Source organism: Rhodococcus jostii NBRC 16295 (assembly GCF_001894825.1).
In the GTDB taxonomy this organism is placed as follows: domain Bacteria; phylum Actinomycetota; class Actinomycetes; order Mycobacteriales; family Mycobacteriaceae; genus Rhodococcus_F; species Rhodococcus_F jostii.
In genome coordinates, this window is record NZ_BCWY01000005.1 from 168,786 (window position 1) to 224,790 (window position 56,005).

At 68.0% G+C, this 56,005-nt stretch carries 55 protein-coding genes and 1 pseudogene (2 of these 56 only partly in view); 22 read left to right on the top strand and 34 right to left on the bottom strand.

Going from position 1 to position 56,005, the window contains the following annotated elements; genetic code table 11:
• On the bottom strand, positions 1–202 hold the 5' portion of the coding sequence (locus tag RJ1_RS06015) for a flavin-containing monooxygenase (protein ID WP_073359049.1). Its footprint begins 1,622 nt before the window's first position; 202 of the gene's 1,824 nt are visible here — the first part of the coding sequence; it begins with the start codon at positions 200–202; its stop codon lies off the left edge, out of view.
• A 121-nt stretch (positions 203–323) separates the two neighbouring features.
• A pseudogene (locus RJ1_RS06020) lies at positions 324–722 on the bottom strand (SDR family oxidoreductase); the annotation flags it as partial.
• A gap of 219 nt (positions 723–941) precedes the next feature.
• On the opposite strand from RJ1_RS06020, the gene RJ1_RS06025 reads away from it, so the two are divergent.
• Genes RJ1_RS06025 through RJ1_RS06040 form a run of 4 tightly spaced genes read left to right on the top strand, consistent with a single transcriptional unit; the run spans position 942 to position 3,715 of the window.
• Entirely contained in the window at positions 942–1,382 is a 441-nt protein-coding gene (locus RJ1_RS06025) for a YciI family protein (protein WP_073359050.1), read from the top strand.
• 1 nt (position 1,383) lies between these two features.
• Positions 1,384–2,643, top strand: coding sequence for an RNA polymerase sigma factor (locus tag RJ1_RS06030; RefSeq protein WP_073359051.1), 1,260 nt, complete (start codon positions 1,384–1,386; stop codon positions 2,641–2,643).
• Positions 2,644–2,699: 56 nt separating this feature from the next.
• Positions 2,700–3,029, top strand: coding sequence for an ArsR/SmtB family transcription factor (locus RJ1_RS06035; protein ID WP_073359052.1), 330 nt, complete (start codon positions 2,700–2,702; stop codon positions 3,027–3,029).
• Entirely contained in the window at positions 3,029–3,715 is a 687-nt protein-coding gene (locus RJ1_RS06040) for a cation efflux transmembrane domain-containing protein (protein ID WP_073359053.1), read from the top strand. Before RJ1_RS06035 ends, RJ1_RS06040 begins: the two co-directional genes overlap by 1 nt.
• Here RJ1_RS06040 and RJ1_RS06045 read toward each other — a convergent pair.
• The 3 genes from RJ1_RS06045 to RJ1_RS06055 are packed head-to-tail and all read right to left on the bottom strand — an operon-like array spanning position 3,682 to position 6,955.
• Complete coding sequence (locus RJ1_RS06045) at positions 3,682–4,713, bottom strand: crotonase/enoyl-CoA hydratase family protein (protein ID WP_073359054.1); 1,032 nt, start codon at positions 4,711–4,713, stop codon at positions 3,682–3,684. The two genes, RJ1_RS06040 and RJ1_RS06045, sit on opposite strands and share 34 nt — an antisense overlap.
• Positions 4,710–6,347, bottom strand: a complete 1,638-nt coding sequence (locus RJ1_RS06050; RefSeq protein ID WP_073359055.1) for an acyl-CoA dehydrogenase family protein — start codon at positions 6,345–6,347, stop codon at positions 4,710–4,712. The genes RJ1_RS06045 and RJ1_RS06050 overlap by 4 nt, the downstream gene beginning before the upstream one ends.
• Positions 6,344–6,955: a TetR/AcrR family transcriptional regulator gene (locus RJ1_RS06055; protein ID WP_073359056.1), complete on the bottom strand. Its 612-nt coding sequence runs from the start codon at positions 6,953–6,955 to the stop codon at positions 6,344–6,346. The genes RJ1_RS06050 and RJ1_RS06055 overlap by 4 nt, the downstream gene beginning before the upstream one ends.
• Before the next feature lie 79 nt (positions 6,956–7,034).
• On the opposite strand from RJ1_RS06055, the gene RJ1_RS06060 reads away from it, so the two are divergent.
• Both RJ1_RS06060 and RJ1_RS06065 read left to right on the top strand, forming a co-directional pair.
• Positions 7,035–7,820, top strand: a complete 786-nt coding sequence (locus tag RJ1_RS06060; protein WP_073359057.1) for a crotonase/enoyl-CoA hydratase family protein — start codon at positions 7,035–7,037, stop codon at positions 7,818–7,820.
• A complete protein-coding gene (locus RJ1_RS06065) occupies positions 7,816–8,769 on the top strand; it encodes a phosphatase PAP2 family protein (RefSeq protein ID WP_073359058.1) in 954 nt (317 codons plus the stop codon). The genes RJ1_RS06060 and RJ1_RS06065 overlap by 5 nt, the downstream gene beginning before the upstream one ends.
• Here the strand turns inward: RJ1_RS06065 and RJ1_RS06070 are convergent.
• The 13 genes from RJ1_RS06070 to RJ1_RS06130 all read right to left on the bottom strand — a co-directional run bounded on the left by RJ1_RS06070 (position 8,738) and on the right by RJ1_RS06130 (position 21,768).
• Positions 8,738–9,907 (bottom strand): alpha/beta fold hydrolase, encoded by a 1,170-nt coding sequence (locus tag RJ1_RS06070; protein ID WP_073359059.1) that lies wholly within the window; start codon positions 9,905–9,907, stop codon positions 8,738–8,740. The genes RJ1_RS06065 and RJ1_RS06070 overlap by 32 nt on opposite strands.
• 58 nt (positions 9,908–9,965) lie before the next feature.
• Positions 9,966–10,523 (bottom strand): Rv1363c family protein, encoded by a 558-nt coding sequence (locus RJ1_RS47525; RefSeq protein ID WP_073359060.1) that lies wholly within the window; start codon positions 10,521–10,523, stop codon positions 9,966–9,968.
• Positions 10,520–11,767, bottom strand: coding sequence for an MlaD family protein (locus RJ1_RS06080; RefSeq protein ID WP_073359061.1), 1,248 nt, complete (start codon positions 11,765–11,767; stop codon positions 10,520–10,522). Before RJ1_RS06080 ends, RJ1_RS47525 begins: the two co-directional genes overlap by 4 nt.
• On the bottom strand, positions 11,764–12,819 hold the full coding sequence (locus RJ1_RS06085) for an MCE family protein (protein ID WP_073359062.1): 1,056 nt from the start codon (positions 12,817–12,819) through the stop codon (positions 11,764–11,766). Before RJ1_RS06085 ends, RJ1_RS06080 begins: the two co-directional genes overlap by 4 nt.
• On the bottom strand, positions 12,816–13,904 hold the full coding sequence (locus RJ1_RS06090; RefSeq protein WP_073359128.1) for an MCE family protein: 1,089 nt from the start codon (positions 13,902–13,904) through the stop codon (positions 12,816–12,818). Before RJ1_RS06090 ends, RJ1_RS06085 begins: the two co-directional genes overlap by 4 nt.
• The gene (locus RJ1_RS06095) at positions 13,904–14,896 is read right to left on the bottom strand and encodes an MCE family protein (RefSeq protein ID WP_073359127.1); all 993 of its coding nucleotides are present in this window, start codon (positions 14,894–14,896) and stop codon (positions 13,904–13,906) included. Before RJ1_RS06095 ends, RJ1_RS06090 begins: the two co-directional genes overlap by 1 nt.
• The gene (locus RJ1_RS06100) at positions 14,893–15,903 is read right to left on the bottom strand and encodes an MCE family protein (protein ID WP_073359063.1); all 1,011 of its coding nucleotides are present in this window, start codon (positions 15,901–15,903) and stop codon (positions 14,893–14,895) included. Before RJ1_RS06100 ends, RJ1_RS06095 begins: the two co-directional genes overlap by 4 nt.
• On the bottom strand, positions 15,903–17,012 hold the full coding sequence (locus RJ1_RS06105; RefSeq protein ID WP_073359064.1) for an MCE family protein: 1,110 nt from the start codon (positions 17,010–17,012) through the stop codon (positions 15,903–15,905). The genes RJ1_RS06100 and RJ1_RS06105 overlap by 1 nt, the downstream gene beginning before the upstream one ends.
• Complete coding sequence (locus RJ1_RS06110) at positions 17,009–17,854, bottom strand: MlaE family ABC transporter permease (protein WP_073359065.1); 846 nt, start codon at positions 17,852–17,854, stop codon at positions 17,009–17,011. The genes RJ1_RS06105 and RJ1_RS06110 overlap by 4 nt, the downstream gene beginning before the upstream one ends.
• Entirely contained in the window at positions 17,854–18,633 is a 780-nt protein-coding gene (locus RJ1_RS06115; RefSeq protein ID WP_073359129.1) for an MlaE family ABC transporter permease, read from the bottom strand. Before RJ1_RS06115 ends, RJ1_RS06110 begins: the two co-directional genes overlap by 1 nt.
• A 187-nt stretch (positions 18,634–18,820) precedes the next feature.
• Positions 18,821–19,771: an oxidoreductase gene (locus RJ1_RS06120; RefSeq protein ID WP_073359066.1), complete on the bottom strand. Its 951-nt coding sequence runs from the start codon at positions 19,769–19,771 to the stop codon at positions 18,821–18,823.
• A 27-nt stretch (positions 19,772–19,798) separates the two neighbouring features.
• The gene (locus RJ1_RS06125) at positions 19,799–20,866 is read right to left on the bottom strand and encodes a PDR/VanB family oxidoreductase (protein ID WP_073359067.1); all 1,068 of its coding nucleotides are present in this window, start codon (positions 20,864–20,866) and stop codon (positions 19,799–19,801) included.
• Positions 20,863–21,768 (bottom strand): metal-dependent hydrolase, encoded by a 906-nt coding sequence (locus tag RJ1_RS06130; protein WP_073359068.1) that lies wholly within the window; start codon positions 21,766–21,768, stop codon positions 20,863–20,865. The genes RJ1_RS06125 and RJ1_RS06130 overlap by 4 nt, the downstream gene beginning before the upstream one ends.
• 220 nt (positions 21,769–21,988) lie before the next feature.
• Here RJ1_RS06130 and RJ1_RS06135 point away from each other — a divergent pair, with 220 nt between their 5' ends.
• Positions 21,989–22,678 (top strand): TetR/AcrR family transcriptional regulator, encoded by a 690-nt coding sequence (locus tag RJ1_RS06135; protein ID WP_073359069.1) that lies wholly within the window; start codon positions 21,989–21,991, stop codon positions 22,676–22,678.
• Between the two features lie 7 nt (positions 22,679–22,685).
• On the opposite strand, the gene RJ1_RS06140 is transcribed toward RJ1_RS06135, so the two are convergent.
• From RJ1_RS06140 to RJ1_RS06155, 4 genes are read right to left on the bottom strand one after another with little or no spacing between them, the layout of a single operon-like run.
• Complete coding sequence (locus tag RJ1_RS06140; RefSeq protein WP_073359070.1) at positions 22,686–23,360, bottom strand: TIGR04282 family arsenosugar biosynthesis glycosyltransferase; 675 nt, start codon at positions 23,358–23,360, stop codon at positions 22,686–22,688.
• Positions 23,357–24,031 (bottom strand): glycosyltransferase family 2 protein, encoded by a 675-nt coding sequence (locus RJ1_RS06145; protein ID WP_073359071.1) that lies wholly within the window; start codon positions 24,029–24,031, stop codon positions 23,357–23,359. The genes RJ1_RS06140 and RJ1_RS06145 overlap by 4 nt, the downstream gene beginning before the upstream one ends.
• Entirely contained in the window at positions 24,024–25,091 is a 1,068-nt protein-coding gene (locus RJ1_RS06150) for an NAD-dependent epimerase/dehydratase family protein (protein ID WP_073359072.1), read from the bottom strand. The genes RJ1_RS06145 and RJ1_RS06150 overlap by 8 nt, the downstream gene beginning before the upstream one ends.
• Positions 25,088–25,894, bottom strand: a complete 807-nt coding sequence (locus RJ1_RS06155; RefSeq protein WP_073359073.1) for an S-methyl-5'-thioadenosine phosphorylase — start codon at positions 25,892–25,894, stop codon at positions 25,088–25,090. The genes RJ1_RS06150 and RJ1_RS06155 overlap by 4 nt, the downstream gene beginning before the upstream one ends.
• Before the next feature lie 20 nt (positions 25,895–25,914).
• On the opposite strand from RJ1_RS06155, the gene RJ1_RS06160 reads away from it, so the two are divergent.
• Complete coding sequence (locus RJ1_RS06160; protein WP_073359074.1) at positions 25,915–27,327, top strand: hypothetical protein; 1,413 nt, start codon at positions 25,915–25,917, stop codon at positions 27,325–27,327.
• A gap of 38 nt (positions 27,328–27,365) precedes the next feature.
• Here RJ1_RS06160 and RJ1_RS06165 read toward each other — a convergent pair whose 3' ends face one another.
• From RJ1_RS06165 to RJ1_RS06205, 9 genes are all read right to left on the bottom strand, one after another.
• On the bottom strand, positions 27,366–28,037 hold the full coding sequence (locus RJ1_RS06165) for a hypothetical protein (protein ID WP_073359130.1): 672 nt from the start codon (positions 28,035–28,037) through the stop codon (positions 27,366–27,368).
• A 92-nt stretch (positions 28,038–28,129) separates the two neighbouring features.
• A complete protein-coding gene (locus RJ1_RS06170) occupies positions 28,130–28,786 on the bottom strand; it encodes a methyltransferase domain-containing protein (protein WP_073359075.1) in 657 nt (218 codons plus the stop codon).
• Positions 28,783–29,295, bottom strand: a complete 513-nt coding sequence (locus RJ1_RS06175) for a hypothetical protein (RefSeq protein WP_073359076.1) — start codon at positions 29,293–29,295, stop codon at positions 28,783–28,785. Before RJ1_RS06175 ends, RJ1_RS06170 begins: the two co-directional genes overlap by 4 nt.
• 1 nt (position 29,296) lies before the next feature.
• Complete coding sequence (locus RJ1_RS06180; protein ID WP_073359077.1) at positions 29,297–30,547, bottom strand: molybdopterin-dependent oxidoreductase; 1,251 nt, start codon at positions 30,545–30,547, stop codon at positions 29,297–29,299.
• A gap of 163 nt (positions 30,548–30,710) precedes the next feature.
• Positions 30,711–31,922, bottom strand: coding sequence for a low temperature requirement protein A (locus RJ1_RS06185; RefSeq protein WP_073359131.1), 1,212 nt, complete (start codon positions 31,920–31,922; stop codon positions 30,711–30,713).
• 112 nt (positions 31,923–32,034) lie between these two features.
• The gene (locus RJ1_RS06190; protein WP_073359078.1) at positions 32,035–32,922 is read right to left on the bottom strand and encodes a carbohydrate ABC transporter permease; all 888 of its coding nucleotides are present in this window, start codon (positions 32,920–32,922) and stop codon (positions 32,035–32,037) included.
• A gap of 3 nt (positions 32,923–32,925) precedes the next feature.
• Complete coding sequence (locus RJ1_RS06195) at positions 32,926–33,963, bottom strand: carbohydrate ABC transporter permease (RefSeq protein WP_073359079.1); 1,038 nt, start codon at positions 33,961–33,963, stop codon at positions 32,926–32,928.
• A gap of 12 nt (positions 33,964–33,975) precedes the next feature.
• Positions 33,976–35,241 carry an ABC transporter substrate-binding protein gene (locus RJ1_RS06200; protein WP_073359080.1) on the bottom strand — a complete coding sequence of 422 codons (1,266 nt, stop codon included), beginning with the start codon at positions 35,239–35,241 and terminating at the stop codon, positions 33,976–33,978.
• The gene (locus tag RJ1_RS06205; protein WP_073359081.1) at positions 35,238–36,923 is read right to left on the bottom strand and encodes a glycoside hydrolase family 13 protein; all 1,686 of its coding nucleotides are present in this window, start codon (positions 36,921–36,923) and stop codon (positions 35,238–35,240) included. Before RJ1_RS06205 ends, RJ1_RS06200 begins: the two co-directional genes overlap by 4 nt.
• A gap of 182 nt (positions 36,924–37,105) precedes the next feature.
• Between RJ1_RS06205 and RJ1_RS06210 the strand changes: the two genes are divergently transcribed.
• Positions 37,106–38,122, top strand: coding sequence for a LacI family DNA-binding transcriptional regulator (locus tag RJ1_RS06210; RefSeq protein ID WP_073359082.1), 1,017 nt, complete (start codon positions 37,106–37,108; stop codon positions 38,120–38,122).
• Between the two features lie 2 nt (positions 38,123–38,124).
• Here the strand turns inward: RJ1_RS06210 and RJ1_RS06215 are convergent, their stop codons facing one another.
• Complete coding sequence (locus RJ1_RS06215) at positions 38,125–39,204, bottom strand: ABC transporter ATP-binding protein (RefSeq protein ID WP_073359083.1); 1,080 nt, start codon at positions 39,202–39,204, stop codon at positions 38,125–38,127.
• 414 nt (positions 39,205–39,618) lie between these two features.
• Between RJ1_RS06215 and RJ1_RS06220 the strand changes: the two genes are divergently transcribed.
• From RJ1_RS06220 to RJ1_RS06250, 7 genes are all read left to right on the top strand, one after another.
• Positions 39,619–40,911, top strand: a complete 1,293-nt coding sequence (locus tag RJ1_RS06220) for an MFS transporter (protein WP_073359084.1) — start codon at positions 39,619–39,621, stop codon at positions 40,909–40,911.
• A gap of 54 nt (positions 40,912–40,965) precedes the next feature.
• The gene (locus tag RJ1_RS06225) at positions 40,966–42,093 is read left to right on the top strand and encodes an NDMA-dependent alcohol dehydrogenase (RefSeq protein ID WP_073359085.1); all 1,128 of its coding nucleotides are present in this window, start codon (positions 40,966–40,968) and stop codon (positions 42,091–42,093) included.
• A gap of 165 nt (positions 42,094–42,258) precedes the next feature.
• A complete protein-coding gene (locus RJ1_RS06230) occupies positions 42,259–43,182 on the top strand; it encodes a TauD/TfdA dioxygenase family protein (RefSeq protein ID WP_073359086.1) in 924 nt (307 codons plus the stop codon).
• Positions 43,179–44,657 (top strand): aldehyde dehydrogenase, encoded by a 1,479-nt coding sequence (locus RJ1_RS06235; RefSeq protein WP_073359087.1) that lies wholly within the window; start codon positions 43,179–43,181, stop codon positions 44,655–44,657. The genes RJ1_RS06230 and RJ1_RS06235 overlap by 4 nt, the downstream gene beginning before the upstream one ends.
• Positions 44,658–44,896: 239 nt before the next feature.
• The gene (locus tag RJ1_RS06240) at positions 44,897–46,432 is read left to right on the top strand and encodes a long-chain-fatty-acid--CoA ligase (RefSeq protein ID WP_073359088.1); all 1,536 of its coding nucleotides are present in this window, start codon (positions 44,897–44,899) and stop codon (positions 46,430–46,432) included.
• Positions 46,429–47,331, top strand: a complete 903-nt coding sequence (locus RJ1_RS06245; protein WP_073359089.1) for an alpha/beta fold hydrolase — start codon at positions 46,429–46,431, stop codon at positions 47,329–47,331. The genes RJ1_RS06240 and RJ1_RS06245 overlap by 4 nt, the downstream gene beginning before the upstream one ends.
• 1 nt (position 47,332) lies before the next feature.
• On the top strand, positions 47,333–48,520 hold the full coding sequence (locus RJ1_RS06250; RefSeq protein WP_073359090.1) for a CaiB/BaiF CoA transferase family protein: 1,188 nt from the start codon (positions 47,333–47,335) through the stop codon (positions 48,518–48,520).
• Here RJ1_RS06250 and RJ1_RS06255 read toward each other — a convergent pair.
• Positions 48,513–49,766 (bottom strand): TetR/AcrR family transcriptional regulator, encoded by a 1,254-nt coding sequence (locus RJ1_RS06255; RefSeq protein ID WP_073359091.1) that lies wholly within the window; start codon positions 49,764–49,766, stop codon positions 48,513–48,515. The two genes, RJ1_RS06250 and RJ1_RS06255, sit on opposite strands and share 8 nt — an antisense overlap.
• Before the next feature lie 281 nt (positions 49,767–50,047).
• Here RJ1_RS06255 and RJ1_RS06260 point away from each other — a divergent pair, with 281 nt between their 5' ends.
• The gene (locus RJ1_RS06260) at positions 50,048–50,830 is read left to right on the top strand and encodes an enoyl-CoA hydratase/isomerase family protein (protein WP_073359092.1); all 783 of its coding nucleotides are present in this window, start codon (positions 50,048–50,050) and stop codon (positions 50,828–50,830) included.
• Positions 50,831–50,897: 67 nt separating this feature from the next.
• Here the strand turns inward: RJ1_RS06260 and RJ1_RS06265 are convergent, their stop codons facing one another.
• Positions 50,898–51,773 (bottom strand): LysR family transcriptional regulator, encoded by an 876-nt coding sequence (locus RJ1_RS06265; RefSeq protein WP_073359093.1) that lies wholly within the window; start codon positions 51,771–51,773, stop codon positions 50,898–50,900.
• A gap of 164 nt (positions 51,774–51,937) precedes the next feature.
• Between RJ1_RS06265 and RJ1_RS06270 the strand changes: the two genes are divergently transcribed.
• From RJ1_RS06270 to RJ1_RS06290, 5 genes are all read left to right on the top strand, one after another.
• A complete protein-coding gene (locus tag RJ1_RS06270; protein WP_073359094.1) occupies positions 51,938–52,873 on the top strand; it encodes an SDR family oxidoreductase in 936 nt (311 codons plus the stop codon).
• A 1-nt stretch (position 52,874) separates the two neighbouring features.
• Positions 52,875–53,309, top strand: coding sequence for an FAS1-like dehydratase domain-containing protein (locus RJ1_RS06275; protein WP_073359095.1), 435 nt, complete (start codon positions 52,875–52,877; stop codon positions 53,307–53,309).
• On the top strand, positions 53,309–53,734 hold the full coding sequence (locus RJ1_RS06280; protein WP_073359096.1) for a MaoC/PaaZ C-terminal domain-containing protein: 426 nt from the start codon (positions 53,309–53,311) through the stop codon (positions 53,732–53,734). Before RJ1_RS06275 ends, RJ1_RS06280 begins: the two co-directional genes overlap by 1 nt.
• A gap of 63 nt (positions 53,735–53,797) precedes the next feature.
• Positions 53,798–55,246 (top strand): OB-fold domain-containing protein, encoded by a 1,449-nt coding sequence (locus tag RJ1_RS06285; protein WP_073359097.1) that lies wholly within the window; start codon positions 53,798–53,800, stop codon positions 55,244–55,246.
• Between the two features lie 2 nt (positions 55,247–55,248).
• Positions 55,249–56,005: the 5' portion of an acetyl-CoA acetyltransferase gene (locus tag RJ1_RS06290; protein ID WP_073359132.1), read on the top strand. The gene runs 449 nt beyond the window's last position; 757 of the gene's 1,206 nt are visible here — the first part of the coding sequence; it begins with the start codon at positions 55,249–55,251; its stop codon lies beyond the right edge, outside the window.

Consider the following 56,005-nt stretch of genomic DNA (forward strand, 5'->3'; position numbering starts at 1 on the left):
CGGCATCACGTCCCTCGACGGTCTTGAGGTTCCAGGTGAACGCCACCAGATCCCGCCAGAAGCTGTCGACCGCGAACATGCCTGCCGCGCGGTCGATGTCACGCGTGGCGAGCGCGGCTTCGAAATTCGCCAACCACAGGTCGACCCGCTCCTGAGGCGTCGAGGACGTCTGCACCGTGGGCGGCTGGACGGTCTGTGTCATGTGCCTCTCCTTCGTTCTCGTTGTGACTCACAGCACACTCCTCTTCGGGGCGGGCGACAAGCGTTGCACCGTGTTGCAATGCCCTGTGAGTACTTATTAACCGCGGGCGGTTATTAAGTACTCACAGGCCACGAAGTGGCATTAGTACGCCGTCGATGAGTCCGGCCTGGCCTGTCATGTAGTCCGAGTCCGGTCCGGCGAGGTAGGACACGTACGCCGCGACGTCCTCAGGTGTCTGAGCGCGGCCCAGGGCGATGCCATCGACGAACTTCTCGAACGTCGCACCCTTCGGTGCACCGGTGAGTTCCGCGAAGCGTTCGTCGATGGTGACCCACATGTCCGTGCCCACGACGCCCGGGCAGTACGCGTTGCCGGTGATGCCGTCGGACGCGTACTTCTTGGCCGCGGCCTGGGTGAGTCCGCGCACCGCGAACGTGGTCGCCGAGTAGACGCCGAGCATCGCGAATCCCTCGTGGCCGGCGATCGACGACGCGTTGATGATCTTCCCGCCTTGGAACCTGCGGCCCGGATCTCGTCGGCGACCGCATCCACCCTGTCGCCGTTGACGTCGACGAGCGCGATGTTGCGCTTCGCGCCTGTGAGTACTTACTAACGTCCCGCGGTTAATAAGTACTCACAGGCCACGAAGTGGCATTGTCGAAATCCGGGGTTGCTCGTTCGACGTACTGGGTGAGTCCACGGCACAAGGCCGGGACCGACCACAATCGAGGAGGAAATCATGAGGGTCATGGTGATGATCGAGGGTGCCGGAGCCGACGAGGACAAGATCGCCCCGACGGAGGCGATGCTCGCCGCGATGGGCGCGTACAACGAGGAACTGGTGAACGCCGGGATCATGCTTGACGGGCAGGGCCTGAAGCCGACCAGCGCGGGGGCGCGGGTGGTGTTCGAGGGCGGCACGACGTCGGTGGTCGACGGCCCGTTCACGGAGTCGAAGGAGATCATCGCGGGTTACTGGATCTGGGAGGTGCGCTCTCTCGAGGAAGCGATCGAGTGGGTGAAGAAGTGCCCCGCCGACTCCGGCACCGGACTGCGCCAGCTGATCGAGGTGCGGCCGATCTTCGAGTCGGACGACTTCGGGGACGAGTTCACGCCGGAGTTGCGGGAGCGGGAAGAGGCCCTCGCGGCGCGGATCCGCGAGCAGCACCCCGACCGCTGACATGGACGCGCGGCGCACGGTCGAGGCGGTGTGGCGGATGGAGTCGCCGCGGCTCATCGCGTCTCTCACCCGCCTCGTCCGTGATGTCGGCACTGCCGAGGAGATCGCGCAGGACGCGTTCGTGCTGGCGCTCGAGCAGTGGCCGCGGGACGGCGTCCCCGGCAAACCGGGTGCGTGGCTGACGGCGACGGCCAAGCACAAGGCGATCGACCGGATCCGCCGTGAGCGGTCGCAGCAGTCGAAGTACACACAGATCGCCGTCGACCCGTCCGCGCAGCAACCGAGCACGATGCCCGCGCCGGACGCTGTCGACGGCGTGGAGGACGACCTGCTGGCCCTGGTTTTCGTGGCCTGCCATCCGGTGCTTCCCCGGGAATCGCGGGTGGCGTTGACGCTGCGGCTGATCGGAGGCCTGCGCACCGATGAGATCGCGCGGGCCTTCCTCGTGCCCTCGGCGACGATGGGGCAGCGGATCAGCAGGGCCAAGCGCACGCTGTCGGAGGCGAAGGTTCCGTTCGAGGTTCCGGCATCCGAGGAACTTCCGGCGAGGTTGTCGGCGGTGCTCGAGGTGATCTATCTGGTCTTCAACGAGGGGTACTCCGCCACGTCGGGTGACGACTGGATTCGGCGTGATCTGGCGTCCGAGGCGATGCGGCTCGCCCGGGTTCTCGCCGGGCTGCTGCCCCGGGAACCGGAGGTGCACGGGTTGGTGGCGTTGACCGAGTTGCAGGCTTCCCGGTTCGCCGCCCGGGTGGGCGCCGACGGCGAGCCGATCCTGCTGCAGGATCAGGACCGGTCGCGGTGGGATCGAACCCTGCTGAAGCACGGAAATGCGGCGCTGGAGCGGGCGGTCGGGCTCGGCCGCCCACTCGGCCCCTATTCGCTGCAGGCCGCGATCGCCGGGTGTCATGCCCGGGCGCCGCGTTTCGAGGACACCGACTGGGAGGCGATCGTCGCCCTGTACGACGCGTTGGCGCAGGTGGCGCCGTCGCCGGTGGTGGAACTCAACCGTGCTGTGGCGCTGCTGCACTCGGATGGTCCGGAGGCGGCGCTCGCCGCGCTCGATGCCGTGCGGGACGACTCCCGGCTGGCGCGCCACCATCTGTACGGCGCCGTGCGGGGTGAAGTCCTCGAACGTCTCGGCCGCTACGAGGAGGCAGCCCGGACCCTCGAGGACGCCGCGGCGACAGCACCGACGCAGCGGGAACGGAACCTCCTCATGGCCCGCGCGGCCGCCGCGTCGGAGCAGGCCGAGCCCTGAGTCTCGACCATTGATTCACGATTTCCTGAATACAGAAATCGATGTACAGTCAGTCCATGGAGACTCTGGTCCACCGGGACGCCCTCGCGCGTTTCGGGTACGCGCTGTCGGACACCACCCGCACACAGATTCTGCTGAGCCTGCGATCCGGGCCCGGGTATCCGTCGGAGTTGGCCGAGGCGATCGGGGTGTCCCGGCAGATCCTGTCGAATCATCTGTCGTGCCTGCGTGGCTGCGGTCTGGTCGTCGCGGTGCCGGAGGGTCGGCGGAGTCGATACGAACTCGCCGACCCGCGCATCGCACGTGCCCTCGACGACCTGCTCGGCCTGGTGCTCGCGGTCGATCCGTCCTGCTGCCCGGACGCGGAGACAGAAGGCTGCTGCTGATGGCGTCCGAACTCGGCATGCCCACCAGGCCGACCGGCGAACGCAGGCAGGTCCTGTCCCGCCGGATCAGGTTCTTCGTGGCCGCGACCATCACCTACAACGTGATCGAAGCGGTCGTGGCACTCACCGAGGGTGCGCGGGTGTCGTCGACGGCGTTGATCGGGTTCGGCCTGGATTCGGTGATCGAGGTGTCCTCGGCGGCCGCGGTCGCCTGGCAGTTCGCGGGACGCGATCCGGAGGCGCGGGAGAAGGTCGCGCTGCGCATCATTGCGTTCTCCTTCTTCGGGCTCGCCGTGTACGTGAGCGTCGACGCGGCAAGGTCGCTGCTGGGGGTCGGCGAAGCGCAGCACTCGATCGTCGGAATCGTCCTGGCTGCAGTGAGTCTGGCCGTGATGCCGGTTCTGTCGTGGGCGCAGCGCCGGGCCGGACGTGAACTCGGCTCCCTGTCCGCGGTCGCGGATTCCAAGCAGACGCTGCTGTGCACGTACCTGTCGGCGGTGCTGCTGGCCGGGTTGCTGCTCAACAGCACCCTCGGCTGGTCGTGGGCAGATCCGATCGCCGCCCTGGTCATCGCGGTCATTGCGGTGAAGGAAGGCGTCAACGCCTGGAAGGGCGACACCTGTTGCGCCACCCCGGTCCGTGGCGCCGCAGTTCAGGATCCCGGCTGCGACTGCTGCGACTTGTGATCGCCGAACGGTTCGTCGCGTTCCCGGACGGCCTCGCGGAATCCGGCGGTGGCCGAGCGTAATTGGAACGCATACCCCTCGCGGGTGTGCCGGGACACGCCGTCGAAGACGGTGCTCACCATGGCCGAGTTGGTGACGCCCTGGGCGAGCAGCGCACTGTTCAGGGCCAGTTTGACCATCATCAACTGGTTGATCGGCATCTGCGCGATCCGCCCGACGAGGTCCTCCGCCCGTGCGTCGAGTTCGTCGGCGGGCGCCGACTCCACCGCGAGTCCCCAGTCGGCTGCCTGCCGGCCCGTGATGCAGTCGCCGGTGAGGAGGAGTCGTTTCGCCCGCTGGTCGCCGAGTCGGTGCGCCCACATGCCCGCCGCGGGCACACCCCACACCCGGGTCGGGGGATAGCCGATCTTCGTGTCGTCCGCGGCGATGATCTGGTCGCAGTACAGCGCGATGTCGGTGCCGCCGGCCACGCAGAAACCGTGGATCTTCGCGACCGTCGGCTTGTTCGCGTGGAGCAGGCTCGCGAAGCCGCGGTTGAACCGGCTCATCATCGCGTAGTCGGCCATCGGGTCCCAGGTGCCGAACGGATTGTGGTTGCGCGCCTGGACTATCGGATCGAGGACGGTTCCGGTCGTGCGGTCGGGTGCCTCGCCGGGGGCGCCGCCGTTCTCGGCGAAGACGTTGAGGTCGTATCCGCCGCAGAATCCCTTCCCGCGTCCCGACACCAGCATGACGTGGACGCGGCGGTCGAGGTCGGCGCGTTCGACGGCGTCGGCTATCTCGAAGGGAGTGTCGCCGGTGATCGCGTTGCCGTGGTCCGGTCGATCGAACGTGATCCGCGCGATCCGCCCGGTCACCTCGTAGGTGAGGGTCCGGTACTCCGCACTTTCGCCCGCGTGGCGCGGTGGCCGATCCGCGAACAGGGAGTCGCCGCCCTCGTCCCAGCCGTCGCGCCACGCGGCCGGGCGGGTGCCCGCGTGGTCGTCGTGGCCGGTCACGACCCCACCTTGGGGGTGGCGCGGTCGATGATGGCGGCGGTGTCGACGCCCGTCGGCAGCGTTCCGAACACGGTGCCCCAGTCGCCGGACAGCCGGCTGACGCAGAACGCGTCGGCCACCGCGGGGTGCCCGTGGCAGATCAGCAGCGAACCCTGGAGGGCGAGCGCCATGTCGCCGACGACCCGACGGGCCCGGTGCTGGAGCGTGTCGACGTCGCCGAAACCGGCCTTCAGGTCAGCGACGGCGGCGTCGAGTCGCGCGTCGGCGCCCGCGGTGGAATCGAGTTCGTCGAAGAAGACCTGCAGTGTCTCCGGTTGTTTCGCGATCGCGCGCAGGGTGTCCAGGGCGGCGACGTTGCCGGAGCCCTCCCACACGGACAGCAGCGGGGCCTCCCGGTACAGCCGCGGCATCCGGGATTCCTCCACGTACCCGTTGCCGCCCAGGCATTCCAGGGCCTCGGCGGCGTGGATCGGGCCGCGCTTGCACACGTAATACTTGCTGACCGCCAACGTGATCCGCCGCAGCGTGTTCGCGTGCTCGTCGCCCGCGGTTGCCCGGTCGGTGAGGGCGGCCAGCCAGAGGGCGACGGTGGTGGAGGCCTCCGACTCGACGGCGAGGTCGGCGAGCACGTTCCGCATCAGGGGCTGATCCACGAGATGGGCTCCGAACGCGCTGCGGTGCACGGCGTGGTGGGCGGCCTGAGCCGTACCGGCGCGCATGCCGGTGGCGGTGCCGATGGTGCAGTCGAGGCGGGTCATGTTGACCATCTCGATGATGGTCGGAACCCCGCGACCTTCCTCGCCGACCAGCCAGGCCAGTGCCTCGTCGTACTCGACCTCGCTGCTGGCGTTGGAACGGTTGCCGAGTTTGTCCTTGAGGCGCTGCAGGTGCATCCGGTTGCGGGTGCCGTCCGGCAGCACCCGGGGCAGGAAGAAGCACGACAGCCCGCCCGGTGCCTGGGCCAGCACGAGGAACACGTCGGACATCGGTGCCGACGTGAACCACTTGTGCCCGGTGAGCAGGTAGCTTCCGTCCGCCTGCGGCACGGCTCGGGTGGTGCCCGCCCGGACGTCGGAGCCGCCCTGCTTCTCGGTCATCGACATCCCGGCGATCAGCCCGGCCTTCGTCAGCGGCGGATGCAGCGCCGGGTCGTACACCCGCGCGGTGAGCAGCGGTTCGTACTGTTCCGCCAGTTCCCGGTTGTGCCGCAGCGCGGGGACGACCGCGTACGTCATGGAGATCGGACAGCCGTGGCCGGCGTCGACCTGGCCCCACACCGCCATCTTCGCGGCCCGGACCAGGTGGGCGTGCGGATTCGGGTCGGCCCACGGCGCGCCGTGCAGGCCCATCTCGACGGCGGTGGTCATCAGCTGGTGGTACGCGGGGTCGTACTCCACCTCGTCGATGCGGTGGCCGTAGCGGTCGTGGGTGCGCAGGACGGGAGGGTGCGCCTCGGCGAGGTCGCCCCAGCGTTGCGCCTCCGCGCTTCCCGCGAGTCGTCCGACGTCGTGGAGGTCCTCGAGCGCGTCGTGTGCGCCTTCACGTTTCAGGGCTTCGAGGATCGGGGCGTAGTCGGCCGCGTCGAAGTCGGTCAGCGGTGGCACCTGGTTGAAGACCTCGTGTGTGGCACTCATGTCGGGCTCCCGAGAGATCGAAGGGTGAAGGTGAGCAGTGCGGGGATGATTGCGGCGTCGGCGGCGCCGCGAGCCAGGGGCAGCACGAGCGCTTCGCCGATCGCGCCGACGAGGCACGCCGCGGTCACCGAGGCGTCCTGTTCGGGGATCTCCCCGGCCTCGACGGCGGCGGCGATCGCGACGGCAAGCGCGTCGCGGAACGATTCGCGGAACAGCAGGCGTTCGGTGTCGACCTGCGGGTCGACGGGTTCGACGAGCAGTGCGTACGCCAATGTGGGTGCGCGCAAGGCGCGTTCGGCGAACGTGCGGACCGATGCGGTGACGGCCGATACCCGGTCGCCCTCGGCGGTGCGGGCGCAATTGCCGGATTCGACGGCCGCGCTCACCTCCCGGCTGCAGACGATGCGGAAGACCTCGGCGAACAGTTCGCCCTTGTTCGCGAAGTGCCGATAGACGGTGCCGGTCCCGACGCCTGCCTCGGCCGCGACGGCGGAGATCGAGCACCCGCCGTATCCGTGCCGGGCGATCAGCCCGATCGCGGAATCGATGAGCGTGGTGCGGAGAGCGTCCAGCCGTTCCTGGACCGCGGGCGTGCGCCGATAGGCCATACCCAAGGAGTGAACACCGGTTCCGTTCTTCCGTCAAGGGTGCTACCGTCGCTCGTACCAGCGAGGAAAGGCGCGCTCGATGACTTCCGACGTGGTACTCGTCCGCAAGAACGGCCCGGTCACGACGATCAGCCTGAACCGGCCCGAGGTGCGTAACGCCGTCGACCGGCCCACCGCCGAGGCTCTCACCGACGCCTTCCGGGCATTCGACGCGGACGCGGATGCATCCGTCGCGGTGCTGCACGGCGAGGGTGGAACGTTTTGTGCCGGAGCCGATCTCAAGGCCATCGCGTCGGGAACCGGAAACCGGGTGGCGCCCGACGGTGACGCACCCATGGGCATCTCCCGACTGCGGTTGTCCAAACCGGTGATCGCCGCGATCGACGGGCACGCGGTGGCCGGCGGCCTCGAACTGGCGCTGTGGGCCGACCTGCGGGTCGCCGGCGACGACGCCGTCCTCGGTGTGTTCTGCCGCCGCTGGGGTGTGCCCCTCATCGACGGCGGCACCGTCCGCCTGCCGCGACTGATCGGGGAGAGTCGCGCGATGGACCTCGTCCTCACCGGGCGGGCCGTCGACGCCGACGAAGCCCTGAGCATCGGGCTGATCAATCGGAAGGTCGCGGCGGGCAACGCCCTCACCGCCGCCCAGCAGCTGGCCGCCGAGATCGCCGCCCTGCCCCAGGTGTGCATGCGGCAGGACCGGTTGTCGCTGCTCGAGCAGAACGGACTCACCGAGGATCAGGCGATGCTCAACGAATTCCGCCACGGCGCAACGTCGCTGGCGAACGGAACAGTCGAGGGTGCCGCCCGGTTCGCCGCCGGCGCCGGACGGCACGGGGATGCTGCGCCCGTGAGTACTTATTAACCGCCCGCGGTTAATAAGTACTCACAGGTGGCGGCACCTTCGGCGCGCGGTCTGGTGTGCGTACCTACTCGCGCTGGCGGTGACGATCTACACGCTGGGGCTCCCCACCGACCGCATTTATCAGGCGACATGGATTGTCGTGGGCCTCGTCGCGTTCACGATCGACCGGCCGTGGCAGGACCATCTGCGCGTGGTGCGGGACTGGTTGCCGCTCGTCGCGGCGCTCGTCGTGTACGACCTCAGCCGGGGCTTCGCCCATCGACTCGGAATGCCCGTCCGGGCGGAAGAACTGGTGTCCGTGGAGAGCTGGCTCTTCGGCGGCGCCATCCCCACGGTCTGGTTGCAGGAGCACCTCATTGCCCCGACGGGTGAGCTGCCGTGGTGGACGCTGCTCACCGGAATCGTCTACACCAGCCACTTCGTCGTCCCGTGGGTGGTGGCCGCCGTCTTCTATGTGTATTCCCGCAGCGTGTGGTCGGGGTACATGCTCCGCGTGCTGCTGCTGTCGTATCTCGGCCTCGTCACCTATGTCCTGCTGCCCTCCGTCCCGCCGTGGCTGGCCGCGGAGGGCGACGTGATTTCGGGCAGCGTGGGTCGTGTCGCCGGCTTCGGTTTCGGTGTCGTCCCGACGGATATCAGCACGCGATGGCTGGAGGCGCAGAGCAACCCCGTCGCGGCCCTGCCGTCGCTGCACGCGGGGTTCGCTCTGCTGGTGGCGGTGGCGCTCTGGCCGTTCGCGAAGAACGTGTGGTGGCGGGCGCTGCTGGCCGCGTATCCGCTCGCGATGGCGTTCGTACTGGTCTACGGCGGCGAGCACTACGTCGTGGACGTTCTGGCGGGATGGGCCTATGTGGGCCTCGCGACGTTCCTCGCGCGGGCGTGGGAGGTACGCACAACGGCGCCGCCCGGCCCGGTCGTCACCGCCGCCCGCCCGCGGCGTCGCTGGTGACCGACACCTCGTCGAGAATCGGGCGGAGGAACGGCAGGATCCGGTCGGTGATCGCCTCGTTGTAGGCGGCGGGCTGCTGGTTCGGATTGGCGTGGCCGGTTCCGTCGAGTTTCGCCACCAGCAACGCCCCGTCGGTGCCGCCGGACTGTTCGACGAGGATCTTCTGCGTGTAGTCGACGTCGACCACCGGATCCTTCCACCCCGCCCGGGGCCGCACGAAGACGATTCCGGGCCGCGGTTTGTCGTCGCTCTCCACTGCCAGCGACTTCAGGTTGTCGATGGCACCGGACGCGACGATGGTCTTGAACTGCGATTCGATCAGCCCGTTGCTCGCCACGTCCTCCGACAGGACCTTCTCGGTGAGGACCTCGTCGATGACGTCCCGGAACTCGTCTACATCGACGTGCGGGTACCAATCCGACTCGGTGTCCAGGAACCGGCTCTGGCGTGCCGCGGTTTCCACCACCAGGCGCATCGTCCTGCTCTCCCGGGCGCCGGGCAGCCAGCCGATCCACCGCAGCATGTCCTCACCGCTGTCCCTGCTGCCGGCCCGGACGGCGTGCAGGTCGACCGGGGTGCAGTCGAGGACCACCCCGATGAGGTTGGCGTCGGTGTCCTCGTAGATGTGCTGCGCCACCTCCAGCGCGACGACGCCGCCCATGCTGTGCCCGGACAGGACGACGTTGTCGATCCCCTCCTCGGCGGCGCGGGAGGCGATCAGCTCGCTGATCACCTTGGTGTCGATACCGCCGTTGTCGTACTGGACCGGCCAGACCCGTCCGATGCGGTCGTACGCGGACAGCGTCCGGGCCGTGTCGGCGGCATCCTTGTTGCCCAGCCCGACCAGGTCGACGACGGCGGTGTCGTGGTCGGCCCGCGACTGCGCGTCGTACACCTCGTGGATCTGCGGCTGGGTCAGCGCGAGGCGCTCGCGTTCGGGTTGCACGTCGTGAACCCAGTACTGGCCGCCGGCGAGGAGCAGGGGAACGGTCCCGAGCGCGACCGTCGCGAGGAGGCGCCGGGTGCGACCGAATTTCTGCCACTGGTGACCGAGCCGCGTCGCGTGCAGGCGCGCCTTGCGATGGTCGTTGCTCCAGTCGGCCACGGTGGACGGATGGCGTGTGATTCTCTCCGACATCCACTCCGATGGTACGCGCGGGAGCGGAGTGGCCGCGTGGCACGGAAGTTACGGTGCGTTACAGCAGTTGAACATTCGAGAGTTTCCAGCTGTCGCCCTCGTGGACCAGCGACAGTTGCATCCTGTTCCGATCGACGCGAGGTTCGGGGGAGTTGGAGTTGGTGACCGTCTGGTCGAGGAAGACCAGGACTTCGGCGGCGTCCTGATCGCCGCTCGCCAACCCGGCCTGGACGATCTGGGCGGACGACGTGGCCTGGTACTGGACGATCATGTCGCGCAGGTTCGACGCCACCTGCGAATACTGTCCGGCGAATTCGCCGACGGAGTTGCTCTTGACCATCGACAGGTTGGTGTCGAGGTCTTGGTAACTGTAGGTCGCGAGGTCGGTGGCGTATTGCCGGCCGGCGTCGAGCGCGGACGTCCTCGCCCGGTCGGTCTGCTGGTTCTGCCACAGCGTGAACGAACCCCAGCCGAGGACGGCGAGGAGGGCGACCACCCCGAGCAGCACGACCGCGGACGGGCGGCGCTTCAGCCGGTCGCGGAGTGAGCGTGTGCCGGGGGACGGGTCCGGCACGGTGTCGGTGGTCGTGTCGTCTACTGCTGTCGTGTCGGTCATTGTGTTCCTTGGAGTAGGAGGGCTGCCCACGATTGGTCACCGAGGATCTGTTGTTGTCCGCCCGACAGTCCCATCCGGACGGCGGTGCCGTCGCCGGTGGGGATGCGCCCGGAACCCGGGTCGTAGGAGGTGATTCCGGAGAAGTCGCCCGGATCGCCGGCGGGGTGCGGCACGTTCTGGGAGCCGCGCTGCTGCACGTCGCCCGAGTGGTCCGTGCAGTGCTGATCTCTGTTCAGTTCGGTAGGGCTGGTGTCCTGCACCGACCGCCGTTCGGTGTCGTAGAAACAGACCGGGCCGACGGCGGTGATCAGATTCAGCTGAGCCCTGCCGTCTTTCACGACGCTGCCGAGGCGGTTGAAGCCGTTCGGGACCGCGACCAGGAGCGCGTCGAGTGCCGGTATCCGCGCCGCGACGATCTGCGAGGACGTCACCGAGTTCGTCAACAGCAGCGCGAACGGTTCGCGGTTCTCCTCGAGGAGCGGTGCTACCTGGTTGGCGAGGATCGACGGCGTCCGATCGAGGAGGGCGCGGATGTCGGGGTCGGCGTCGCGTACCTGATCGGTGATCTGCCGTAGAGACTGGGCGATCTGCGGTAGTGCCTGCACGTTGTCCTCGTTGGCGTCGAACAGCTTTCGCGAGTTCGACGTCAAGGCCGTGAGCTTTGGCTGGTTCACCTCGATCATGCGGACGAGAGTGCCGAAGTTGTCGACCGTCCGGCGCAGTTCCGGTCCGATTCCGCGCAGTCCGTCTCCCAATTCTGCGGCAAGGGAACGTAACTCGTCGGGGTCGACCGTGTCGGCGATGGCGTCGAAGTTCGTGATGAGCGTCCCGAGCGGGACGGGAACGCTGGTCCGCTCGCGGGGTATCGACGATCCGTCCTCCAGATACGGGCCGCCGTCGGACTCCGAGGACAGCTGCATTTTGAGGACGGGCGCCGCCGTGTCCTGGACCACTGCGGCGACGGCGTCGCCGGGAATCGACACGTTCCGGCGAAGGGCGAGTGTCAGTTCGACGGTGGAGCGATCGTCCGACACGGTGACGGTACCGACCTTGCCGACGGTGACACCGCGGTACGCCACCTCGGAGCCGACGGCCAGGCCCGCACTGTTCTCCATCACGACGGTGACGTCGTAACCCGAGGACAACGGGTCGGGGCCGCCGACCTGATCGATCACATATACCGAGCTGACCACGGCGAGCACCAGGAAGACGATGATCTCGAAATACACGGTCCGGTTTCTCATCGGATTCCCCCGGACATCAGCTGACCGAGCCCGGCCGCCACGGGTGCGGGGACCGGTGGGGCGGCGCCGGGAATGAGCTCGTTCAGCAGTCCCTCGACCGTTCCCTGCACGTCGACGTTCAGGTCGATGTTGACGTAGTCGCCGGGCGCCGCCCGCTGCACCAGGTCGCGCGCGTCTTCGAGTCTGCTCATGGTGTCCGCGAGGGTGGGACCCATCGCCGCGAACTGGTCGAGGATCGGCTGCAACCGGTCGACGATGTCGACGATCTGGTCCTCGGACCGGGCGAGCACGGCATTGGTCTGCACGCTCAGCGCGTTCGACCGGTCCATCAGCCCGAGGATGTTCTCGCGTTGTGCGCTCAGCACGTTCAATGCGGGCGCCGCCGCGCGCAGGCCCTCGTCGATGGTGCCGGTCTCGGCCGCGACGGTCGCGGACAACTGCTGCAGCGAGTCGATGGCCGTGTCGATCGAGGCCTGTCTGCTCTCGAACGTGCCCAGCAGGTGGTCCAGCCGGGACAGCAGGTCCCGCACCACGTCCTCCCGCCCGCCCAGGACGAGGTTCGACTCCTCGACGATCGTCTTCACCTGGGCTATCCCGCTGCCGTTCAACAGGGTTCCGACGGCTGCGAGCAGTTGGGCCACCTCCGGACCGCGCGCGGTCGAGGAAGAGTCGAGTGTGGAACCGGGGGCGAGCACCGGCCCGTCCGACTCTTCCGGCAGCTGCAGGTTCACGAAGGCGTCACCGATCGGGGTGGTCAGTTCGATGCGCGCGGTGGTGTCGGACGGCAGCTCGATGTCGCTCTGGATGTCGGTCCGGACGACGGCGCGGAAATTGTCGACGGTCATCGAGCTCACCCGACCGACGATTGCCTGCCCGATGCGGACCTCGCCGCCGACCGGGAGCAGGGAGGCGTCCGCGAACTCCATGGTGAGCGGGTAGGAGTCGCCGTCGACGGTGCGCCCGACCGGCAGGTGCTGGAAGTTGGCGCTGCACCCCGACAGGACCGCGACGGCTGCCGCCGCCGTGACACAGACGCGCAAGGGCCGCGTCATCGTCCACCGCCGAGGATGGTGGCGAGGTCGGTGCCCTCCGGGTCGGGGGGAAATTCGATGGGATTGACCAGCCCGGGGCCCTGGCACAACGGGATCGGCAGCTTGTCGCACAACGCCTTGGTGGCGGGGAACTGCGACAGGTTGGCCGACACGTCGAGGCGGACCCGTGCCCGGCCCTGGTCGTCGACCAGGTTGGCGACGTTCTCGAAACCGGTGGGCGCGGTGTCGAGGATCTCCTTCAGTTGCTCCTGTTTGGTGGCGATCGACCCGGTCAATTCCCCGAGTCGGGCGATGTCCCCGGTGAGCCCGGCGCCGTGGGCGGAGAGGAGAGCCGAGACCTGCCCGAGGACGTCGGTGAGCGAGGACAGCGCGCCGGTGATGTCTTCGCGCTGCGCGGAGAACTGGTCGGCGGTCACGGTGATCGAGTCGACGAGGGAGTCGACCGTTCCCTGATTGTCCGAGATCGTCTGGACCAGGATCGAGAGGCTGTCGACGAGCGCCGTGATGTCGCCGGACTCCCCGGCCACCACGGAACTGGCCTGGGAGATGGTGGCGACCGCGTCGCGGAAGGGCTGCCCGTTGCCGTCGAGCGCGGTGGCGGTGGTGTGCAGCAGGTCGCCGATCCCGGCGCCGGCGTCGGTGGAATTCGGTCCGAGCGCCACCGTGAGGTCGTTGACGGACCGAGTGAGCTGATCCCACGTGAGCGGCGCGTGAGTCCGTTCGACGGGGATCACCGCACCGTCCGGGAGGACGGGGCCGTCGACGTAGCCGGGATCGAGTTCGATCGTGCGGTCGCTGATCACGGACGGCGACATCACCCACGCCTCGGCGTCCGCCGGGATCCTCGTACCCCGGGGAAGACTCATCACCACCTGAACCCGCGAGCCGACGGGGTCGACCTCCGTGATCCGACCGGTCGGCACACCGAGCACCGTCACCTTGTTGCCCGGAAAGACGGCGTCCGTCTGCGTGAACTCCGCAATGACCGTCATGGTCGAATCCGGTGAGGCCACGTAGTAGACCAGGCCGGCCGCGGCGCAGACCACGGCGCCGAGCGCGGCGAGCCGGATCGCTGTTCGTCTCATCAGCGGCACCCCTGCACCAGGCCGACGACGCACAACCAGTTGTCCGGGATGAGCGTCGCGGGGGAGTTGAGGTCGAGCCAGTTGCCGTTTCCGGTGGCGTTGGTGACGTACCGGACGCTGGGCGCGAAATTGTCGAGCAGGGTGGTCAGCGCCTGTTCGTTGTCCGTCAGCACGGCGGTGACACTGTCGAGTTTCGTGGTCACCGCGTCCATCAGCGGCTGGTTGTCGCCGAGGAACTGCGCCGCGCTGTCGGTGAGCCGATGCACGTCCACGAGCAGGGCGTTGATGACGGCGCGGCGTTCGGCGAGCACCGTGGTGAGGAGGTCGGCGTTGCCGAGCAGCGTGACGAGGGTGTCCTTCTGCTCCACCAGTGTCCGGGTGGTCGCCTGGGCCTGGGTGAGGAGGCTGCCGATGGCGTCGGTGTTGTGGGTGACCATCGCGCCGATGCCGCTGAGCCCGTCGAGGGCCCGCCCCACCAGGGCCGGATCGTCGGGGGTCACCTGCGCCATGGTGTCGACCATCGCGCGTAGTTGCGTGAGGTCGAGGTTCTCGGTCGTGCCGCGGGCGCTGCGCCCGAGGTCGTCGAGGGTGAACGGGACGCTCGTGCGGTCGAGGGGGATGGTGGCGCCCGGCTCGAGCCGGCCCGCTCCTGCGGGCACGAGATCGAGGGACCTCCGGCCGAGCACCGTGAAGATCTTGATCGCCGCGGTCGACCGGTCGCCGAGGACGACGCCGTCGTCGAGCCGGAATCCGACGTCGACCGTGTTGCCGCGCACCGTCATCGACGTGACGATCCCGCTCGCCACCCCGGCCACATTGACGGGGTCGTCGGGCTGCAACCCCGTCGCGTTGGCGACCACGGCGTGGTACTCCGCGGTCTTGCCGGCGAGGATCAGTTTCGGCACTCCGAGCGCGGCCAGGACCACCGCGATAGCCGTGAGCAGGCACAGCACTCCGGCCCGGGCCGGGTGCCGCACGGTGAGCCAGTTCATCGGCACACCGCCGATCGTTGCGGCCCCTCGAGCGACGCCGACCGGCCGAGCGCGCTGAACCGAAAGTTGCAGAGGTAGACGTTCACCCAGCTTCCGTAGCTCGCCGCGACACCGAGTTCGGTGAACAACTCGTCGAACGCGACCACTCCGGCGTGCAGGCTCGCCTGGTTGGCGATCACCACGTCCGACGTGGCGTCGAGCGATTCGAGGGTGGGCGTCAGCTGCGGTTCGACCTCGTAGAGGAGGTCGGCGAGGCCGCCGGCGAGTGCGCTCGCCGAATCCAGCGTCTGCGCGATCTGCTCTCGATCCTCGGCGAGCCCGGCGACGAAGGTGTTCAAGGACGTGATCATCTCCACGAAGTGCGGCCGGTTGTCCATCGTCACTCTCAGAACGGAATTCAGGTTGGTGAGCAGTTCGTCGACCACCGCGTCCTTGGACGCGAGGTTCTCCGTGACGGCCACGGTCTTTCGCAGCAGGCTGTCGACGGTGGCGCCCTGTCCCTGGAACACCCGGACGATCTCGGTGGCCAGTTGGTTGACCTCGGTGGGATCGAGTGCGTCGAACAGTGGCCGGAAGCCGCCGAGCACGGACGTCAGGTCGAGGGCGGGTTGGGTCCGCTCGACGGGAATGGTGCCACCGGCAGCGAGGACGGCGGACGTCGCGGGGCCGGTCGGCCCGGGCTCGAGCGTGACGGCCCTTGAACCGAGCAGGTCGGCGTATCGGACGACGGCCCTGCCGTTCGCCGGAATACGCTGTGCAGCCTCGACTTCGAAGCTGACCACCGCCTGACCGCCGTGCAGTTCGACGCCCTCGACCCGGCCCACCCGGACGCCGGAGATCTGCACGTCACTGCCCGGGACGAGCCCGGTGGCGTCGGTGAACACCGCGCGGTATTCGACCGCCGAACCGGATACCGGGTTGATGAGGGTGCTGAGCACGACAACGGTTCCGGCCAGCGAGAGCGCGGCGAAGAGCGTGAAGCGGATGAGACTCGACCGGACCGTCATCAGCGCACCACCGTCGTCCCGCGCAGGATCGGTCCGGCCATCATCGCCTCGAGGTCGCCGGCCGTCCCGAACAGCTGGAAGATCTGCGCCTTCTCCGAGTCGCTGCCCACCGGGCCCGCGGTACCGCCGAAGGTGTGGTACGGGTAAAGGTCTTTCACCGACAGGTTCAGGTCGGCGCTGAGCCACGGCCCGTTCGCGACGGCGGGCGGCAGCGTCGTGACCAAGTTTTGCAGACCGGAGTAGACCGTCGTGATCTGACCGGGCCGGGACGTGAGCGATGCGAGCACAGGATCGGTGTCGTCGACGAGGGTGATCAGCCGGTCCCGGTTGTCGCCGATCAGGACGGCGGCGTCGCCGGCGGTGCGGGTGCCGGCCTCGAGCAGAGTCGCGAGGCCCTGCTGTTCGTCGACGATCGTGCGGGAGGAGGTGATCGAATTTCCGAGTGTCGTGAGGACGTCCGGTGCGGTCGCGTCGAGTTGGCGCGACAGCGTGGCGATGTCGTCGAGGTCGTCGCCGAGACCGTCGAGTAGCGGCTGCGACCCGCTCATCGCTGCCTGCAGCGACTCCAGGGAAGCGCCGAGGTCGGCGCCTTTGCCGTCGAGTGCGGTGGCGACGGCACCGAGGGTGATGTTGAGGTCGGCGGGGTTCACCGCGCGGACGAGATCGTAGATCCGCGAAAAGGCCTGGTACAGCTGGACCGAGGTGAGGGACTGGTCAGGGAGCACGGTGTCGCCGGGTGTCAGGGATGCGGCGTCGTCCCGTCCCGGGGGTGGGATCAGGTCCACGAAGTAGTCGCCGAACACGGTGCGCGGAATCAGCCGCACCCGGACGTCGGCCGGTATGCGCGTCAGCGCGTCCTCGTCGATCCCGAGTGTCACCTCCGACGCCGCCGCACCGGCGTCGATGGCGTCGACGCGCCCGACGTGGACGCCCCGGTACAGCACGGACGAGTCGAGTCGCAGCGCGCCCGCCTCGGCCGGCACCGTTGCCGTGATCTGCGGGGTGCTGTCGAAAGTCCTTGATCCCCAAGCGAAGAGGGATACATACCCGGCGGTGAGCGTCAGGGATGCCAATGCCCCGATCGTCGCGAAGCCTGTCCGCCCGGTCATCCGGTGAGCCCCGGGACCTGTGGCTTCAGCCCCCACAGCGCGATCGTCATCGCGACGTCGGTGAAGGCGAGGAACACGATGCTGGTGCGCAGTGCGCGACCGGCGGCCCGGCCGACTCCCTCGGGACCGCCGGTGGCCGTGTAGCCGTAGTAGCAGTGGACCAGGGTCACCACCACCGCGAAGACCATGACCTTCACCAGGGACAGCCAGATGTCGGTGGGGGAGAGGAAAAGACTGAAGTAGTACCCGTACGTGCCCTCGGACTGTCCCTTCACTCCGACGACGGCCAGCGCGGTAGCCATGTAGGACGCGAAGAGACCGACGAGGTAGAGGGGGACCACCGCGATCATCGCGGCGATCGTGCGGGTGGTGACGAGGTAACGCAGCGACGGAACCGCCATCACGTCGAGTGCGTCGATCTCGTCCGAGATGCGCATGGCGCCGAGTTGCGCCGTGAATCCGGTTCCCACCTTGGCGGCGAGCGTGATCGCCGCGACGAGCGGCGCGACCTCACGGGTGTTCGCGATCGCCGACATCACGCCGGAGAGGGGCGCGAGGCCGACGAGATTGAGCCCGCGGAACCCTTCCAGCCCGATCTGTGAACCGGCGAAGAACGAGATGGCGAAGATGATGACGACACTGCCGCCGCCGGCGAGCAGGGTGCCGGAGCCGAAGGCGATCTGCGCGACCAGCCGCGCGACCTCACGGCCGTAGCGGGTGAGTGTGGACGGAATCGCCGCCACCACCCGGATGTAGAACACGAACTGCTCACCGAGGTCGGCGAGGGTGCGGACGGAGCGTTCGCCGAACCGGCGCGTGCGGATCACCGCGGGGAGGTGCATCAGTAGGCGCCGTTCACCGAGACGATCAGCGGGTAGAACTGGGTGATCGCCAGGTTCGCGATGAAGACGAGGACGAACGAGAGCACCACGGTCTCGTTGACGGCGTCGCCGACGCCCTGCGCCCCCTTCTTCACCGTCAAGCCCTTGTAACTGGCGACGACACCCGAAATGAGGGCGAAGGACAGGGCTTTGACGCCGGAGACCACGAAGTCACTCGGCTGGCTGAACTGCACGAGGTTGCGCAGAAAGCTCTGCGCGTTGCCGTCGAGGACGAGGACGTGCACCAGCAGGCTCGCGCCCAGGCCGATCACGAGGACGATCGAGTTGAGGAGCACGCAGACGACGGCGACCGCGATCAGCCGTGGCACCACGAGGCGTTCGAGGACGGGGAGTCCGAGTACCTCGAGTGCGTCGATCTCCTCACGGATGGTGCGGGCGCCGAGGTCGGCGCAGATCGCGGAGCCGCCCACACCGGCGATGATCAGCGCGCACACGAGTGGTCCGGCCTGGCCGATGATCAGGAACGCGACGACTGCTCCGCTGTAGGAGCCGGCCCCGATCTGATCGGCGAGCGAGCCGATCTGCAGGGCCACCCCGACGCCCAGGGGGATCATCACCAGGCCCGAGGCCACGGTAGTCACGTGTGCGAGAAACCAGAGCTGAGTGGCACATTCGCGCCAGGCGAGGCGTCGCCCGGTGACTGTCCGGACCGTTGCCCCGACCGCGCGCACGGCGAATGCGAACAGCATCCCGATCTCGACGAGCATCGTCGACAGCATGTCGGTCGAGGGCTCCCGGGTCTTGCCGTTCCCGGGTTCGGCGGAGGAGGCCCCGTCCTGTAGTCGAGTCACTCGTCCCCCTCGTGGTCCGGATTCCGTGTTCTGCGCCCCGATCCTTCGGGATGGTGACGCACGCCACAGGTGACTATACACATGAACTTACTTTTGAGTAAGTTCAATCGTTTCGCTACGTGCGAGCGAGCTGTGCGTACTCGACGCCGGTCAAGTCGACGGACTTCTCCCACAGGGCCGCTGCGAGTTTCGCGTTCCGGGCCCCACCGGTGCGCGGCGAGCGAGCGACCGGTCCGCGCACCCCGAACAGATCGTTCGGGCCGAGGTAGTCGTCGGGGCGGACGTCGGGCATCGTTGCCGCGTACAGCTGCCCGAGGGCGCCGTCCTTCTCGTCGTTGCCGACCACCCGCAGTCCGAGGTGGGTCACGGCAAGAGCGCCCGGGATCGGCGGGACCATCGAGTCGAAGAGATTGGTGGCGGCGATCCCCGGATGCGTCGCCACCGAGAGCAGGGGCAGCCCCGCAGCCTCGCTGCGTCTGGCCAGTTCGCCGCTGAACAGCAGATTCGCGAGCTTCGACTGGTTGTATGCGCCCATCCGGGTGTACTTGCGACGGTCGAAGTTCAAGTCGTCGAGGACGATCCGGCCACGACGGTGCGCGATGCTCGCGAGGGTGACGACGCGTGGGGCAGGAGCCGCGAGGAGGGCGGGAAGGAGCTGTCCGGTCAGCGCGAAATGGCCGAAATGATTGGTGCCGATCTGCAGTTCGAAACCGTCGGTGGTGCGGCCGAAGGGAACGGCCATCAGCCCCGCGTTGTTGATCAGCACGTCGATCTGCGGTGCGACCTCGCACGCGTGCTGCGCAGCGTCCCGGACCGACGCCAGGTCGGTGAGGTCCAGCGGAATCAGATGGTGCTCGGCATCCCTGCCCGCCTTGCGTACCCGCGTGAGTGCGGCGTCGCCGGTGTGCAGATTGCGGCACGCGAGCAGGACCGTCGCGCCCGCCCCGGCGAGCGCGGTCGCGGCGTGCAGTCCGAGGCCGTTGTTCGCGCCGGTGACGAGAACGGTCCTACCCCACTGGTCGGGGATGTCGTCGAACCCGAAGTGCCGGTTGTCGAGTGGTGTCATGAAAGGCCTGTCTCCTCGAAGGTGTTGTCAGATGTCCAGAACGACGCGTTCGCCGTCCGTGCGGTCGACGCACAACAGCATCTGGCCGGACGTCCGGCTGTCGTCCTCCACGCGGACGGCGCAGGTTCCGCAGAACCCTTGCCGGCAGGAGAAGGCAAGTCCGGGGCGCACTTCGGAGATCGCGTCGAGCGCGGTCCGGTCGGCGGGAACGCGGACGACCTCGCCGGTGCGGGCGAGTTCGACCTCGAACTGCCGTCCGTCGACGATCGGTGGCGGCGAGAACCGCTCGTAGTGGAATTCGGTGCCGGGCGGCAACGCGGCATCGACCGCCGCGATCAGCGGGATCGGCCCGCAGCAGTACACGGCTGCGGTGTCGCTCACGGTGCCGAGTAGTTCAGCCGCGGGAAGCATTCCGCCGTCGTCGTCGGTGCGCACGGTCACCCGGTCGCCGAACTCGGCAAGTTGGTCGAGGAACGGCAACGACTCCCGGTTGCGGCCGGTGTAGACCATCGACCAGTCCAGGTCGAGCCGATGGGCCAGTCGCGCCATCGGAAGAATGGGGGTGATCCCGATTCCGCCCGCGACGAAGTGCAGTCGGTCCGCCGTCGATCCGTGCCCGGGAAGTGCCAGCGGGAACGCGTTGAACGGGCCGCGGACCGTCACCGAGGCTCCGGGGTGCAGGATGTCGTGGACCTCGCGCGAACCGCCACCGCCGTCGGGAATGCGCCGCACCGCAATGGTGTACGCACGACTGTCCGCCGGATCGCCGCACAGCGAGTACTGACGCCGCAGCCCGGACGGCAGCTCCAGGTCGAGATGCGCACCCGGACGCCACTGGTCGAGTTCCCCTCCGCCGGGGGCGGTGAGCGTGAGGCTCACGACGTTCTCGTCGTGCGCCACCACCCGGCGCTCACGCACCAGCAGTCGCCGGCAGCCGTCGCCGACCGGCGGGGTGAGATCGGTGCGGTACAGGAAGCGCAGCGAGCGCATGTACGCGGTGGTGACACCGGCGACGGCACGCAGCAACGGGTCGCGTCGGCGCTTGCCCCAGAGGTCGCCCGGGACGGACGTCGGTGCCGGGTACGTCGGGGTCACGCCGCTGCCCGCGCCGCCGGCGACTTGGCCAGGTAGGCGATCGCCTGTGCCGTGTCGCCCTCGGCCTGCGGCGAGTAGCGGGGGTGCAGATATCGGAGTGCACCCCGGAACAGGCTCGTCAGGCCGGGCAGTGAACCGCGGCGCATCGCGGCGAACAGCCCCATCCACAGGGAGAAGTAGCCGCGGTCGCGCATGGTCGGGTCGGCGCGGACGATGAACTTCAGCCCGCGCGTCATCACCACCAGAAACGCGAGGTACGACACCAGCATGGCGAGATTGCGGCGGAAGTACCCGACGCCGAAGTACATGGCGACGTCGTGCGCGACGTTGCGGTGCTCGACCTCCTCCACGCCGTGCCAGCGGTACAGGTCCGTCATGCTCGGGTCGGCGTCGAAGTCCTCGAGGCGCGCGTTGAGGATCCAGTCGCCGAGGAACGCCGTCATGTGCTCGATCGCGCCGATGAACGCGAGCCGCTCGACGAGCTGCTGCCGCTGGGCGCGGGCACTGCTCATCTCCCTGCGACCCAGGACCTTCCGCATGAGGAACTCCGACTGCAGGACGAACGGCCGCGGATCGACGTCGTGAGCGTCCAGGAATTCGTACAGCACCACGTTGTGGGTCTCGGCGTGCATCGCCTCCTGCCCGATGAACCCGCGGACGTCGGCACGGAGCTTGTCGTCGTTGATCAGCGGCAACGCCTCGGTGAACGTGGCGCAGAACCACCGCTCGCCCTCGGGAAGGATCAGGTTGATCGCGCTGAGTGTGTGCGAGGCGATCGGCTCGCCGGGAATCCAGTGCAACGGCGTCCGCGACCAGTCGAACGTCACGTTGCGTGCCTGCAAGGTGACCTCGCCGGGATCGACGTCGATCCGGTCGGCCTTCTTTCCGTTCCGCAGTGCCATCAGTGATCTCCTCGAAGTCGGCTTCGGGCGAGGGACGCCGTCCGGCCGAGTGGCCGCTGGTACCGCGAGACACGATGAGCGTTACCCGCGGTTACGTTTTGTGCGAGTCGAGTGTCACACCGGCGAAGTTCGGTGTCAACCACTACTGCCGTCGCCGGAACCGGGTCCCGTACCCTGGGTATCGGCACGCGGTCCTACGAGTATTCGGAGTGCAGGCGAAGTGGCAGAAGAAGGCACACCACGGTCGTGGGACCGGCGGGCGCGCGCCCGTGAGGAGTTCATCGACGCGGCCTACCGGGTGATCGACGCGCACGGCCCCCGCCCGAGCATGAACGACATCGCGCAGGAAGCGGGGGCGACGAAGCCCCGGCTCTACCGGCACTTCGAAGACAAGGCCGACCTCTACAAGGCCATCGCCGACCGCACGACCAACGACGTCTACAAACTGGTCGCACCCAGGTTCAACTTTCTCCTGACCACACCGCACGAGGCGCTGCACCACGCGATCACCGGCTACGCCGAGGTGGTCGCCGAGCACCCGAACGTCTTCCGCTTCCTCGCCGACGGCGAACTGAAGCAGGACGGCGGAGGGTCTGCCCTGTCCCTCGACGTCGAACGCGACCTCACCAACCGGCTCGCCGGAGTGGCGTCGACCATCTTCGACTCCGTGTCGGCCGACGTGTCGGACGTCCGCTTCACCGCCCGGGCGGCGGTCGGGATCATGGTGTCGACCACCGACCTGTGGCTCGAATCGTCGAAGGGTGCGGCGAAACCGGACCCCGAGTACTTCGTCGACCAGGTCGCGCCCCTCGTGTGGGGTGTGCTCGACGCGTTCCTTCGTCGCAACGGCATCGAACTCGACCCCACCGAACCGCTCTACCTCGCGCTGGCTCGCATCAAGTCCCCGTGAGTACTTATTAACCGCCCGCGGTTAATAAGTACTCACGGCGGAAGCGGCTGGACGCGGGACAGAGCGCGGCGACCGGTGCGACGTCGGTCGCGTAGTCGACATCGCGGAGCGTCGGCAGCGACAGCACCTCGGCGCCCGCCGCGAGCAGGGCCTCCCGGGTGAGGCGCCCGGTGTCCCGACTCGACGTGGGAACCGGGCGTATCGCCTCCGCCGAAACCGCGTCGGGGACACCGAGAATCCACCACCCGCCGTCCTCCGCCAGCCCGAGGACACAGCGGCCCGCCCGCTCGGTGAGTAGGGCTGCCGATTCCGCGAGCAGCCCCGCCGTCACCTGCGGGGTGTCCATACCGATCTGGAGGACCGGCAGGCCGAACGCGGCGAACGTGTCGGCGTGGGCGTTCACCAGTCGCGCGGCGAAGCCGTCACCCCGTTGCGGCATCACCGTGAAACGGTCCAGTGCGGCCGTGATGTCGGGACCGCGGACCGCCCGGCCGAGGTCGCCGGTCATCGCGACCACCTGCTGCGCGACGCGGGCGCCGATGACGGCGTCGAGCGTGTCCAGCAGCGAGGCGGCGGCGAGGTCGGCGGCGCGGACGTCGCCGACCTCCCGTGCGAGCCGGGTCTTCGCGAAACCGGGAACCGGCGCCTTCGCGACCACGAGTACCGCGACGTCGAGAGTCACCCGATCACCTTCCAGAAGTCGTGGACGGCGACGAACGTGCCCTTCACCGAACCCGACACCTTCGACGTGCCGGCGGTGCGCGGACGGTAGGTGATGTCGTGCTCCACGACCCGCCAGTGCGCGCGGCCCGCGAGGACGAGAAGCTGCAGGGGGTAGCCGGACCTGCGGTCGTCGACGCCCAATTCGAGGAGGTCCTGCCTGCGCACGGCCCGCATGGCGCCGAGGTCGTGGATCGGCAACCCGTACCGGCGTCGGAGACGTGCGGCGAGGACGGCGTTGCCGATCCTGCTGTGCAGCGGCCACGTTCCGCGCCGGTCGGCCCGGCGCCGTCCCACCGCGAGATCGGCGCCGGAGTTCAAGGCCGCCACCAGTCCCGGGAGTTCACCCGGGTCCATCGAGCCGTCGCCGTCCAGCACGCAGAGCGCCGGTGTCCTGGCGGCCAGCACCCCGGCGTGAACGGCAGAACCGTATCCGGGGACCTGCTCCGGCACCACCGACGCACCGTGGGCGCGGGCGACGTCGGCGGTGCCGTCGGTGGAGTTGTTGTCCACCACCACCGTCCGGTACTCGTGGGGCACCGCGGCCAGCACTGCGGGCAGGGATCCGGCCTCGTTCATGCACGGGATGACGACGGTGACGTCCCGCGGCGTGATCGGCGCGCGCTCAGACACGGGGAGGTCCTGCCGCCGCCGCGTTCCGCAGGGGCGCGTGCGCGAACGCCGCGATCCCCTCGGTGGGCATGATGCGCGCCCGGAACCCCAGCGTCTCCCGGGCCGACCGGGGGTCGGCGACGAGGTGCCGCACGTCGCCGGGACGGTACTCGCCGGTGACGACGGGTGCGGGGCCGCCGTAGGAGCGGGCGAGAGTCGCGGCCACTTCGCCGATCGTGATCGGTTGTCCCGAGCACACATTGAACGCGGAGAAGCCCTGCAGTGCGCCGTCGACCGCGGCCACGTTGGCCGCCGCGACGTCGTGGACGTGCACGAAGTCCCGCGTCTGCCGGCCGTCCTCGAACACGCGCGGGGGTTCGCCGGCCTCGAGGGAGGACCGGAACATCGCGGCTACCCCGGCGTACGGGGTGTTGCGCGGCATGTGGTCGCCGTACACGTTGTGATAGCGCAGTGCCGTCACCGAACCGCCGGTGGACAGCGACCAGGCGAGGGCATAGTTTTCCTGCGCGACCTTGCTGGCGGCGTAGAGACTCCGCGGTCGCAGCGGCGAATCTTCCGCCACCAGAGCCCACTCGAGTGGTTCGCCGGTTTCCGGGTCCTGGTCGTCGAAGATCCCCGCGTCGAGGTCCGCGGGCCGGCGGGAAGCGGGTGTCACGAACTCACCGCGCACGTTGCGGTACCGACCCTCCCCGTACACGACCATGGACGAGGCGAGTACCAGTCGGCTGCACCCGGACTCGCGCATCGCCGCCAGTAAGGTCGCGGTGCCGAAGTCGTTGTGGCTGGCGTAGGCCGGCGCGTCGCCCGCATCCACACCGGCGCCGACGACGGCGGCCTGATGGCACACCACGTCCACGCCCCGCAGCAGCGCCGTCAGGGCCGGAAGGTCGCGGACGTCGGCACACACGACCCCGTTCGGTGGTTCGGCGTCGGCTCCGTGCGCGGACGGCAGCAGGGCGTCGACGGCCACGACGTCGAATCCGGCGTCGTCCAGTGCGACGCGGATGTGGCCGCCGATGAATCCGGCTGCGCCCGTAAGCAGTATCCGTGTTCTCGTCACGGCAACTCGATCGGCAGGGTCACACCCTCGTGGACGCGGCAGGCTTCGCACGGTCCTTCGGGGGCCGCGGCGATCGCGGACCGCACGAGCGTCTTCAGCGACTCGAGGTTGCGCTGGAATTCGGCGAACACGTCCACGGCGCGCACCCCGGTGCCGGCCTCGATTCCCGCATCGAGATCGGTGACCAAAGCGATGGTGGCGTAGCACATTTCGAGTTCTCTGGCGAGAACCGCCTCGGGATGGCCCGTCATGTTCACCAGCGTCCAGCCCTGCCGGGCGAACCACGCGCTCTCCGCGCGCGTCGAGAATCGCGGTCCCTCGACCACCACCAGCACCCCGTCCTCGACGGTGCCCGGTCGAGAGGCGGCCTTCCGCAGATCGGCGCAGTACGGGTCGGCGAACTGGACGTGCACGCCGCCACCGTCGAAGAACGTCTGTGTGCGACCGCTGGTGCGGTCGACCAGTTGGTCGGGCACGACCATCGCGCCCGGACCGAGGTCGGTGGTGAGGCTGCCCGCGGCGCACGGTGCGAACACCCGCCGCACACCGAGCATCCGCAACGCCCACAGGTTCGCGCGGTAGGGGATCGTGTGGGGCGCGAACTCGTGCTGCGCACCGTGCCGGGGGAGGAACGCGACCCGTCTGCCCTCGACGTCGCCGACCGTGATCGGGGCGCTGGGGGCGCCGTACGGCGTGTCGATCGTGACTTCCGCGGCTCCCTCGTCGAAGAACGAGTAGAAGCCGCTCCCTCCGATCACGGCGACGTCCGCACGGGACGTGCCGGGTGAACTCGTTGCGGTCATACGCTCCATCCTCCGTCGTTATGCTGGGCGCGAGTGCGGCTTTCGTCGAAGGAGATGACGTCATCGGATCCCCACAGCGCGCCGAGGAGCGGAACTTTCTCTACCGCGACTTCGTCGGCGCCGGGCTCGCCCTGGTTCTCGTGGTGGTCGCGTTCGTCGTTCCACACCTGGGAAACGAGACGATCACCCCCATCGTCCACCGCACGGCGAGGAGTGTGCGGGACTTCGCGGACGCCGCGCCGCTGTTCGGTTTCCGCGACGTCCACTTCGGGTGGGGGACTCCGGTCGCGATCGTCGTCGCGGCGGCGGTCGTCGTGTGGGGTCCCGGGCTGGCACAGACGCTGTCGTGGCGCCGCCTCACGGTCGGGGTGTGGCTCGTGTCCGCCGCGTGGGCGATGGCGCTCGCGCTGGTCGACGGCTGGCAGCGGGGATTCGCCGGCCGCCTGACCTCCACCGACGAGTACCTGCACGAGGTCCCGGGCATCACCGACATCCCGGCGACGCTGCGGGGGTTTGCGGACCGGATCCTGGACCTGCAGCCCGATTCGTGGACCACCCACGTGTCCGGGCATCCGCCCGGTGCGCTGCTGACGTTCGTGTGGCTCGACCGGATCGGACTCGACGGCGGTGCGTGGGCGTCCGCGCTGTGCGTCGCGGTCGGGTCCAGCGCCGGGGCCGCTGTGATCGTCGCGGTCCGCGCGCTCGGTGACGAGGCGACGGCACGCCGGGCGGCGCCGTTTCTCGCCCTCGCGCCCGCCGCGATCTGGGTGGCCGTGTCGGCGGACGCGTTGTTCGCCGGCGTCGTGGCGTGGGGGATTGCCCTGCTCGCAGTGTCGGCGGGAGGCGCCGTCCGGTTCCCGGTGTCGGTCGCCGTCGGTGCAGGCATGCTGCTCGGGTTCGGCGTCTACCTCAGCTACGGACTCGGGTTGATGGCGATTCCGGCGGTCGCGGTCCTGCTGATCGCCCGCACGGCCCGACCGCTGGTGGGGGCGCTGGTCGGGGCTCTCGCGGTCGCGGCCGTCTTCACCGCGTACGGATTCTGGTGGTTCGACGGCTACCAACTGGTCCAGGAACGCTACTACCAGGGCATCGCGTCGGATCGCCCCTTCGCGTACTGGGGATGGGCCAACTTCGCGTCCCTCGTCTGCGCCGTCGGTCTGGCGGTACCCGCCGCACTGCCCCGGGTCTTCGCGTGGTCGCGGATCCGGACGCTGTCGCCGGTTCCCGTCCTCGTGCTCACCGCGCTCCTGGCGGTCGTGATCGCCGACCTGAGCGCGTTGAGCAAGGCGGAGACGGAGCGGATCTGGCTGCCGTTCGAGATGTGGATCCTGGCCGCCCCCGCCCTCCTGCCGAGAGGCAGCCATCGGTTCTGGCTCGCGGTGCAGGCCCTCGGCGCGCTGGCCGTCAACCACCTGTTGTTCACCAACTGGTGACGACCTGCGCGTCCGAGATGCCATTCGCGGGCCAACGATCACTTCGTGGCGATCGTGATGGTGGCGACACCGACGAGCAGGCCGGGCGTCACGGCGTCCGTCTTGAACGTCTCGTTGAGCAGACCGGCAGCGTCCGCCGACATCTTCACCTCGGTTCCCTGCAGGATGGCGGTGTCGTTCGGACCCGTCTGCAGGGGCTTCAACGTGCGACCGTTGAGATCGAACAACACCACATCGGTGGCGGCCGATGCGCCGTTGACGCTGACGTCGCCGGTGAGGAGGGAGGTGCCCGGATCGATCGTGAAATCGGTCAGCTCGACCGTGGTTCCCGGTGCGGCGAGCGACAATCCGCTGCCGTCGTGCATGATCTCACCCTGAACGTAGGGATCGACCGTGCCCGGCTCCCAGTACTTCACGTTGCCGCCGGTGATGGGGAAGCTCACCGACCCGTCGGCGAGGGTTGCCGTGCCCACCACCCCGGGGGTGAGACCGAGTGTCGTCAGTGCCCCGGTGAATCCGGGATCGAGTGCCACAGCGGTACTTACGCCGGACAGGTTGTCGACCTGGGCGGCGGGGTCGGGCTGGGCGGAAGTCGCGGCTGCGGGCGCGGGCGCGGACGTACTCGAATCGTTGCTCGAACATGCGGCCAGCGGGGCGAGTGCCAGTGCGCCGATGGCCGCGGTGACGAGTGCTTTTCGATAGTTCGACATGATGATCAAACAACCTTTCCTGCGGAAGGGGTAACGGGTGGATGTTCACTAGGTATTCGACGCAACTCCCACATCGGATGGGAGAGAATGCGCTACGCCCGTTCCATCCGCACGAAATACCGATTCGCATGTTCCAGAACGTCGATCACCCGAAGTCCCGCCGCGCGTGCCACCGCGGCCATGGCCGTGACCCCCACACCGGCCCAGGCGAACCACTCGCCGACGAGATGCTCCGTCTCCCAGCGCAAGAGGTCGTAGCGGACTCCGGCGGTGCTCGGTGGATCCACCTCCGCTATCACGATTCCGTGTGGTTGCAGCAGTTCCCGCGCGCGACGGAGCACCCGAACCGGTTCTCCGCCGATGCCGATGTTGCCGTCGGCGAGGAGCACCCGGTCCCAGTGACCGGACCGCGGCAGCGGCGCGAAGATGTCCCGATGCAACGCGAAGCCCCCGCGTCGGATGGTCAATTGCACTGCAGTGAAGGAAGAGTCGACACCCAGTGCCGTGACGCCGGCGGACACGAGCGCCGCGGTGAGTCGCCCCGGACCGCACCCGAGATCGACGGTCGCGCCGTGGCACCCGGTGAGCATCACACGGTCGGCGATCCGATCGGAGAGGGAGGCCGCGTCGCCGCCCATCCACCGGCCGAGCGGCAGGGCGCGGCGCGTTCCTCGTGCATCCCGCACCCAGCACGGGAGCCCAGCCGACGCGCGTCGCAGCAGAAGGTCCGTGGACACGTCGGTTCTCATCGTGAGCCCCGCACCTCGTCGCCGTTGCGGGACAGTGCGAGTCGGATGGCATACGCCACGGCGGACACCGCGAAGAACGCGGCGGTGAGCAGAAGCCAGCGGGCCTGGAACGGTTCCTGCGTCAACCCCGTCGCGGCGAGGTACGCGTCGGCGCCCTGCTCGATGATCCCCGGCAGGAAGAGGAGCAGCGTCAGCCCGGACGCAAGAGCCGGTATGCGAATGTAGTTCAACGCCGGAACCGACCGGGGGCGTCGACGTCTCCGGCCGCGCATCGCGTCGAGTCCCGACCTCAGGGATCGGTCGGCGAGCGCGTACAGCGGGAACAGCACGAGGTCGTGGGCGATCACCGCGCCGAGAAACCACACGGCGATGGACTTCCACCACACGTCCGGATTCCACAGGGTGTCCGGCCCGACCACCGCGACCGCGTATCCCGCGAGTGCGAAGCTGAACAGCACGGCCAGCAGGTGCAGTGGGTTGGCGCCGTAGAAGCGGGCGAATCGGCGCATCTCACTCCTCCCGGAATTCGATGGCCTGCACCCACTTGGTGTTGTGGACACCGGGCAGGGCGGGGACGATGATGCGGGCCGGATAGCCGTGGTCGAGGGACAGTTCCGCGCCGTTGACGTCGAGGGCGAGCAGGGCATCGGCGTCGCCCACCTGATCGGCGGTGAGTACCGCCTGGTTGAACGCGCCGGACTTTTCCAGCGACGTCACCTTCGCCGAGCCGAACGCCGTCACCCCGGCGGCAGTCGCGAGATCACGCAGCCTCACCCCGGTCCACGTCTCGGTGGTCGACCATCCCTCGACGCACGCGATGGGAAGCGACGCGCTGTGCAGCGTCATCGCGTGCAGTTGATTCCGGCTCAGCTGCACCGGCGCCGCACCACCCGTCACCGACAGTCGCCACGTGTCGTCCGTTTGCTCCGGGGTGATCTGCGCGGCCGCCGCTGTGCGGTTGATCTGAAAGTCGTTGGGGCCGTCGCCGTACGAGCGGCCGCGGGGGAGAAGCAGCGCGGCATTGCGCAGGAACCCGCCGGTGGTCTGCCCGACCGACAGGACGGCGACGAGGGCGGCGCCGCCACCGACCAGGGCGAGCGCGCCGCGCCGGCTCATCGTCGGCGGGGTCGGATCGTCGGCGACGAGGCCGTTGTCGTCCGGTGGCTCGGGCCGTGTGTCGGCGCGAGACGTGCGCAGGACGTCGCGGAACGAACGCGAACGCAGCGACCGGACCATCAGCGGCACCTTCAGCACGGTGTGCGTGACGAAGCCGGCGATGAACACCCACGCGCCCCAGTAATGGGCCGTATAGAAGTCGAAGCCGAAGATGTAGTCGTACTGGATGTTCAGGACGCCGGTGATGATCTCGAACAGGGCACCGCCGACCAGGGCGATCAGCGACAGTCGCTCGAGAGCCTGGGCCGCCGACCGCACCGGCGGGAACACGAACAGCTTGGGGATCACCGACCACAGCTTCGCGAGGACGATCGGAACCAGGATCAGTCCCAGACCGACGTGCAGTCCCTGCGTCAGCCGGTACAACCACGTCGGCCGGGTGGGCCAGGCGAAGTACGGCAGGTGCAACCAGCCGACGTCGCCCGGCCGGGCCTGCCCGAACTGCGGTCCGTACGCGATGTACGACAGCAGGCCCGTGACGACGACGATGGGCAGCCCGATCAGCAGAACCAGACCGAACACCGAGGTCAGCCACGGTCCGCGCAGTGGACTGCGTAGCCGTGGGCCGCGAGAGTTACCGGACATGGTCGGAACTCAGGGGGAGACTGCGGGCTCGGGGTGGTCGCTCATGGTGAATCTGTCCCTTCGGCTCGAGGGCCTCGAACGTCACAGGTAATTCGGTGCCGGTGCTATGGGGGACGGGTCCCCCCCTGTGAGTACTTGTCAACCGCGGGCGGTTGACAAGTACTCACGGGTGCGAGGCACCGTGCCGGATCTCGTCGCGGGGCTGGTCGTAGCGCACCATCTCGTATCCGATCATCGCGAGCAGGACCGCAGTGAGCACGCCCAGTGTGGCGAGGGCGGGGATGTGCCAGACGACGGGAATCAGCGCGATCAGCACGATCGCCGTCACGACGCGCGGCACGGTGACCGACCTCGTCGCGTACGCCTTGAACGCGACGAGCGCGAGGAGGTACAGCGCCGCCCCACCGAACAGCGCGATCAGCGGCCACCCGTACAGCGGGTCGGTGAGCCGGTGATGGTTGCCGTCGCCGACGTACGACAGGATCTTCTTCAACCCCAGCGACAGCATGACGACCCCGATCACCATCGGCAGGTGCAGAAAGCTGTAGCAGTTCCGGGCGATCTTGATCTGACGCGCACCGGTCGCCTCCTCGAACGCGTGCTCCACGGCCAGCGACGTGACGTCGAAGTACGACCACCACAGCAGTCCCGACACCGCGAGTCCCAGCAACGAGGCGACGATGATCGCCCACGAGATCGGGAGGCTGGCGACGCCGATGCCGATCGACACGATCGACTCGCCGAGCGCGACGATGATGATGAGCCCGTGCCGTTCGGCGAAGTGGCTCACCGACCGCAACCGCCAGTCGGTGCCGCCGATGAGGGTGCCCACGTAGTCACCGGCGAGGGCGAGGATCCACATCACTGTCTGAGCCGTGCCGGTGAGCTGTGACGCGATGAGCAGGAAGACGGTGCCGGTGACCATGCTCGGCGCGAAACGCAGCACCTGGCCGCGCAGTTGCGGGTCGGTGCGGCTGATGACCCAGAACATCACCAGGTGCAGCAGCCGGACGACGAAGTAGCCGAGGGCGAAGATGACGGGACCGTCGAGTCCGCCCGCCAGGTCGTCGAACGCCTCGGGGATGGTCAACGCGGTGATGAACATGGCACCCATCGCGCCGAACATCACCAACCGCACGATGCCCTCGTCGGCGCGCACGAGGTTGCAGAGCCAGGCGTAGCCCACCCAACTCCACCACAGGACGGCCATCACCAGGGCGCCGCGCAGCAGGTTGACCCCGGTGGGGTCCTCGGCCATCAGGTCGGTGACCCGGGTGAGCGCGAAGACGAAGACGAGGTCGAAGAACAGCTCGAGCGGCGATACCGACGCACGCTCTTCGACGAGACGGGGACGGAAACGATGGGCGAAGGTCACGAGGAGAATGCTGCCACCGGAAGGCGGCACGGGAAAGTCAGACGAGCCGCGACCCGTGAGTACTTGTTAACCACGGGCGGTTAATAAGTACTCACGGGCGGCGGAGCCGCATTTACTTGACGCCGCCGGCGGTGAGGCCGGACACGATGCGGCGCTGGAGGAGCAGGACGATGATCACGAGCGGGATGGTGACGACGGTGCCGGCCGCCATCACGGACGTGAACGGTTCCTCGTGCGGTTTGCTTCCCGCGAACTGCGCGATGGCGACGGTGGCCGGCTGGGTGATGTCGTTCGACAGCTGACTCGAGATCAGGTATTCGTTCCACGACGCGATGAACGCGAGGATCGCGGTGGTGAACAGGCCGGGTGCGGCCAAGGGCAGCAACACCATTCGGAAGGCCTGCCGCCTGCTGGCCCCGTCGATCCGGGCCGCTTCCTCGAGTTCCCACGGGAGTTCCTTGAAGAACGCGGTGAGGGTGTAGATGGTGAGGGGCAGCACGAAGGAGATGTTCGGGATGATCAACGCCTGATACGTGCCGAACCAGCCCATCGACGTGAACAGCTGGAACAGCGGTGTCAGGACGGCGACACCCGGGAACATCGATGCGGCCAGGATGATGCCGAGGACGGCGTGCTTGCCCCGGAACTGCAGCCGCGCCAGGGCGTAGGCGGTGCCGACGCCGACGACGAGACCGATCGCGGTGGTGACGGCGCCGATGATGGTGCTGTTGACGAGTGCCCTGCCGAAGTGGTTGCCCGCCTCCGTCGAGAACACGCTCGCGAAGTTCTCCAGCGTGACGTGGGTGGGCCACGGGGTGGTGTCGAACGTGTAGTCGGAGTGCCGGAAGGCGGTGACGACCATCCAGTAGACGGGCGCCAGACCCCAGACGACGATCACCGCCAGGCCCAGGTAGGTGCGGATGGATGCGAGCGACGGTCCCCGGCGCCGGCGTGCCACCGTGGGCCGGGGTATCCCCGGTGTGACGACTGCTGTGGACATGGGTCAGGCCTTTCGCTGCTGCTCTTGGGTGTCGATCACGTTGACGCCCATCACCTTCACCAGTGCGTAGGCGACGGCGAAGATGAACAGGAACGTGATCGTGGAGAGGGCGGACGCGCTGTTGAAACCCTGGCGCATCTGGTCGATCACCAGGATCGACAGCGTGGTGGTGGCTGTGCCGTCGCCGCCACCGCCGCCGGTGAGGATCGCCGGAAGGTCGTAGATCCGCAGGACGTCGAGGACGCGGAAGAGGACCGCCACCAGAATGGCCGGCTTGATGAGGGGCAACGTGATCGACCGGAACCGCTGCCAGGCGTTGGCACCGTCCATCCGGGCGGCCTCGTATACCTCGGCGGGCACCATCTGCAGTCCGGCGAGGATCAGCAACGCCACGAACGGTGTGGTCTTCCAGGCGTCGGCGATCACGACGGCGAACCGTGCGGGCCAGGTGTCACCGGTCCACAGGATCTCTGTGCCGAGCAGTTTGTTGGCGATGCCGTCGTAGGCGAATACGAAGTACCACAGTTTCGCGGTGACGGCGGTCGGGATCGCCCAGGCCACGAGGATGCTGGTGCGCAGCAGTGCGCGACCGCGGAACGCCCGGTTCATGATGGTGGCGAACCACAGTCCCAGCGCGACCTCGATGACGACCGTGACGATGGTGAAGAACACGGTGACCCACATCGACTGCCAGAACAGCGATCCGAGGGTGCCGCCGGGGCAGGACACCGACGCGCCGGTCGTGTCGGTGCACCGCTGGAACAGCCAGTGCGTGTAGTTCGACAGTCCCGCGAAACCCCGGTCGACGAACTTGCCGGTGGCGGGATCGATCGTCGGGTCCTTGAACAGCGACATCACCATCGCGCTGACCACCGGGTACAGGACGACGATGCCGAGCAGGATCATGGTGGGCAGGATCAGGAACATCGCTGCCTTGCCGGGGCCCTTCCTCGGGCGCGCGGGTTCGGGTTCCCCGGCCCTCCCGCGGTCCCGGTGCGGAAGAGAGGGGCTCTCCTCGAGTGAGAGTTCGTGAACGGTCATCGGATAACTCCTCTAGGACCCGGCCGCGGCGATCGCGGACTGGATGTCGGCGGCGGCCTGGTCCACCGTCTTCTCGCCTTTGATCGCGGCGTAGGCGTTGTTCTGCACGGCCCGGGTGACCGCGGGGTAGAACGGGGTGACCGGCCGGGTCACGGCGTTCTCGATCGACGTCTTCAGTGTCGGGAGGTACGGATACTGCTCGATCAGGTCCGGGTCGTCGTAGACGTCGGCGCGGACGGGGGCGAGCGATCCCTGCGAGAGGAAGAACGACTGCGACTTCTTCTCCAGGAAGAACTTCAGGAAGTCCGACGCGGTGGCCTTGTGCTCCGAGTACACGTTGATCGCGGCGCTGTGCCCGCCGAGTGTCGAGTGCCCGGGCCCGCTCTTCCCCGGCAGTGGCGCCACCGCGAATTTGCCCGCCACGGCGGAACTGCCCTGGCCGTCCATCAGGCTGTACGCGTACGGCCAGTTGCGCATGAACAGCAGATCGCCGCTCTGGAACGCCTGCCGTGCCTGCTCTTCCTGGAACGTGACGGATTCGCGGGGGATCGCACCGGAGCGGTAGGCGTCGACGAGCGACTGCAGCCCCGCCTTGGCCTCGGGGGTGTTCATCGTGGGGGTCACGCCGTCCGGTCCGAGGATCGACCCGCCTGCCGTGTTGATGGCCTCGGAGGCGTTGACGGTCAGCCCCTCGTACTTGGCGTACTGTCCGGCATAGCAGCCGATTCCGGCTTGCTGCGCGGTCCCGCACGTGCCGATCAGTTCGTCCCACGTCGCGGGCGGATGGTCCAGCAGGTCGGTCCGGTAGTAGAGCAGCGCGCCGTCACTGGTCTGCGGCGCGGCGTAGAGGACGTCCCCGTACGTGGCGCCCGCGACCGTCGCCGGAAGCAGGCCGGACGTGTCGATCGCCATCGGGCCCTCGAGCGGTTGCAGCCATCCGCGGGCCGCGAACTCGGCCGTCCACACGACGTCCACGTTGGCGACGTCGTAGCCGGAATCGCGGGACTGGAAGTGCTGCACCAGGTCCTCGTGCTGCTGGTCGGCCTGGTCGGACTGCTCCTTGAACGTCACCTCCTCCCCGGGGTGGGTGGCGTTCCATTCGTCGATGAGCGGCCGGATGACGTTCGAGTTGTCCTTGCCCTGCACGTAGGTGATGGGCCCGCGGCCGTCGAGATTCTCCTTCTCCGCCTGCGCGGCGGCGTCGATGCCCTGATCGGCGCAGGACGTCGCCGCGAACAGGACGCCGACGGCCACCGCGCAGGCGGCGATCCGCTTCATCGTGATTCACCCGTGCCCGGTTCCGACAGCCACACCGCGGTGTCGGTGGGGAGCATGCCGCCGGTGATGCCGGCGACCGAACCGAGCACGACGGTCAGTCCTTCGGGAAGTGCGATCGGTTCCGTGCCGGTGTTCACCCAGCACTGCACCGCGCCGCGTGCGAACGCGAGCACGTCGCGGGGTGTGTCGAGCCACTCGACGGCATGCGGGGTGTCGAAGAAGTCGCGTCGCAGTGCCAGCGCCTCGCGGTACAGCGTGAGGAACGACTCGGGATGGCCGGCCTGCGCCTGCGCGGTGTGTGGGGCCCAGTGCCCGGGCTGCGGAAGCCAGGTGTCCTCCTCCGCGTCGAACGGGGAGAAACCGTACGGCACTGCGTCGTTCGACCACGGAATCGGGACCCGGCAGCCGTCACGACCGCAGTCGGTGAAGCCGGTCTGGAACCACGTCGGATCCTGACGGACGTCGTCGGGAAGGTCCTCGACCTCTTCCAGTCCGAGTTCCTCGCCCTGGTAGATGTATGCGGTGCCGGGCAACGCCAACTGCAGGAGAGCGGCGGCGCGGGCCCGACGACGGCCGAGTTCGTGATCGGGTTCCTCGAGCGCCCAGCGGGCGCGCTCCCAGTCGGTTTCGACGAGGTGGTCGGGCTGTGAGCGGGAGTAGCGGGTGACGGTGCGGGGCACGTCGTGGTTGGAGAGCACCCATGTTGCGGGTGCGCCGACGGTGGCCGCCTGCTCGAGCGCGTCGTCGATCACGGCGCGAATGCTCGCGGAACGCCAAGGGGCGCGCAGGAAGTCGAACTGGAACGCCGTGTGGAGTTCGTCGGGGCGCAGGTAGCGGGCCAGGCGATCGTTGCTGGGCACCCACGCCTCGGCGACGAAGACGCGGTCGGCGTACGTGTTGGCGACGGCCCGCCAGCCCCGGTACACCTCGTGGACGGCGTCCTGATCCCACGCGGGGTGCGGGTCGGTGTGCTGCGAACCGGCAAGGCGCTCACCGGCGTCGGGCAGTGCGGGATCCTTGGCCAGGCCGTGGGCGACATCGATGCGGAAGCCGTCGACGCCCTTGTCGAACCAGAAGCGCAGGATGTCCTCGAACTCCGCGCGGACCTCGGGGTGCTCCCAGTTGAGGTCGGGCTGGCCTTGGGCGAACAGGCGCAGGTACCACTCGCCGGTGTCCAGGCGGCTCCACGCGGGACCGCCGAATGCGCTCTGCCAGTCGTTGGGCGGCTGGTCACCGGCCGGGCCGCGACCCGGCCGGAAGATGTACCGGTCGCGGGCGCCCGGCTCGTCGCGCAGTGCGGCCTCGAACCAGCGATGGGCACTGGACGTGTGGTTGGGCACGATGTCGAGGATCACGCGAATGCCCAGCTCATGGGCCTCGGCGATGAACGCCTCACCCTCCGCGAGCGTGCCGTACGACGGCTCGATGTCACGGAAGTCGGCCACGTCGTAGCCGGCGTCCTCCATCGGCGACGGGTACCAGGGATTGATCCACACGGCGTCGACACCGAGGTCGGCGAGGTAGGGCAGCTTGGACCGCAAGCCGGTGAGGTCGCCGATGCCGTCGCCGTTCCCGTCGGCGAAGCTGCGGATGTAGACCTGGTAGACGACGGCTGTCTTCCACCAGGCTTCTGGGTGCCGGCTCGCGACGGTGGTTGCGGTCGACTCCACGGACTGGGTCATCGAATCTCCTCGGTGTGGGGATGGGATGGGAAATGTGATGCGTAAACGTTTGCGTAAATAGCGTGAGGCACGTCACAGGGGGCTGTCAACTCGAACAGGGTGATTTCTTTTGCGCACTACAGCGGCGCGGGAGCTGTGAGGAAACTACGCAAATATTTGCGTTGCTCGCTTACTGTGGAAACGTGATTCCCAAGCAATCCGTCAACATGGCCGACGTCGCGCGCCGCACCGGAGTCTCGATCGCCACCGTGTCGCGCGCGTTGCGCGGCGAGCGGGGCGTGTCCGAAGCGACGCGTCTGCGAATTCAGCGGGTCGCGGACGAGTTGGCGTACGTCATCTCACCCGAGGCGTCGAAGCTGTCGGGCGGCGCGACGGGCCGGGTGGCCGTCGTGGTGCCGTGGATCGACGCCTGGTTCTATTCGAAGATTCTCGCCGGCATCGAGCACGAACTCCGCGCCGCCGACCTGGACGTGTTGCTGTACTGCCTCGAGGAGTCGTCCCAGCGCGAATCGTTCTTCGAGCGGCTTCCGTTGCGCCGCAAGGTCGATGCCGTCATCGCCGTGGCATTTCCGCTGACCGGGCCGGAGCGGGCGCGGCTCGAGGAGATGGACGTGACCGTGGTCGTCATCGGCGCGCACGCCGGTGCGTTTCCGTCCGTCCGGATCGACGACGAACTCGCCGCGCGCCAGGCCGTCGGGCACCTGATCAGGATCGGCCACACCCGGATCGGAATGATCCGCACGGTGGACCCGGAAGGCCGGTCGTGGGAGGGCGACATCGCCCGGGTGACGGGTTTCCATGCCGCACTCACCGGCGCCGGACTGGACGACGACTGCACCGTCACCGTTCCCTGGGGAATCGACGGCGGCGAGCGCGGCATGGAACTGCTGCTCAGCCGCGCCGAGGTGCCCACCGCGGTGTTCTGCCATTCGGACGAGGTCGCCGTCGGAGCCCTGCGCACGCTGCGACGTGCAGGTATTCCCGTCCCGGCCGGGATGTCGGTGATCGGCATCGACGACCACCCGACGGCCGAGCTGGCCGACCTCACCACCGTCCGGCAGCCGGTGGGCGAGCAGGGGGCGGCGGCCGGCAGGGTGGTCGTGGAACTGCTCGGTGGCCGTGAACCGACGGAACGGGCGGTCGTGCTCCCGACCCACCTGGTGGTTCGGGGCTCGACCGCCCGCCCTCCGGAACTCTGACGTCAGCCCACCAGACGCTCACCCGTAGCGTCGGTGGCGAAGAGGTGGGCGTGGGCCTCGTCGACGCGGACGTGCACGACCTGCCCCTTCTCGGGCGGGTTGCGCCAGTCGACCCGGGCGACCAGGCTCTCGGTCCGCCCGTTGACGGTGGTCCGGCCGAACACGAACGCCTCGGAGCCGAGTTCCTCGACGACGTCGATCTCGAGCTTCAGGCCGCCGGTGTCGGCGATCTCGACGTGCTCGGGCCGGATCCCGAAAATCACCTCGCTGCCCGCCGCGGTGAGAGCGTCGCGGGGAACGGGAACCAGCTGGTCGCCGATCTGCACGCCGCCGTCGGTGACGGGCACGGTGAACAGGTTCATCGACGGTGAGCCCATGAAACCGGCGACGAAGACGTTCGCCGGCCGGCGGTACAGCTCGCGGGGGGACGCGCACTGCTGCAGCACGCCGCCCTTGAGGACCGCCACCCGGTCGCCCATCGTCATGGCCTCGACCTGGTCGTGCGTGACGTAGACGGTGGTGGTGCCGAGGCGGCGCTGCAACTGTGCGATCTGCGTCCGGGTCTGCACCCGCAGCTTCGCGTCGAGGTTCGACAGCGGCTCGTCCATCAGGAATACCTGTGGCTGGCGAACGATGGCTCGCCCCATGGCAACTCGCTGTCGCTGCCCGCCCGACAGGGCCTTCGGTTTGCGGTCCAGGTAGTCGCGGAGGTCGAGCATGTCGGCGGCTTCCCCGACGCGCCTGCGGATTTCGGACTTGTCGGTGCCCGCGAGTTTGAGGGCGAAGCCCATGTTCTCCGCGACCGTCATGTGGGGGTAGAGCGCGTAGTTCTGGAAGACCATCGCGATGTCGCGGTCCTTGGGTTCGGAATGCGTGACGTCGCGGCCGCCGATCAGGATCTGCCCGCCGTCGACCTCCTCGAGGCCGGCGAGCATCCGCAGCGACGTGGACTTGCCGCAGCCGGACGGGCCGACGAGAACGAGGAACTCGCCGTCCTCGATGTGCAGGTCGAGTTGATCGACCGCGGGAACGTCGGACCCGGGAAAGAGTCTGGTCGCGCGGTCGTACGTGATTGTTGCCATGAGAAATGAATCCCTCCACCGGCAGGAACGTGCCGGACGATCCGAGTGTCAGGGGCGCGCCGGCTTGTGCCGACGGGAGAGAACTATGGCGCAGATCACAGGGCTTGTCCACTCGAGCGCCCGCCATCCACGTCCCTTCGGACGAACGGGACGCTCGTTGCGTCAGATCGAACGAGCGTCCCGTTCGTCCAGCGGCGGGCGACTTCGACATCCCGCGTAGTGAACGACTGAATACTTCCGTATTGCGCAAGCGGCATCGAAGTGCGCAACAAATGCAGGCAATGCCTGGCAGTTTTGGATGTGACTCTTGCCACAGTTAACGATTATTGATTTACTCCTCTCACGCCGATGGCGGCGGGAATCGCGCGCCTCGGCAGTTCTGCCACAACTCGGTGGCGCAATGGAGGAGGTTCGATGAGCGTCGACGAACTGGGCCGGGCAATCACTACGCGGACGGGCGGGAGGGTGTCGTCGCGACGGGCGTGGATCGTCGTCGCGCTTCTGTGCGGATTCTTGATCGTCAACTACGCAGACAAGATCGTCGTCGGCCTGGCCGGCGCCGACCTCATGCGTGACATGGACATCGACGCGCAGCAGTTCGGGATCATTCAGAGCAGCTTCTTCTGGTGCTTCGCGGCCGGGTCGATCCTCGGCAGCATTCTCATCGGCCGGGTGAAGGCGAAGTACCTGCTCGCCGGGACCGCGGTGCTGTGGGTGCTCAGTCTCCTGCCGATGGTGTGGAGTGAGAGTTACGAGGTGCTCATCGCGTCCCGGATGATGCTCGGATTTGCGGAAGGGCCGGCCACTGCGATGGCCGTCGCGGTGGCGCACACCTGGTTCACCGCGGATCGCCGCACGATTCCCACCTCGGTCATCGTCGCCGGTGCCGGACTCGGTCCGGTGATCGCGGCTCCGGTGCTCACCATGGTCATCGTCAATCAGTCGTGGCACGCGGCCTTCGCGGTGCTGGTGATTGCCGGGCTCGTGTGGGTGCCGTTGTGGTTGCAGTTCGGGCGTGAAGGCGGCGTCCTCGACGCGCTCACCGTCGAGGAGGCTGTCGGCGACGCACGGATGTCGTGGTCGAGCATCCTCCGGAACCGCACCGTGCTGGGTGTCGCTGTCCTGATGTTCGCGACGTACTGCAGCAGTGCCGTCAAGATCAGCTGGCTGCCCCTGTACCTGCACAACGGACTCGGCTACGACAAGGAAACCGCCGGAACGCTGGTCGCTCTGCCGTATGCGGCGACGGCGATCCTGGTGGTTGCTGCGGGCGTCGCGTCGCGGATGATGACCAAGCGGGGGGTCGCGAACCGGATGTCGCGCGGCGTGCTGCCCTCGCTCATGCTGGCGAGCGCGGGCGTGAGCACGGTCGGATTCGCGCTGCTCGACCGCGGGCTGCTCAACCTCGTCTTCATCATCTTCGGTGCCTCGCTGGCCGGCGCGGCGGCGGGTGTCACCTTGACGGCGGTCTCCGACGTCGTCGCCCCCCGGCAGCGCGGAGCGGTGCTCGGGTTCATCGTCGCCGTGTACAGCAGCGCCGGTGTCATCTCGCCGCTCGTCCTCGGGCACATCGTGACCTCGGCCGCGACTCCGGCCGCCGGCTACCGCGAGGGGTTCCTGATTCTCGGCGGCGTCATGGTCGTCGGCGCGATCGTCAGCGTTCTGTTGATCAACCCGGACCGGGACTCGGCGACCAACTCCCGGTGACGCGGGCCGGGTCGGTCGGTTTCATCATTCATCCACCAGCGAGAAGAGGTTCGTATGAAGATCAAGGGCGCGATCCTGCGCGGAGCCGGACGGGATTGGGAGATCGAGGAATTCGATCTCGGCGATCCGATTGCGGGGGAGGTGCAGGTACGTATCGCTGCGTCCGGGCTGTGTCATTCGGATCATCACTACCGGAGCGGTGACCGTACTCCGCCGTTCTTTCCGATGCTCGGCGGTCACGAGGGCTCCGGTGTGGTGACGAAGGTCGGTCCGGGTGTCACGACCGTGGAGGAGGGCGATCACGTCGTCCTCGCCTTCACACCGGCGTGCGGTATCTGCGGGCCGTGTGCTCGGGGGATGCAACACCTGTGCGACAAGGGCGCGGCGATCGGCACCGGCCGCGCGATCTCGGACGGTTCGTTCCGGACGACGTCCGGCGGCAGTCCCGTCTACGCGATGGCTCTGGTGGGTGCCTTCGCCCCCTACGTCACCGTCCACAGCGCTGCGGTGATCAAGATCGAGAAGGACATCCCGCTGAACAGGGCGGCGTTGCTGGGATGCGGAGTGTGCACGGGATGGGGTTCGGCGACGGAAGCCGGTGGTAGCCGGGTGGGCGACACGGTGGTGGTCGTCGGCTGCGGTGGCATCGGGATCAATGCCGTCCAGGGCGCCGCACATTCGGGTGCACGGTTCGTCATCGCCATCGACCCGGTCGAATTCAAGCGCGAACAGGCTCTCGCGTTCGGAGCGACACACGCGTTCTCGTCGATGGCCGAGGCGGCCGACCGGATCCGCGACCTGACGTGGGGCCAGATGTCCCATGTCACGGTGCTCACCGTCGGTGTCATGGACGGCGAGATGATTCAGCCGGCACTCGACCTGACCGCGAAGGGCGGCACGGTGGTCGTCACCGCCGTCGGCCCCACCGATGCAGGCAAGACGAGCATCGATCTGGGAATGCTGTCGATGCTCGAAAAGCGCATTCAGGGAACGATCTTCGGCGGTGCCAGTCCGCGGACGCAGGTTCCGAAACTGTTGAACCTGTACCGGAGTGGATCGCTGAAGCTGGACGAACTCGTGACCCGGACGTACCGCCTCGAGGACATCAATCAGGGCTACGACGACATGCTGTCCGGCAAGAACCTGCGCGGTGTCATCGAACTCTCGGATGCGGATTACTGAGAACGACGGCCGGCATTGCCACTTTAAGGATGCATCCTTAAAGTGGCGTTTGTGACTCGGACCACAAGTGAGGTGGAAACCGGGTGCCGGCCGATGAACCACCCGCCTGGAGTCACCCGATGCATCCCGAGCTCGTTCTCGCCACATCCTCGAAGGAGTAGAAGCATGCAGACGACCTACGCAACCACGGCCCCCGTGCTGTCGCCGTTCGGACCGCTGGTCGCGCACCCGCCCCACGACACGTCGGGGTACGAGCGGATCACCGTCCACCCGGTCGCCCCGACCATCGGCGCCGAGATCGGTGGCGTCCGGCTGGGTGGTGACCTCGACGAACAGACGATGGCGGAGATCAAGACGGCCCTGCTCGACTGGAAGGTGCTGTTCTTCCGCGACCAGGACATCTCGCGGGCGGACCATCGCGGATTCGCCTCGCGCTGGGGCGATCTCGAACAGCACCCGTTCTTCAAATACGTGCAGCCCTGTCAGACCGACGTGGACGTCGCGACGTTCGCCAAGGACATGGCGAACGTCGGCACCGAGAACAACTGGCACAACGACGTCACCTGGCACGCCCAGCCGTCGCTGGCCGCGGTGTTGCGCGCGGTCGAGATTCCGCCGGTCGGTGGTGACACCCTGTGGGCGGACACCGGCGCGGCCTACGACATGTTGCCCGAGGATCTCCGTGACCGCATCGATCACCTCGTTGCCGAACACGACTGGATCCACACGTTCGGGAAGGGGATGCCGGGGGACGCCGTCGATGCGTTGCGGCCGCACCTGCCCGCCGTGCAGCATCCGGTGGTGCGGGTGATTCCGGAGACGGGGCGCCGCGTGCTGTTCGTCAATATCGCCTTCACCCAACACATTCTGGACGTCTCGCCGTCCGAGTCGGACGAGATCCTGAGCCGCCTGTATCGGCACATCTCGCGTCCGGAGTTCCAGGTTCGGTTGCGGTGGCGTCCGAACACCATTGCCTTCTGGGACAACCGGACCTGTCAGCACTACGCGTCGAGTGACTACCACCCGGCGCGGCGCGTGATGGAGCGGATTTCCATCGTCGGCGACCGCCCGGTTGGGGTGACCCGATGAGCGCGCCGAAGACCGCGGGAATCGACTGCGACTTTATCGAGTACAAGGAGCTCTTCGTCGGAGGGCGGTGGGTGACACCGGCCGGGTCGGACGTCATCGAGGTGGTGAATCCGCACAACGGTGAACCGGTGGGACGGGTTCCGCATGCGAGCCGCGCCGACGTCGACGCTGCGGTCGCGGCTGCACGCGACGCCTTCGATCACGGTGCGTGGCCGCGACTTCCCCTCGAGGAACGGCTGTCGGTCCTGATGCGGCTGAGCGAAGGACTGAAAGCGCGGGTCCCCGAAATGGCGCGCCTGATCACCCGGCAGAACGGCTCGCCGATCCGCTGGAGCCTGGCCGCGCAGGCGGCGGCACCGGCCGCCATGTATGCCGTTGCGGCGCAGATCGCCCGCAGCTTTCCGTTCGAGGAACGCCGTGATGGCTTGAAGAATCCGGTGCTGATCCGCCGCGAGCCCGTGGGTGTCGTTGCGGCCGTGGTTCCGTGGAACGTTCCCGAGTTCGTCACTTCGCTGAAGTTGGGACCGGCGCTGGCTGCGGGGTGCGCCGTGGTGCTCAAGCCGTCACCGGAGACCCCGCTCGACGCCAATCTGCTGGCCGAGGTCGCGGAGGAGGCGGGACTGCCGGCCGGAGTGCTCAGCGTGCTGCCGGCGGGCCGCGAAGTCAGCGAGTACCTCGTGTCGCATCCCGGCATCGACAAGGTCTCGTTCACCGGTTCCGTGGCGGCCGGAAAGCGTGTGATGGAAGTGGCCGCAGGCAATCTCACGAGAGTGACCCTCGAACTCGGGGGAAAATCCGCGGCACTGATCCTGCCCGACGCAGACCTGGACGCAGCGGTCGCCGCGATCACCGCCGCCTCCTGGACGCTGAACAGCGGCCAGGCGTGCGTCGCCCTCACCCGGGTCCTGGCGCCGCGCAGTCGCTACGACGACGTGGCCGAGCGGCTGACGGCCGCGGTGTCGGCTCTCGTGGTCGGTGATCCGCTGGATCCGGCCATCCAGGTGGGGCCGATGGTGACGCGCCGGCAGCAGGAGCGCAACCTCGACTATCTCCGCATCGGACTGGAGGAGGGTGCCACCCTGCTCGCCGGGGGCGGCGTTCCCGACGGCCTCGAAGGCGGCTGCTACGTCCGGCCCACCCTGTTCGGCGACGTCGACAACTCCATGCGGATCGCGCGGGAGGAGATCTTCGGGCCGGTCGTGTGTCTGCTGCCCTACGACGACGAGGACGACGCGGTCCGGATCGCCAACGACTCCGACTTCGGTCTCTCCGGTGCCGTGTTCACGGCCGATCAGGACCACGGTATCGAGATCGCGCGGCGGATCCGCACAGGCACGATCACCGTCAACGGGTTTGCCACCGAGCCGACGGCGCCGTTCGGCGGATACAAGCACTCCGGTATCGGCCGGGAGATGGGCGCCGACGGTCTCGCGTCGTTCCTGGAGTCCAAGACCATCGCCCTGCCCGTGCGGTAGTCCGCCCGTACTGCTCCCCAGTCGGTTGGTTAACGAGTATTGACATATGTTCAGATATTGTTAGTCTCGGTAACTAGACGCCATCGCGCGCATGTCGGCCTGCAAACGGCTGATTCAGGCGGCGCGGCGCGTGGTGCAGTGCGCATCGCCAGGTGAACGAATAAATACTTCACACAGTCGTACCGCGGTGGTTTCCCGACGCAACGTCCCCACCGCATCCGAGAAAGGGATGAGCCAGTATGTACCTGACTCAGGGATTGCATCGGTCCGTCCAGCAGAACCCCGAGGGGATTGCCGTGATCGGCGAATCCGGGGACATCACCTTCCGCCAACTCGAGGGGCGGGTGGCGCGGATCGGTGGCGGACTACGCGGACTCGGGGTCCGGTCCGGTGATCGCATCGGAATGCTCGCGACGAACTGCACGGAGTACGTCGAGTTCACCTTCGCGTGCCCGTGGATCGGCGCGGTCGCGTCGCCGGTGAACAACCGGTGGAGTCTCGACGAGATGGCGTTCCAGATCGAGGACGCCGGCATCTCGGTTCTCCTCGTGGACGCCCCGCGACTGGTGCAAGCGCTCGAACTCCGTGATCGGTGCCCCCTTCTGGAGACGGTGATCTGCTTCGGCGGCACCACGCCGGCGCAGGGTGTCGTCGATTACGAGCGGCTGATCGAATCGTCCGGGCCGGTGTCGGATGTCCGCATCGACCCCGATGCGCTTGCGGTGCTGATGTATACGGGCGGGACGACGGGGCGGCCCAAGGGCGTCATGCTCAGTGCTCGCCAGATTCTCACGTCCGCGTTCGGCGCTCTCGCCAGTGTCGGCTTCCCTAATACTGCGGAACGCTGCCTGCATATCGCGCCGCTCTTTCATCTCGCGGCGTTCGCCGGCATGATCCAGCAGGCGATGCTGGGTGCGACCCACGTCGTCATCGGTGATTTCACGGTCGAGGGTCTGGTCGAGACGATCGCAGCCAAGCAGATCACGATGACGACACTCGTCCCGACGATGGTCCCCTGGATGCTCGACCACGCCGAGCGGACCGGTGCGTCACTCAGCAGTCTCCGGTACATCGGGTACGGTGCCGCTCCGATGCCCGAAGCCGTGCTGACCAGGTTGCTGACGGCGCTCCCGCACGTCAAGTTGCGCCAGGGGTACGGAATGACCGAGCTCGGTCCCGTCGCCACCATCCTGCGCGACGAGGACCACCACGACCGCGACCATCCCGAACGTCTCCGGTCCGTCGGCCGGGCCGCCTCCCATGCGGAGGTCATCGTGGTGAACAAGGACGGCGTGGAACAGCCACGGGGGACGGTCGGCGAGGTCGTGGTCCGGGGTGCCCACGTGATGATGGGCTACTGGAACAACCCGGTCGAAACGCAGAAGGCTGTGCAGGACGGCTGGATGCACACCGGCGACATGGGATACATGGACGAGCACGGGTATCTCTTCCTGGTCGACCGGCTCAAGGACATGATCGTCTCCGGTGGTGAGAACGTGTACAGCGCCGAGGTGGAGGCGGCGATCCACCGCCATGTGGCGGTCGCGAGCTGTGCCGTCATCGGCGTGCCCGACGAGGTATGGGGTGAACGTGTGCACGCGGTGGTCGTGCTCGTGCCCGGGACGAGCCTGGCCGCGGAGGAACTGCGCGACTTCGTCGGCGAGCGGATCGCACGATACAAGGCACCGCGGACCGTCGAGTTCGTGGAGCAGCTGCCGCTCTCGCCCGTGGGGAAGATCCTCAAGCGGGTACTGCGTGAGGCGTACACCTCGTGACCGTCGTCGCGCATTCGTACGATCTCGACGCCGCGCCCGACTGGTTCACCCGCGCCACGGCCGTCGAGCCCGAGCTGGGAACTGTCGACGTCGACGGTGCGCGGATCTCGTATCGGGTGTGGGGGCAGCCCGGCGGGAATCCCGTGATCCTCATCCACGGGGGAGCCGCGAATGCACGGTGGTGGGATCATGTCGCCCCGCTGCTGAGTGACGGGCGGCGCGTGGCCGCACTCGACCTGAGCGGGCACGGCCACAGCGACCACCGGTCGTCGTACCGCCGCAGTCGGTGGGCCGACGAGGTGATGGCCGTCGCCGGGATCGTCGGGCCTCGTCCGGTCGTGGTCGGGCACAGCCTCGGTGGGTTCGTCGCACTCGAGACAGCGGGGCATTACGGCTCCGAACTCGCGGGCACCGTGGTGGTGGACTCGCCGGCCCGGACGGTGCGCCCGGTCTTCGACGCCGAACGGGAACGCCGCATGCGCCGGAAGCTCCGGGTGTACGAGAGCGAGGGCGCCATCGTCGCGCGATTCCGTCCGGACCCGGAGGACACTCCGCTGCCGCGGTACCTGCGAAACTACCTCGGCTCCCGATCGATTCGCGAGACGTCCGGGGGTTTCACCTGGCAATTCGATCCTGCGATTTCGATGGCCGGCGGGATGATCGTCGACGAGGTGGTTCCGCCCTCGTGTCCGCTCGCACTCATCCGAGGTGAGCGCGGGATGCTCAGCCGCGAGATGAGTCGCGCGCTGGCCGACGAGATCGGTCCCGACACGATCGAACTGGAGATACCGGACTCCGGCCACCACATCATGCTCGAGCAGCCGCAGGCATTGGCGGCGGTGTTGGAAACGCTGTCCCGGAACTGGTCCATCTGCAGACCCACGAACACGGCGGAGTGACATGAGTACGAATACATCGAAGAAAGGTCCCTTGGCGGGATTACGCGTCCTCGAACTCGGCGGCATCGGCCCCGCCCCGTTCGCCGCGATGATGCTGGCGGACATGGGCGCAACGGTCATTCGCCTGGTTCGAGGAAGAGGCTGGGACAAACATCCGATCCTCAACCGCGGCCGCGTGACGATCGAGGTCGACCTCAAGAATCCGGAGTCGATCGAGGCGGTGCGCAAGATCGCGCAGGGATGCGACGCGGTTGTCGAGGGATTCCGGCCGGGCGTCGCGGAGCGACTCGGACTCGGCCCCAAGAACCTTCACGCGCTCAATCCGGCGCTCGTCTACGGCCGGATGACCGGGTGGGGGCAGGACGGGCCGTGGGCGTCGGCGCCCGGGCACGACATCAACTACCTCTCACTGACCGGCGGCCTCCACGCCATCGGTCCCAAGGACAGCGATCCGGTCCCACCACTGAATCTGGTGTCCGACTTCGGTGGCGGCGGAATGCTGCTGGCTTACGGCATCGTCTGCGCGCTCACCAATGCCCAGAAGGCCGGTGAGGGACAGGTCGTCGACGCCGCGATGGTCGACGGTACGTCGCTGCTCCTCGCCATGACGTACGGCTTCCTGGCCGACGGGTCCTGGCGCGACGAGCGAGGCTCGAACATGCTCGACGGTGCCGCGCCGTTCTACCGGACCTACCAGTGCGGGGACGGCCTTCACATGGCGGCGGGATGCGTGGAGCCGCAGTTCTATCGCGAGTTCCTGCGGGTCCTCGGCCTGGCGGACGACCCTCTTTTCGCCGACCAGCACGACCGCACCCGGTGGGAGGAACAGGGCGTCCGCATCGCGGCGCTGTTCGCCACCCGAACCCGTGCCGAGTGGGAGCAGGCGTTCGCCGACACCGAGGCGTGCACCACGCCGGTGCTGTCGCTGAGCGAGGCCCACCGCCACCCGCACATGGCGGCGCGTGCCACCCTCGCCGAACACGACGGCATCGTTCAGCCGATGCCCGCGCCCCGATTCAGCGGCACTCCCGCTTGCGCGCCGGAACCTCAGGCAGCGTCGGCACCGAGCATCGAGGCAGCCCTGGCGGAAGTCGGCTTCTCCGCCGAGGAAGCGAGCAGGGTGGTCGCGGCCGGAGTGCTCGCCGCGCCGGATACAGGGGCCTTCGCAGAGCGCCGGCTCGTCAGATGACCGCGGTCGGGTGGGTTCCCGCACAGGGCTCGGCCAGGACCGCGTGCGCGAGCTGGTACAGGTCGTCGCCCAGCCGGGGACGCCGCCCGACTCGTCGTGACCGGACCGATTCGGTGACCAGCCCGGTGATGGCGGTGACCAGTGCCGTTGCTTCGGGGTGGGACAACTCGCTTCGAGTGACGGCGAGGCAGTGCGTCCACTCCTCGTTGAAGAGGCGCACTCGTTCCTTGCGCTTGGCCATCGCTTCGGGGACGTGATGCAACTCCGACAGACTCACGGCGATCAGGTCGGAATTTTCGACGCAGATGGTGACGTAGGACCGCAGGAGCCGATCGAGTGCGTGCGCCGCCGACGTGGCAGGCGCCAAGGCGTCGCTCAGTCCGAGGACCACCCGTTCGGATGCCCGTTGGATCGCCGTCGCGAGGATGTCTTCCTTGCTCTCGAAGTGCCGGTAGGACGCGCCCGCAGTCACTCCTATCGCCTCGGCGATGTCTGCCATCGACACCCCTCTGAAGCCGCGTTCCCGGAACATCGTGATCGCCGTGCCGAGAATCTTCTCGCGCCGCGACGACCGTTCCCACCCGCCGACTGCCGGCGAGTCGTCGAATTCGGCTATATCGGCGGGAGCCAGCCGGACATCGACCAACTGCATCACCATCGTCGACACGAGTTCGACGAGGCGCGCATGGGGAACCTTGTCCTTCGCCCTGCTCGCTCCAGCGATCAGCCCGCACGACGCGCGCACATAGATGGAGGATTCGGACGCGCCGAGGTCGGGCCGGACCTCGGCGATGACGGGGGTCCAGGCCTGAATCAACGCCTGCCAGCGCTTGGCGACCTCGGCAAGGCGATCCTCGTTGAGGTACCACAGACTACGAAGGCACACGGCCAGCTCGGCCGGCCGATCGAGGGCGAGGTCGACCGCAGCGGTGACGAGACGGCTCAGGGTGGATACATCGGAATCCGTGTCGGCGATCGCCGCCTCCGACACGGCGACCATGCTGTCGAGGAACTGCAGTCCGATTTCGGCGAGCAGAGATTCCTTGCCGGAGAAGTGCCGGTAGATGGCGGGACCGCTGATCCCGATTTCGGCACCGATGTCGTCGATGCCGACACCGCCGTATCCCCATTGCTGAAACAGGCGCGCTGCCGTGCGCAGAATCTCGTCCCGTCGCTGAGCAGCGGGAACGCGAGGGGCTCGGGTCCGCGTGGTGGTGGACGCGGCCCGCGGCTCTAACGGCCCCATGCGCGAGCCCACCCTCGGTAGCGGAAGTTCATGCGCTCAGTCTAATGGGTCGGCACCCGCCTCATTGTGAACGTTTATGTACCTAGATTCCTGGATTGATCGGCCCCCGCTGCCGCATATCACGGCGCAGCGCGCCGAGCTCTTCGAATGTAAGTTAACGAATATTGACTTGATATACGTGGAGTGATTATCGTGGCTCCACGGAAGGCAGAGGCCTTCGCCCCTCTCCGGCCGGTTCGGACGGCCGGTCGTATTCGCTCCAACCCCAGGAGATCTCCGCAATGGACGACATCACTTTCGACATCGCCGACGGCGTCGCGACGATCACCCTCGACCGGCCGGAGGCGAAGAACGCGTTCACCCTCGACATGATCGACGAGTGGGCGGACTTCGTGGCCGGCGCGCGCAGGGACAGTTCGGTGGGTGCACTCGTGCTGACAGGTGCCGGCGACGCGTTCTGTGCAGGCGGAGACCTGAGCGTGATCGCCGGGATGGACGAATCACCGCTTGTGGGCAAACGGGTACTCACCGAACACATTCATCGCGTCGCGCTCGCGATGGACGAATTCGACAAGCCGACCATCGCCGCGGTCAACGGCGTCGCGGTCGGCGCAGGTATGGACATGGCGCTCATGTGCGACATGCGGTTCATGGCGCGAAGCGCGCGGATGAGCGAGGGGTACATTCGGCTGGGCCTCGTGCCGGGCGACGGAGGAGCTTATTACCTCCCCCGCATCGTCGGAGTGGCGAAAGCGTTGGAGCTCTTGTTCTCCGGAGATTTCGTGGATGCCGACGAGGCGCTGCGCATCGGCCTCGTCACCAGGGTCGTCGACGACGAGACGCTGCTGAAGGAAGCTCAGGCTTTCGCCGCCCGACTCGCCGCCGGCCCGCCCCTCGCCACACGCATGATCAAGCGCAGCGTCTACCACGGGCTGAACAGCGATCTGCGCACCAGCCTCGATCTCATCTCGTCCCACATGGGTCTCGTCGCCACGAGCGAAGACGCACGCGAGGCACTCTCCGCTATGCAGGAACGGCGAGCACCGACATTTCAGGGGCGCTGACGCGCATCGAATTCTCTACTGCGGCCGTCGCGGCGTCTCGAGACGCCGCGACGGCCGTTTTCCGCGTTCACGACCGCACCAGTGCCACGAAGGCGCTCGCTGCGGGCGACAGCGGATCGTGCCGGTGGTAGAGGACGCACGAACGAAGCGGTGGGAGGTCGATGCGCCGGATCTGAGCGCCCATGCTCGCCGCCGCCATGGCTTCGGGTGCCGACAGCACCGCCGCGCCGACGCCCTCGAGCAGGAGCGGCAGGATGACCTCCCGGTGTTCTGTCTCCACCACGAGAGTCGGCAGCGGCAGGTTCGCCGAAGCCACTTCCGCGACGAAAGCCTGTTGGCTCGCCGACCTTTCCGGGAGGCCGATGATCAGCGGAAACCGGACGAGGTCCGCGAGATCCACGGTGTCGCCCGCGGGGATGTCGGTGGTTTTCGGGGAGAACGCGACCATCAGGTCCGAGACCGGGATCTCTATCGACGAGTGCTTCGGGAACGGCCCGGGGTGATCGGTCAGGAGCAGTTCCGCCTCCCCGCGACGCAGTGTCTCGAATCCCTCGACTCCGAAGGGCGCGTGCTGCAGGCGCACGGTCACGTCGGGATAGCGCCGGCGGAACCGAACGAGCAGTGGTGCAAGGGGGTCGACCGCCAGGCCGTGCACCACCGCGAGGTCCAGGCGTCCCGTGTGCAGAGACTCCACGCTCTGGACGGCCGCACGGGCGTTGTCGAACGACCGCAAGGTTTGCCGCGCGGGGCCGACCAGGGCGCGCCCCGCGGGGGTGAGTGTCAGGCGGCGACCACGAACGAACAGTGGTGTGTCGAGAGTCTTTTCGAGTTCCCGGATCGACTGGGACACGGCCGGCTGACTCACGTGCAGCCTGCGTGCGGCCTCCGAGATGCTCTCGGAGTCGACGACGGCGATGAACTGGGCCAGATGGCGACGCTCCATAACTGAAACTTATCACCGATCAAGGCAGATCGGGCGTTTACCTTTGGCGCATTGTCTCGTACCGTGAAGGAAGAGCGCTGATCCGCTCACCAATTCATCAGGCCGCGCGCCCAAATTCATTGGCGCACTTCGTCGCGGTCGCTCAGGAGAGGAACGAACGTCCCATGGGATCTTTGGAAGGTCGAGTAGCAGTCATCACCGGCGGCGGTCGCGGGCTCGGACGTGAGCACGCCCTGCTGTTCGCCGCCGAGGGCGCCAAGGTCGTCGTCAACGATCTCGGTGGCAGCGCCGAGGGCGGCGGTTCGGATGTTTCCGCAGCTCAGTCCGTCGTCGACGAGATCACAGCGCTCGGCGGCGAGGCCGTCGCCAACGGCGACAGCGTCACCGACTGGGAAGGCGCTCGTCGCCTGATCGCCACCGCGATCGACACGTTCGGTGACCTCCACATCCTCGTCAACAACGCCGGCATCCTGCGCGACCGACTGCTCGTCAACATGAGCGAGGACGAGTTCGACTCCGTGATCAACGTTCACCTCAAGGGCACCTTCGCGGTGACCCGGCATGCTGCGGAGTACTGGCGTGCCGAGGCGAAGAAGGGCGTCGAAATCGACCGGTCGCTGATCAACACCTCCTCCGGTTCCGGCCTGCACGGCAATCCCGGCCAGACGAACTACGGGGCCGCCAAGGCCGGCATCGCGGCGATGACCCAGATCGCGTCGAAGGAACTCGAGCGCTACCACGTGCGCGCCAACTGCATTGCACCCGTTGCTCGTACGCGCCTCACCGAAGCGACCCCCGGGCTCGGTCAGGTGATGACCGAAACCATCGGCAGCGATTTCGATTCGTGGCATCCCGCGAACATCTCGCCGCTCGTCGCGCTCCTTGCCTCCGAGAAGTGCGAATTCACCGGGCACGCGTTCCGGGTGATGGGCGGCGAGGTCGGCCTGTACCAGGGCTGGACCGTCGTCGATCAGGTCGAGAGCGACAGCCGGTGGACCGTCGAAGGTCTTGCCGCGGCGACCAAGCACATGCCGGCGAAAGCCGAGAGCAAGGTCTCCGGCAAGCATGCGGAGAAGGCCAAGGCGAACCGGGGCGAATGACATGACCGACAACACCGCTCCCGCATTCGAGGTGCGGGTCGAGCACGGCAAGATCCGTGAGTTCGCGCGAGCCGCGATGTCTACCGACCCGGCCTACCAGGGCGCCGATCCCGTGATCCCGCCGACCTTCCTCACGACAGCCGGTTTCTTCTGGCAGACCGCTGAATCGAAGGCCGCTGCCGTGCACGGACTCGATCCGCAGCGGACCCTGCACGCCGAACAGGAATACATCTTCCACGGCGAACCGCCCCGCGCCGGGCAGGTTCTCACCGCCACCGCGCGGATCGCCGACCGGTTCGAGAAGGAAGGCCGCCGCGGCGGCAGCCTGACGTTCGTCAAGGTCGTCACGGAATTCCGGGACGCCGACGGCACCCTCGTCGCGGAACAGCGCTCGACCGCTGTCCAGACCGCTCACGCACCGAAGGAGGAGTCCTGATGACCACGACCGAATCCACGCGCACGACTGTCGTCGGCGACAAGGCCCCGGAGCAGACGTTCGGACCGATCAGCATCACCGACATCGTCCGCTATGCAGGTGCGTCGGGTGACTTCAACCCGCTTCATCACGACGACGCCGCAGCACGCAAGGCCGGATTCGACGGAATCTTCTCCATCGGCATGTTCCAGGCCGCGCTGCTCGGCACGTTCGCCGCGGAATGGCTGGGCGCCGCGAACGTGCGCCGATTCACCACGCGCTTCCAGGAGCAGGTGTGGCCGGGCGACGTGCTCGTGTGCAACGGCGAGGTCACCGCGGTGCGTCCCGGTGACGGCGGGTCCGTCGTCGAGGTGGCCCTGACGTGTGCACGGCAAGGAGCCGGTGTCGCGATCGCGGGATCCGCCGAGTTCTGGCTCCCCGCCTGACGTAGACGTTTCGACAATCCCGACCGAGCGCCGTGGGCGTGGGCGGATTCACAAGGAGTTGCCATGAGTACATCACCCATCGGTGTCACCGGATACGGTGTGCACCTTCCTGTCTGGCGCGTTCAGCGTAAAGACATCGGTTCTGCCCTCGGCGCCTCGGGTGGGCGCGGGACCCGGGCGGTGGCCGGCTACGACGAGGACTCGACGTCGATGGGCGTCGAGGCCGGACTCCCCGCCCTGGCCGGAGCAGCCGCTCCCGCCGGTCTCGTCTTCGCGACCGCCACACCGGCGTACGCAGACAAGACCAACGCCGCGATCGTCCACGCCGCACTCGCTCTCGACCAGTCGGTCCCCGCGTGGGACTTCGCGGGCGCCTCACGGTCGGGAATGGGTGCGCTCTCCGCGGCGGCCGATGCCGCCGCGGCCGGACGTCCCACGCTCGCCGTGCTGTCGGACATCCGGACCGGACTTCCCGGTTCCGCCGAGGAGCGTGACGGTGGTGACGGCGCTTCGGCCGTCCTCTTCGGCTCGGGCGACGGCGTCGTCGCCGAACTGATCGGTCGCGGATCGGCGTCGGCCGAGTTCCTCGACCGCTGGCGGGTGCCCGGCGAGACGGCGAGCAAGGTCTGGGAGGAGCGGTTCGCGGAGGGCATCTACCGCGAACTGGCACTCGATGCGGTCGATGCCGCGCTGAAGGACGCGGGCCTCACCCGAGCGGATCTCGACCGCGTGGGCGTCGCCGGTCTGCATCGCCGGGCCGTCGGCGTCGTCACGAAGACGCTCGCCGCGGATGCCGCGGTGATCGACGACCTCGCCTCCGCCGTCGGCGCGACCGGCACCGCGCAGCCCGGCATCCTCCTCGCCTCGGCGCTGGACGACGCCGCACCCGGCGAGACCATTCTGATCGTCCAGCTCGGGGACGGCGCCGACGCAGTGGTGCTGCGCACGACGGCCGCGTTGGCGACCTACCGGGACGCTCGCACGAGTCCGGGCGTGACCGAACAGATCGGCTACGGCCGAACCATCGGCTACCAGCGGTTCCTCACGTGGCGCGGATTCCTCCGCCGGGAGACGCCGCGCCGCCCCGACCCGGACCGGCCCGCGGCACCACCGTCGTCCCGCAACTCGCAGTGGAAGTTCGGCCTGGCCGGATCCCGGTGCACCGAGTGCGGTACCCGGCACATGCCCGCCATCCGGGTGTGCCGATCCTGCAAAGCGGTGGACCGGATGGAGCGCGAACGGATCGCCGGCGAGCGCGGCACCATCGCGACCTACCAGGCGGACCTCCTCGCCTACACCCTGAGCCCGCCGCTCATCGGTGCCGCGATCGACTTCGACGGTGGCGGCCGGCTGATGTGCGAGATCACCGACGCCGACGCGGCCGCACTGAAGATCGGTGACCCGGTCGAGATGACGTTCCGCCGCTTCTACACCACGTCGGACGGCGTCCACAACTACTTCTGGAAGGCACGACCCGCCCGCGGTGCCGTCGCCGCCACCAAGGAGGCATGATCATGGCAACACACGGCATTCGCGACAAGGTCGCCATCGTCGGGATGGGCTGCACGCCCTTCGGCGAACACTGGGACAAGAGCGCCGAAGACCTCCTCGTCGACGCCAATCAGGAAGCCCTTGCCAGCGCGGGCCTCACCCAGGACGACGTCGATGCGTACTGGCTCGGCACGATGGCCTCCGGATTCTCGGGACAGCTGCTCTCGCGCACTCTGAAGCTGAACTACAAGCCCGTCACCCGAGTCGAGAACTTCTGCGCCACAGGCTCCGAAGCGTTCCGCAACGCGTGCTACGCCGTGGCCTCCGGCGCCGTGGACGTCGCGATGGCGATCGGTGTGGAAAAGCTCAAGGACTCCGGTTACTCCGGGCTGACGTCCGCCGCGCCGCCGCACGACGGCACCTCCGTGGCGATCACCGCGCCTGCCGCGTTCGGTCTCCTCGCACCGGCGTACGCCAACATGACCGGCATCGACGACGAGCAGCTCAAGGACGTCATCACCCGGATCGCGTGGAAGAACCACTACAACGGTGCACGCAACGAGCGTGCGCAGTTCCGCAAGGAACTGTCGATGGACGCGATTCGCAACAGCCCCAAGGTGTCCGGGATGCTCGGCGTCATGGACTGCTCCGGTGTGTCGGACGGTTCCGCGGCCGCGATCGTCGTCCGCGCCGAGGATGCTTACAAGTACACCGACAAGCCGATCTTCGTGAAGGCGCTGTCGATGGTGGCCGGTCCCGGTGACGGTCCGATGGACCCGA

Excerpts from the sequence above, each read along its gene's own strand:
- RJ1_RS06165 (WP_073359130.1), bottom strand. The coding sequence starts at position 28,037 with ATGTCGAACTATCGAAAAGCACTCGTCACCGCGGCCATCGGCGCACTG.
- RJ1_RS06195 (WP_073359079.1), bottom strand. The coding sequence starts at position 33,963 with ATGACCGTTCACGAACTCTCACTCGAGGAGAGCCCCTCTCTTCCGCAC.
- RJ1_RS06035 (WP_073359052.1), top strand. The coding sequence starts at position 2,700 with ATGGAGACTCTGGTCCACCGGGACGCCCTCGCGCGTTTCGGGTACGCG.
- RJ1_RS06235 (WP_073359087.1), top strand. The coding sequence starts at position 43,179 with ATGAGCGCGCCGAAGACCGCGGGAATCGACTGCGACTTTATCGAGTAC.
- RJ1_RS06040 (WP_073359053.1), top strand. The coding sequence starts at position 3,029 with ATGGCGTCCGAACTCGGCATGCCCACCAGGCCGACCGGCGAACGCAGG.
- RJ1_RS06155 (WP_073359073.1), bottom strand. The coding sequence starts at position 25,894 with ATGACCGCAACGAGTTCACCCGGCACGTCCCGTGCGGACGTCGCCGTG.
- RJ1_RS06260 (WP_073359092.1), top strand. The coding sequence starts at position 50,048 with ATGGACGACATCACTTTCGACATCGCCGACGGCGTCGCGACGATCACC.
- RJ1_RS06170 (WP_073359075.1), bottom strand. The coding sequence starts at position 28,786 with ATGAGAACCGACGTGTCCACGGACCTTCTGCTGCGACGCGCGTCGGCT.
- RJ1_RS06205 (WP_073359081.1), bottom strand. The coding sequence starts at position 36,923 with ATGACCCAGTCCGTGGAGTCGACCGCAACCACCGTCGCGAGCCGGCAC.
- RJ1_RS06270 (WP_073359094.1), top strand. The coding sequence starts at position 51,938 with ATGGGATCTTTGGAAGGTCGAGTAGCAGTCATCACCGGCGGCGGTCGC.
- RJ1_RS06240 (WP_073359088.1), top strand. The coding sequence starts at position 44,897 with ATGTACCTGACTCAGGGATTGCATCGGTCCGTCCAGCAGAACCCCGAG.
- RJ1_RS06265 (WP_073359093.1), bottom strand. The coding sequence starts at position 51,773 with ATGGAGCGTCGCCATCTGGCCCAGTTCATCGCCGTCGTCGACTCCGAG.
- RJ1_RS06280 (WP_073359096.1), top strand. The coding sequence starts at position 53,309 with ATGACCACGACCGAATCCACGCGCACGACTGTCGTCGGCGACAAGGCC.
- RJ1_RS06115 (WP_073359129.1), bottom strand. The coding sequence starts at position 18,633 with ATGCTGTCGACGATGCTCGTCGAGATCGGGATGCTGTTCGCATTCGCC.
- RJ1_RS06110 (WP_073359065.1), bottom strand. The coding sequence starts at position 17,854 with ATGCACCTCCCCGCGGTGATCCGCACGCGCCGGTTCGGCGAACGCTCC.
- RJ1_RS06225 (WP_073359085.1), top strand. The coding sequence starts at position 40,966 with ATGAAGATCAAGGGCGCGATCCTGCGCGGAGCCGGACGGGATTGGGAG.
- RJ1_RS06060 (WP_073359057.1), top strand. The coding sequence starts at position 7,035 with ATGACTTCCGACGTGGTACTCGTCCGCAAGAACGGCCCGGTCACGACG.
- RJ1_RS06130 (WP_073359068.1), bottom strand. The coding sequence starts at position 21,768 with ATGGCACTGCGGAACGGAAAGAAGGCCGACCGGATCGACGTCGATCCC.
- RJ1_RS06175 (WP_073359076.1), bottom strand. The coding sequence starts at position 29,295 with ATGCGCCGATTCGCCCGCTTCTACGGCGCCAACCCACTGCACCTGCTG.
- RJ1_RS06085 (WP_073359062.1), bottom strand. The coding sequence starts at position 12,819 with ATGACGCGGCCCTTGCGCGTCTGTGTCACGGCGGCGGCAGCCGTCGCG.
- RJ1_RS06030 (WP_073359051.1), top strand. The coding sequence starts at position 1,384 with ATGGACGCGCGGCGCACGGTCGAGGCGGTGTGGCGGATGGAGTCGCCG.
- RJ1_RS06105 (WP_073359064.1), bottom strand. The coding sequence starts at position 17,012 with ATGACCGGGCGGACAGGCTTCGCGACGATCGGGGCATTGGCATCCCTG.
- RJ1_RS06220 (WP_073359084.1), top strand. The coding sequence starts at position 39,619 with ATGAGCGTCGACGAACTGGGCCGGGCAATCACTACGCGGACGGGCGGG.
- RJ1_RS06180 (WP_073359077.1), bottom strand. The coding sequence starts at position 30,547 with ATGTCCGGTAACTCTCGCGGCCCACGGCTACGCAGTCCACTGCGCGGA.
- RJ1_RS06090 (WP_073359128.1), bottom strand. The coding sequence starts at position 13,904 with ATGAGACGAACAGCGATCCGGCTCGCCGCGCTCGGCGCCGTGGTCTGC.
- RJ1_RS06025 (WP_073359050.1), top strand. The coding sequence starts at position 942 with ATGAGGGTCATGGTGATGATCGAGGGTGCCGGAGCCGACGAGGACAAG.
- RJ1_RS06120 (WP_073359066.1), bottom strand. The coding sequence starts at position 19,771 with ATGACACCACTCGACAACCGGCACTTCGGGTTCGACGACATCCCCGAC.
- RJ1_RS06200 (WP_073359080.1), bottom strand. The coding sequence starts at position 35,241 with ATGAAGCGGATCGCCGCCTGCGCGGTGGCCGTCGGCGTCCTGTTCGCG.
- RJ1_RS06055 (WP_073359056.1), bottom strand. The coding sequence starts at position 6,955 with ATGGCCTATCGGCGCACGCCCGCGGTCCAGGAACGGCTGGACGCTCTC.
- RJ1_RS06250 (WP_073359090.1), top strand. The coding sequence starts at position 47,333 with ATGAGTACGAATACATCGAAGAAAGGTCCCTTGGCGGGATTACGCGTC.
- RJ1_RS06070 (WP_073359059.1), bottom strand. The coding sequence starts at position 9,907 with ATGTCGGAGAGAATCACACGCCATCCGTCCACCGTGGCCGACTGGAGC.
- RJ1_RS47525 (WP_073359060.1), bottom strand. The coding sequence starts at position 10,523 with ATGACCGACACGACAGCAGTAGACGACACGACCACCGACACCGTGCCG.
- RJ1_RS06095 (WP_073359127.1), bottom strand. The coding sequence starts at position 14,896 with ATGAACTGGCTCACCGTGCGGCACCCGGCCCGGGCCGGAGTGCTGTGC.
- RJ1_RS06160 (WP_073359074.1), top strand. The coding sequence starts at position 25,915 with ATGCTGGGCGCGAGTGCGGCTTTCGTCGAAGGAGATGACGTCATCGGA.
- RJ1_RS06190 (WP_073359078.1), bottom strand. The coding sequence starts at position 32,922 with ATGTCCACAGCAGTCGTCACACCGGGGATACCCCGGCCCACGGTGGCA.
- RJ1_RS06215 (WP_073359083.1), bottom strand. The coding sequence starts at position 39,204 with ATGGCAACAATCACGTACGACCGCGCGACCAGACTCTTTCCCGGGTCC.
- RJ1_RS06275 (WP_073359095.1), top strand. The coding sequence starts at position 52,875 with ATGACCGACAACACCGCTCCCGCATTCGAGGTGCGGGTCGAGCACGGC.
- RJ1_RS06080 (WP_073359061.1), bottom strand. The coding sequence starts at position 11,767 with ATGAGAAACCGGACCGTGTATTTCGAGATCATCGTCTTCCTGGTGCTC.
- RJ1_RS06050 (WP_073359055.1), bottom strand. The coding sequence starts at position 6,347 with ATGAGTGCCACACACGAGGTCTTCAACCAGGTGCCACCGCTGACCGAC.
- RJ1_RS06100 (WP_073359063.1), bottom strand. The coding sequence starts at position 15,903 with ATGACGGTCCGGTCGAGTCTCATCCGCTTCACGCTCTTCGCCGCGCTC.
- RJ1_RS06255 (WP_073359091.1), bottom strand. The coding sequence starts at position 49,766 with ATGGGGCCGTTAGAGCCGCGGGCCGCGTCCACCACCACGCGGACCCGA.
- RJ1_RS06230 (WP_073359086.1), top strand. The coding sequence starts at position 42,259 with ATGCAGACGACCTACGCAACCACGGCCCCCGTGCTGTCGCCGTTCGGA.
- RJ1_RS06285 (WP_073359097.1), top strand. The coding sequence starts at position 53,798 with ATGAGTACATCACCCATCGGTGTCACCGGATACGGTGTGCACCTTCCT.